Origin of the sequence: Arthrobacter hankyongi, assembly GCF_022012395.1 — a bacterium.
Classification (GTDB): domain Bacteria; phylum Actinomycetota; class Actinomycetes; order Actinomycetales; family Micrococcaceae; genus Crystallibacter; species Crystallibacter hankyongi.
Genome location: NZ_JAKLTQ010000007.1, coordinates 111,505 through 167,297, shown reverse-complemented (window position 1 = coordinate 167,297; position 55,793 = coordinate 111,505). Strand labels below are relative to the sequence as shown.

57 protein-coding genes (2 of these 57 only partly in view) are annotated in these 55,793 nt (G+C 66.6%); 29 read left to right on the top strand and 28 right to left on the bottom strand.

The window, feature by feature from the left end; genetic code table 11:
- On the top strand, positions 1-642 hold the 3' portion of the coding sequence (locus tag LVY72_RS11875) for an SDR family NAD(P)-dependent oxidoreductase (RefSeq protein ID WP_237821076.1). 150 nt of this gene lie to the left of the window's left edge; only the last 642 of its 792 coding nucleotides appear in the window; its start codon lies off the left edge, out of view; the stop codon is at positions 640-642.
- A 222-nt stretch (positions 643-864) separates the two neighbouring features.
- Entirely contained in the window at positions 865-2,085 is a 1,221-nt protein-coding gene (locus LVY72_RS11870; RefSeq protein WP_237821074.1) for a helix-turn-helix domain-containing protein, read from the top strand.
- A gap of 293 nt (positions 2,086-2,378) precedes the next feature.
- Here LVY72_RS11870 and LVY72_RS24355 read toward each other — a convergent pair whose 3' ends face one another.
- Entirely contained in the window at positions 2,379-2,501 is a 123-nt protein-coding gene (locus tag LVY72_RS24355) for a hypothetical protein (protein ID WP_269092427.1), read from the bottom strand.
- A gap of 62 nt (positions 2,502-2,563) precedes the next feature.
- On the opposite strand from LVY72_RS24355, the gene LVY72_RS11865 reads away from it, so the two are divergent.
- From LVY72_RS11865 to LVY72_RS11850, 4 genes are all read left to right on the top strand, one after another.
- Entirely contained in the window at positions 2,564-2,992 is a 429-nt protein-coding gene (locus LVY72_RS11865) for a 5-methylcytosine restriction system specificity protein McrC (RefSeq protein WP_237821072.1), read from the top strand.
- A gap of 165 nt (positions 2,993-3,157) precedes the next feature.
- The gene (locus LVY72_RS11860) at positions 3,158-4,009 is read left to right on the top strand and encodes a hypothetical protein (RefSeq protein WP_237821070.1); all 852 of its coding nucleotides are present in this window, start codon (positions 3,158-3,160) and stop codon (positions 4,007-4,009) included.
- A gap of 120 nt (positions 4,010-4,129) precedes the next feature.
- Positions 4,130-4,918 (top strand): DUF6308 family protein, encoded by a 789-nt coding sequence (locus LVY72_RS11855; protein WP_237821068.1) that lies wholly within the window; start codon positions 4,130-4,132, stop codon positions 4,916-4,918.
- Between the two features lie 302 nt (positions 4,919-5,220).
- Complete coding sequence (locus LVY72_RS11850) at positions 5,221-5,805, top strand: TetR/AcrR family transcriptional regulator (RefSeq protein ID WP_237821066.1); 585 nt, start codon at positions 5,221-5,223, stop codon at positions 5,803-5,805.
- A 125-nt stretch (positions 5,806-5,930) separates the two neighbouring features.
- On the opposite strand, the gene LVY72_RS11845 is transcribed toward LVY72_RS11850, so the two are convergent.
- The 5 genes from LVY72_RS11845 to LVY72_RS11825 form a co-directional block, all read right to left on the bottom strand.
- The gene (locus tag LVY72_RS11845; protein ID WP_237821064.1) at positions 5,931-7,421 is read right to left on the bottom strand and encodes an APC family permease; all 1,491 of its coding nucleotides are present in this window, start codon (positions 7,419-7,421) and stop codon (positions 5,931-5,933) included.
- Positions 7,422-7,514: 93 nt separating this feature from the next.
- Positions 7,515-8,345, bottom strand: coding sequence for an SDR family NAD(P)-dependent oxidoreductase (locus LVY72_RS11840; protein WP_237821062.1), 831 nt, complete (start codon positions 8,343-8,345; stop codon positions 7,515-7,517).
- Positions 8,346-8,363: 18 nt separating this feature from the next.
- Positions 8,364-8,732 carry a cupin domain-containing protein gene (locus tag LVY72_RS11835; protein WP_237821060.1) on the bottom strand — a complete coding sequence of 123 codons (369 nt, stop codon included), beginning with the start codon at positions 8,730-8,732 and terminating at the stop codon, positions 8,364-8,366.
- A 62-nt stretch (positions 8,733-8,794) separates the two neighbouring features.
- Positions 8,795-9,880, bottom strand: a complete 1,086-nt coding sequence (locus tag LVY72_RS11830) for an LLM class flavin-dependent oxidoreductase (protein WP_237821058.1) — start codon at positions 9,878-9,880, stop codon at positions 8,795-8,797.
- Between the two features lie 23 nt (positions 9,881-9,903).
- On the bottom strand, positions 9,904-10,401 hold the full coding sequence (locus tag LVY72_RS11825; protein ID WP_237821056.1) for a flavin reductase family protein: 498 nt from the start codon (positions 10,399-10,401) through the stop codon (positions 9,904-9,906).
- Between the two features lie 157 nt (positions 10,402-10,558).
- On the opposite strand from LVY72_RS11825, the gene LVY72_RS11820 reads away from it, so the two are divergent.
- Entirely contained in the window at positions 10,559-11,086 is a 528-nt protein-coding gene (locus tag LVY72_RS11820; protein ID WP_237821054.1) for a TetR/AcrR family transcriptional regulator, read from the top strand.
- Positions 11,087-11,117: 31 nt separating this feature from the next.
- On the opposite strand, the gene LVY72_RS11815 is transcribed toward LVY72_RS11820, so the two are convergent.
- A complete protein-coding gene (locus tag LVY72_RS11815) occupies positions 11,118-11,888 on the bottom strand; it encodes an SDR family NAD(P)-dependent oxidoreductase (protein ID WP_237821052.1) in 771 nt (256 codons plus the stop codon).
- A 253-nt stretch (positions 11,889-12,141) separates the two neighbouring features.
- On the opposite strand from LVY72_RS11815, the gene LVY72_RS11810 reads away from it, so the two are divergent.
- Positions 12,142-12,813, top strand: coding sequence for a DNA alkylation repair protein (locus LVY72_RS11810; RefSeq protein ID WP_237821050.1), 672 nt, complete (start codon positions 12,142-12,144; stop codon positions 12,811-12,813).
- Positions 12,814-13,149: 336 nt separating this feature from the next.
- Here LVY72_RS11810 and LVY72_RS11805 read toward each other — a convergent pair whose 3' ends face one another.
- From LVY72_RS11805 to LVY72_RS11760, 10 genes are all read right to left on the bottom strand, one after another.
- Positions 13,150-13,887: a gamma-glutamyl-gamma-aminobutyrate hydrolase family protein gene (locus LVY72_RS11805; RefSeq protein WP_237821048.1), complete on the bottom strand. Its 738-nt coding sequence runs from the start codon at positions 13,885-13,887 to the stop codon at positions 13,150-13,152.
- A gap of 116 nt (positions 13,888-14,003) precedes the next feature.
- Positions 14,004-14,864, bottom strand: a complete 861-nt coding sequence (catA, locus tag LVY72_RS11800) for a catechol 1,2-dioxygenase (RefSeq protein WP_237821047.1) — start codon at positions 14,862-14,864, stop codon at positions 14,004-14,006.
- 30 nt (positions 14,865-14,894) lie between these two features.
- A complete protein-coding gene (locus LVY72_RS11795; RefSeq protein ID WP_237821045.1) occupies positions 14,895-16,145 on the bottom strand; it encodes an NAD(P)/FAD-dependent oxidoreductase in 1,251 nt (416 codons plus the stop codon).
- Positions 16,146-16,159: 14 nt separating this feature from the next.
- A complete protein-coding gene (locus LVY72_RS11790; RefSeq protein WP_237821043.1) occupies positions 16,160-16,480 on the bottom strand; it encodes a 2Fe-2S iron-sulfur cluster-binding protein in 321 nt (106 codons plus the stop codon).
- Between the two features lie 94 nt (positions 16,481-16,574).
- Positions 16,575-18,068: a glutamine synthetase family protein gene (locus LVY72_RS11785; RefSeq protein ID WP_237821041.1), complete on the bottom strand. Its 1,494-nt coding sequence runs from the start codon at positions 18,066-18,068 to the stop codon at positions 16,575-16,577.
- Between the two features lie 60 nt (positions 18,069-18,128).
- Positions 18,129-18,848, bottom strand: coding sequence for a type 1 glutamine amidotransferase (locus tag LVY72_RS11780; RefSeq protein ID WP_237821039.1), 720 nt, complete (start codon positions 18,846-18,848; stop codon positions 18,129-18,131).
- Positions 18,845-19,135 carry a hypothetical protein gene (locus LVY72_RS11775; protein WP_237821037.1) on the bottom strand — a complete coding sequence of 97 codons (291 nt, stop codon included), beginning with the start codon at positions 19,133-19,135 and terminating at the stop codon, positions 18,845-18,847. The genes LVY72_RS11780 and LVY72_RS11775 overlap by 4 nt, the downstream gene beginning before the upstream one ends.
- Positions 19,136-19,149: 14 nt before the next feature.
- Entirely contained in the window at positions 19,150-19,746 is a 597-nt protein-coding gene (locus LVY72_RS11770) for an aromatic-ring-hydroxylating dioxygenase subunit beta (RefSeq protein ID WP_237821035.1), read from the bottom strand.
- The gene (locus LVY72_RS11765; protein ID WP_237821033.1) at positions 19,743-21,068 is read right to left on the bottom strand and encodes an aromatic ring-hydroxylating oxygenase subunit alpha; all 1,326 of its coding nucleotides are present in this window, start codon (positions 21,066-21,068) and stop codon (positions 19,743-19,745) included. The genes LVY72_RS11770 and LVY72_RS11765 overlap by 4 nt, the downstream gene beginning before the upstream one ends.
- A gap of 198 nt (positions 21,069-21,266) precedes the next feature.
- Positions 21,267-22,058, bottom strand: a complete 792-nt coding sequence (locus LVY72_RS11760; protein WP_237821031.1) for an IclR family transcriptional regulator — start codon at positions 22,056-22,058, stop codon at positions 21,267-21,269.
- Between the two features lie 219 nt (positions 22,059-22,277).
- On the opposite strand from LVY72_RS11760, the gene LVY72_RS11755 reads away from it, so the two are divergent.
- From LVY72_RS11755 to LVY72_RS11715, 8 genes are all read left to right on the top strand, one after another.
- Positions 22,278-23,459 carry a M24 family metallopeptidase gene (locus LVY72_RS11755; protein ID WP_237821029.1) on the top strand — a complete coding sequence of 394 codons (1,182 nt, stop codon included), beginning with the start codon at positions 22,278-22,280 and terminating at the stop codon, positions 23,457-23,459.
- Positions 23,443-25,200 (top strand): hydantoinase B/oxoprolinase family protein, encoded by a 1,758-nt coding sequence (locus LVY72_RS11750; protein ID WP_237821027.1) that lies wholly within the window; start codon positions 23,443-23,445, stop codon positions 25,198-25,200. Before LVY72_RS11755 ends, LVY72_RS11750 begins: the two co-directional genes overlap by 17 nt.
- A 24-nt stretch (positions 25,201-25,224) precedes the next feature.
- A complete protein-coding gene (locus LVY72_RS11745) occupies positions 25,225-27,324 on the top strand; it encodes a hydantoinase/oxoprolinase family protein (RefSeq protein ID WP_237821025.1) in 2,100 nt (699 codons plus the stop codon).
- A gap of 217 nt (positions 27,325-27,541) precedes the next feature.
- The gene (locus tag LVY72_RS11740) at positions 27,542-29,041 is read left to right on the top strand and encodes a purine-cytosine permease family protein (protein WP_237821023.1); all 1,500 of its coding nucleotides are present in this window, start codon (positions 27,542-27,544) and stop codon (positions 29,039-29,041) included.
- A 321-nt stretch (positions 29,042-29,362) separates the two neighbouring features.
- Positions 29,363-30,763, top strand: a complete 1,401-nt coding sequence (locus LVY72_RS11735; RefSeq protein ID WP_237821021.1) for a styrene monooxygenase/indole monooxygenase family protein — start codon at positions 29,363-29,365, stop codon at positions 30,761-30,763.
- Between the two features lie 65 nt (positions 30,764-30,828).
- Positions 30,829-31,941, top strand: coding sequence for a LuxR C-terminal-related transcriptional regulator (locus tag LVY72_RS24690; RefSeq protein ID WP_308190774.1), 1,113 nt, complete (start codon positions 30,829-30,831; stop codon positions 31,939-31,941).
- A gap of 32 nt (positions 31,942-31,973) precedes the next feature.
- A complete protein-coding gene (locus tag LVY72_RS11720) occupies positions 31,974-32,759 on the top strand; it encodes an SDR family oxidoreductase (protein WP_237821019.1) in 786 nt (261 codons plus the stop codon).
- Positions 32,760-32,789: 30 nt separating this feature from the next.
- The gene (locus tag LVY72_RS11715) at positions 32,790-33,314 is read left to right on the top strand and encodes a flavin reductase family protein (RefSeq protein WP_237821017.1); all 525 of its coding nucleotides are present in this window, start codon (positions 32,790-32,792) and stop codon (positions 33,312-33,314) included.
- A 112-nt stretch (positions 33,315-33,426) separates the two neighbouring features.
- Here LVY72_RS11715 and LVY72_RS11710 read toward each other — a convergent pair whose 3' ends face one another.
- From LVY72_RS11710 to LVY72_RS11685, 6 genes are all read right to left on the bottom strand, one after another.
- Positions 33,427-34,221, bottom strand: coding sequence for an alpha/beta hydrolase family protein (locus LVY72_RS11710; RefSeq protein WP_237821015.1), 795 nt, complete (start codon positions 34,219-34,221; stop codon positions 33,427-33,429).
- A gap of 51 nt (positions 34,222-34,272) precedes the next feature.
- Entirely contained in the window at positions 34,273-35,259 is a 987-nt protein-coding gene (locus LVY72_RS11705) for a glycerate kinase (RefSeq protein ID WP_237821013.1), read from the bottom strand.
- Between the two features lie 7 nt (positions 35,260-35,266).
- Positions 35,267-36,199: a 3,5-dioxohexanoate:acetyl-CoA acetone transferase gene (kce, locus tag LVY72_RS11700; protein WP_237821011.1), complete on the bottom strand. Its 933-nt coding sequence runs from the start codon at positions 36,197-36,199 to the stop codon at positions 35,267-35,269.
- A gap of 12 nt (positions 36,200-36,211) precedes the next feature.
- Positions 36,212-36,976, bottom strand: a complete 765-nt coding sequence (locus LVY72_RS11695) for an SDR family oxidoreductase (protein WP_237821009.1) — start codon at positions 36,974-36,976, stop codon at positions 36,212-36,214.
- A gap of 97 nt (positions 36,977-37,073) precedes the next feature.
- Positions 37,074-38,396 (bottom strand): MFS transporter, encoded by a 1,323-nt coding sequence (locus LVY72_RS11690; protein ID WP_237821007.1) that lies wholly within the window; start codon positions 38,394-38,396, stop codon positions 37,074-37,076.
- Positions 38,397-38,472: 76 nt separating this feature from the next.
- On the bottom strand, positions 38,473-39,540 hold the full coding sequence (locus LVY72_RS11685; RefSeq protein WP_237821005.1) for a LacI family DNA-binding transcriptional regulator: 1,068 nt from the start codon (positions 39,538-39,540) through the stop codon (positions 38,473-38,475).
- A gap of 369 nt (positions 39,541-39,909) precedes the next feature.
- Here LVY72_RS11685 and LVY72_RS11680 point away from each other — a divergent pair, with 369 nt between their 5' ends.
- Complete coding sequence (locus LVY72_RS11680) at positions 39,910-40,506, top strand: NYN domain-containing protein (protein ID WP_237821003.1); 597 nt, start codon at positions 39,910-39,912, stop codon at positions 40,504-40,506.
- Positions 40,507-40,925: 419 nt separating this feature from the next.
- Complete coding sequence (locus tag LVY72_RS11675; protein ID WP_237821001.1) at positions 40,926-41,471, top strand: hypothetical protein; 546 nt, start codon at positions 40,926-40,928, stop codon at positions 41,469-41,471.
- 112 nt (positions 41,472-41,583) lie between these two features.
- On the opposite strand, the gene LVY72_RS11670 is transcribed toward LVY72_RS11675, so the two are convergent.
- On the bottom strand, positions 41,584-42,015 hold the full coding sequence (locus LVY72_RS11670; RefSeq protein ID WP_237820999.1) for a universal stress protein: 432 nt from the start codon (positions 42,013-42,015) through the stop codon (positions 41,584-41,586).
- Positions 42,016-42,285: 270 nt separating this feature from the next.
- Positions 42,286-43,116, bottom strand: coding sequence for an MOSC domain-containing protein (locus LVY72_RS11665; protein ID WP_237820997.1), 831 nt, complete (start codon positions 43,114-43,116; stop codon positions 42,286-42,288).
- 204 nt (positions 43,117-43,320) lie between these two features.
- On the opposite strand from LVY72_RS11665, the gene LVY72_RS11660 reads away from it, so the two are divergent.
- Positions 43,321-43,566 (top strand): type II toxin-antitoxin system Phd/YefM family antitoxin, encoded by a 246-nt coding sequence (locus LVY72_RS11660; protein ID WP_237820995.1) that lies wholly within the window; start codon positions 43,321-43,323, stop codon positions 43,564-43,566.
- Entirely contained in the window at positions 43,563-43,817 is a 255-nt protein-coding gene (locus tag LVY72_RS11655; protein WP_237820993.1) for a Txe/YoeB family addiction module toxin, read from the top strand. The genes LVY72_RS11660 and LVY72_RS11655 overlap by 4 nt, the downstream gene beginning before the upstream one ends.
- 115 nt (positions 43,818-43,932) lie before the next feature.
- On the opposite strand, the gene LVY72_RS11650 is transcribed toward LVY72_RS11655, so the two are convergent.
- From LVY72_RS11650 to LVY72_RS11640, 3 genes are read right to left on the bottom strand one after another with little or no spacing between them, the layout of a single operon-like run.
- A complete protein-coding gene (locus LVY72_RS11650; RefSeq protein ID WP_237820992.1) occupies positions 43,933-45,357 on the bottom strand; it encodes an amidohydrolase family protein in 1,425 nt (474 codons plus the stop codon).
- A 7-nt stretch (positions 45,358-45,364) separates the two neighbouring features.
- Positions 45,365-46,309: an acetamidase/formamidase family protein gene (locus LVY72_RS24685; RefSeq protein WP_237820990.1), complete on the bottom strand. Its 945-nt coding sequence runs from the start codon at positions 46,307-46,309 to the stop codon at positions 45,365-45,367.
- Positions 46,306-47,280, bottom strand: coding sequence for a branched-chain amino acid transaminase (locus LVY72_RS11640; protein ID WP_237820988.1), 975 nt, complete (start codon positions 47,278-47,280; stop codon positions 46,306-46,308). The genes LVY72_RS24685 and LVY72_RS11640 overlap by 4 nt, the downstream gene beginning before the upstream one ends.
- Positions 47,281-47,632: 352 nt before the next feature.
- On the opposite strand from LVY72_RS11640, the gene LVY72_RS11635 reads away from it, so the two are divergent.
- From LVY72_RS11635 to LVY72_RS11590, 9 genes are all read left to right on the top strand, one after another.
- Entirely contained in the window at positions 47,633-48,520 is an 888-nt protein-coding gene (locus LVY72_RS11635; RefSeq protein ID WP_237820986.1) for an ABC transporter permease, read from the top strand.
- On the top strand, positions 48,517-49,350 hold the full coding sequence (locus tag LVY72_RS11630; protein ID WP_237820984.1) for an ABC transporter ATP-binding protein: 834 nt from the start codon (positions 48,517-48,519) through the stop codon (positions 49,348-49,350). The genes LVY72_RS11635 and LVY72_RS11630 overlap by 4 nt, the downstream gene beginning before the upstream one ends.
- Positions 49,351-49,352: 2 nt before the next feature.
- Entirely contained in the window at positions 49,353-50,195 is an 843-nt protein-coding gene (locus LVY72_RS11620; protein WP_269092425.1) for an ABC transporter ATP-binding protein, read from the top strand.
- Positions 50,192-51,253 carry an ABC transporter permease gene (locus LVY72_RS11615; protein WP_237820982.1) on the top strand — a complete coding sequence of 354 codons (1,062 nt, stop codon included), beginning with the start codon at positions 50,192-50,194 and terminating at the stop codon, positions 51,251-51,253. The genes LVY72_RS11620 and LVY72_RS11615 overlap by 4 nt, the downstream gene beginning before the upstream one ends.
- A gap of 40 nt (positions 51,254-51,293) precedes the next feature.
- The gene (locus LVY72_RS11610; RefSeq protein ID WP_237820980.1) at positions 51,294-52,142 is read left to right on the top strand and encodes an MBL fold metallo-hydrolase; all 849 of its coding nucleotides are present in this window, start codon (positions 51,294-51,296) and stop codon (positions 52,140-52,142) included.
- 9 nt (positions 52,143-52,151) lie between these two features.
- On the top strand, positions 52,152-52,964 hold the full coding sequence (locus LVY72_RS11605; protein WP_237820978.1) for an MBL fold metallo-hydrolase: 813 nt from the start codon (positions 52,152-52,154) through the stop codon (positions 52,962-52,964).
- Between the two features lie 67 nt (positions 52,965-53,031).
- On the top strand, positions 53,032-54,615 hold the full coding sequence (locus tag LVY72_RS11600) for an ABC transporter substrate-binding protein (RefSeq protein ID WP_237820976.1): 1,584 nt from the start codon (positions 53,032-53,034) through the stop codon (positions 54,613-54,615).
- Between the two features lie 80 nt (positions 54,616-54,695).
- Positions 54,696-55,403, top strand: a complete 708-nt coding sequence (locus LVY72_RS11595; protein ID WP_237820974.1) for a cysteine hydrolase family protein — start codon at positions 54,696-54,698, stop codon at positions 55,401-55,403.
- Positions 55,346-55,793: the 5' portion of an MBL fold metallo-hydrolase gene (locus tag LVY72_RS11590; protein ID WP_237820972.1), read on the top strand. It continues 374 nt past the right edge of the window; only the first 448 of its 822 coding nucleotides appear in the window; its start codon is at positions 55,346-55,348; its stop codon lies beyond the right edge, outside the window. The genes LVY72_RS11595 and LVY72_RS11590 overlap by 58 nt, the downstream gene beginning before the upstream one ends.

Below are 55,793 nucleotides of genomic sequence, written 5' to 3'. Positions count from 1 at the left end.
GAGACCGTCGCAGGCGTGGAGTCGCGCGGACAGAAGGCAATGAGCCTTCGACTTGACGTTACAGACGAGGAGAACTGGCGGCAGGGTGTTGCCTCGGTCGTGGAGACGTTCGGCCGGATTGACGCCCTGTTCAACTCGGCTGGCATCTACGTGATTGCCGACCTGGACAAGACCAGCCTGACGGACTGGAACCGGGTGATGGACATTAACGTCACCGGCACGTTCCTCGGCATGAAGCACGTAGTTCCGGTGATGGCCGAGCACGGCGGCGGCACCGTGTTGAACATGTCCTCGGCCGCCGGGATGTTGGGGTTCGCCGGACACACCGCCTACGGTGCGTCGAAGGGGGCCGTGCGCATCATGTCCAAGGACGTTGCAATGGAATGGGGACGCAAGCAGGTCCGGGTCAACACCATCCACCCCGGCTACGTGGCCACCGGCATGGCGGACTATGGTGCTGCGGAGGCCAATACCACGCTGGACGAACTCGGTGCCGCCTACCCGCTGGGGCGCATCGCTCAACCCGAGGACATCGCCAACCTTGTGCTCTTCCTGACCTCGGATGAGGCGAGCTTTATCACCGGCGCCGAGATTCCTATCGATGGAGGTGCTACCGCGGGTTCCGTCGTCGGCGGTGAGTGACGCAGGTTCAGCTTCAAGCCGCCGTGCGGAGCCATGGCTCCGCACGGCATGGCCGTCTCAGGCAAATTCCGACCACAGTTCATTGGGCAGGAGAATATGGGCGACCGGCGGGCGCCCGGTCATAAAGCGGGAGAAAGTTTTCCGAGCAGTATGGCCGGGATAAACTGCCTCACAGGATTTTTTCTGTGATTCCCATCACGCTAGTGGGTTGAGGAGGCGGGGATGCCAACGATTGATTTGGCGTCGAAAACCGGCGGCCGGGCAGAATCCCGCGCGGGCGCCGATTTGCTGGGCGTGGCGAAAGACAAGAATTCGGCAGACGTCCGCGAGGTGATCTACAACTCGTGGAAACGTTCCGCTCCATTGGTCCCGAAAGAAATCAAAAGCGCTCCGGCCGACGGTGAAGATGCCGTCATCCGGTGGCATGAACAGCCCACAGCGCAGGCTGTCAGCAGGTTGGAACGTGCCGCGGCGGCCCTTCTGGAGGACGGCAACTATGCCGTCAACGTCACCGACGAGGTCGGCCGGGTAGTCTGGAGCGCGCACTATAATTCGAAACTCCGTCGACTTGCGGAGACCGTGAACCTTGTCCCGGGCACGCGCTGGGACGAAGCATCGATTGGCACCAATGCAGGAGGACTCGCCCTGCGGATGCGCCGACCGGCGGCCGTATTGGGTTCCGAACACTACATTGAGGCGCTGGCGCAGTGGTCATGCTACGCCGCCCCCATTGTCCATCCGGTGACGGGCGATGCCCTGGGCGCTATCGCCTTGGCCACGCGTTCCAGCCACGGGCATCCCTTGGCCCTCGGCGTCGCCAAATCCCTCGCAGAGATCGTTGCTGCCGAGCTCAGCCGGATCGACGTGGGTTCCCAGGAGAGCATTGCATGCCGCTTCATGGGCCGGTCCATGGTGAAGCACAACGGACAACAGATTCTGCTGCCGGGACGGCAGGCGGAGATCCTGGCACTGATTCTCCTGCACCCCGAGGGACTGTCGCTGGAACAACTGCACGCATATGTGTACGACGACGGCGGCGGTTCGCTTTCGACCATCAAGAGCGAGGTCTCACGGCTGCGGAAGGCCCTTGGCGGCGCAATCTCGCCGAGTCCGTACCGGATGCTGGCGAATATCCGGTTCGACGCCAATGACCTGATGAGCGCGCTGCGGAACGGAGACTTCGCACAGGCAGTTATTCTGGCGCAGGGCGGGGAATTCATGCCCAAGAGCAGTGCCCCTGCGATCATAGAACACCGGAATTTCATCGAAGCGAGCCTGCGGGAAGCAGCCTTGAAATCGCGGGACATCACTTCACTACTCACGTATGCGACCAGGTCCCCCTACGAACTCGACGTCCTTGAACATCTTGCCGAAGTTACCCCGCCGGGTGATGCACGCGCCTCGACGATCCGCGCCATGATCCAGCGCGCCCTTGCGGATTGATTTCCTCGTCCTTCTTTCCTAACAGATGCCGGACCGGGCCGCGGACAGCAAGTCCACTGTGAATTACCGGCGCCACATTCAGGTACTTTGCCCCGACCACGGAGTCTCGGGACTCCTCTTCGGCCAGATCCCGAGACACCGTAGTTCGTTCACAGAGTAAAGGCAGTTCGGCAGCTCGTCGTCAGGACAAGATAGGTTCCCGTGCAAAGGACGCGATCAGCTTATGCGGCGGATAGTCGTAGCGGAGGCGGCGTTGGCCGTCTCCATACAGGTTCTCACGCAGCGTCGATCCTTTAGGCCAACTGCACCCTGCCGCGTTCTTGCATTTCGGGGACGACCATCTGGGCAAAGTCTTTCAGGTCTCCGGGATGCTGAAACGGCAGGAAGCCGAACCCGGCGGCGTCGGACTCATCCATCCATGCTTCGAATACGTCGGCGACCTGTCGTGTGCAGTGATGATCTGTCCGCTGGCCTGAATATGGATTATGCGGTAGCGGCTGCTCTACGGGAGGCTCACGACGTAACGCCGGGACGCACCGAGGCACAGTACGAATGCTTCCTGGACGAGCCGGACGGCACGCGCCTCCCGCGCGTGCGGATGTTCGCCGACGTCGTGCACCTGATCGACAGGAAGCCGGTGGCCGTCTTCGACGCCAAGTACAAGGCGTCCTCCTGGTCCGGCTACCCGAACGCGGACCAGTACCAGATGCTGGCCTACTGCACAGCGTTGGACGTGCCGCGGGCTTGGCTGGTGTACGCGGATGCCGGGCCGGTGCGGGTGCGGAAGGTGCGGAATTCCGACGTCGAAATCGTGGAGTTCCCACTGGACCTGTCGCGGAGGCCGGATGAACTGCTGGTGAGGATTGCCAGGTTGGCGAATGAGGCAGTGCGCGATGGTCATGTGTGAAGCTGGCTAGACCGGCTGGCATACCGCACTCGGGCACGGCCCGCTCCTGCCGGAAATCCCAACTGCCCGGACCTGCGGACCGTCGGCTGCTCGATGATCCGCGGCCGTGTCCATACCCCGGCCGCTCTCCGGATACGGCTAGAGTCCGAGGTGAAACATGCAATCGTGGGGGAGAACATGGAAGACCGGAGCGGACAGAAGAAAGTGACAGGACCCTGCCCGCCCCAGCCTCAGGGAGACTGGAAGGGGGACCCGCCCGAGCCGTTCACACACCCCGTCTCGGGTCTGCGCGTTGCCGCCGGCATCCTGGCCATGCTTACAGGTCTGTGGGCCTTGCCGTCCGGAGTGCTGCCGCTGACGTTTCCCGACGCGCTCCCTGGACTTACCGTCCCGGCCGCGCTGCTGTCGATTTCCGCCGGCATTGGCTCGCTTGTGTCCGGTGTTGTCATGCTTGTCACGGCCAGGTTCCGCACGCCCGGGGCGCCTGTTGTCCTGCTGATATTTAGCGCGGCCGCCCTTGCCAGCTTGTCTATGGTTGCCCTTTATGGGCCTCCACCCGGGCCCTTGCCGGCCATGGCCGCGGTTATCCTGGCCTGTCTCGCCCTGCGCCGGGAACAGGCACCGGGCACCGTCATGTTCGATGGCAGAGGAGGCCTGGGCATCGCAGCCGGTATCACCCTGCTATTCCTTGCAGTGATGGGGTTCGGCGACCTGGTCCTCCTAGGCTACGCCTCCGGCGGTGTGGGACTCCCGATGGTCTTCCACCTGTTGGCTGGCTCGGCCAGTCTGCTCGCCGGCATCTGGCTGACAGCCGGGTTCAGGCGCTTTATCCGTAAGGCGCCATTCCTTGCGACGACCGCGGCGTTCATGAGCCTGGCCGCCGTCGTGCTGCAGACCGTGGCGACCGATCTGGGCGCCAGCGGGGCCGAAATTTTCACGGTCATTACGGTCACGGCATTAACCCTGCTGGTGATCAGGAAAAACAGAACCGTGGACGTGTCCGTGCCCAATCCCTGAGCCCGTAAACGTCCCCTGGCTAGGTCCCCACAGCCTGAGTGCCGGGCATCCTCGACCCTCGCAGTGGACGGGTCGGCCGAGCACGACTCACGCGGTCCACGTACCGCTCGAAGGAAGACGATGAACCCGCATACGCAACTGGATCTCTCGCCTGACATGCCAGGAGGCATAGGGGCCATCCCGCTATCTGACGCGGTGGCGCGTGTAGTGGCGTTCTGCACCCATCCTAAGAGCGGGTGGCAGACCTACGACATGCTCGGTGCAGCCGCCCGGCGCCGGGGGCACTTTGACGAGATCGCTCCGTGGTCACTCTTGTGGGCTGACACGCTGGCCGGGCGACTTTCGGTCTCGGATGTTGCCGGCTTTACACATGAACTCCGGTCTGAGCTGGTCCGGCGGCTTCAGGTTCTGCCGGACAAGGACCTCGCCGCCATGGACGACGATGACATTGCAAGCCTTACCTTGCTGTGCCGGTTCGGCTTCTCCGGTGTATGGGCTCCCAAAATCACGAAGATGCTCGCTCTTTACAGACCCGACTCGGTTCCGGTTCTCGACGGCTACGTAGCGATCGCCATGGGGTTCACCCGCAATGGTTTCAGCTCCGGCAAGGAGCCCCGCTGGGAGCGCATTCATCAAACCCTGCTGGCACTTCGGCGCATCCTCCGCCATCAGCATTCGGAACTGGCTCAGATCCGCCGGGAAGTCTCCTTGACTGTGCCCGACATTAGCGAAGCAACCGACCTGCGGCTGCTGGACATCATCATCTGGACCTCACAGGACGACCGCATGTCCCGCCCAGGAAGTTCGGCCAACTTCTGGCTGAACCGCCCGCAGCAAGAGTACCGGCCGGTGTGCCTAGACCCGGTCATGCTGCAGTGTCGTCAACATCCCGAAATGTGTGGCCGCTGATTTGGAACAGGGTAGGCATACGCTGTTCTCGGCGCTTGGCGCAGATTGAAGCGAAATACTGGCGGCCAAAAGAGCGCCCCAAGAGTCCTGCAGTTGTCTTTGTCCCGTAAAGAACAACGCACAGGGTTTGCAGAAATTTAGTGCGAAGCGCCACGCACGCAAATTGAGGTCCGGACCTATGAGGTGTAATTTGGACGCATGTCCAATATTGAGGCTGTGGCGGGATCGCTTTCCGGCGTCCCCTGCTGGGTCCATCGGTAGTGACGGATTCCGGCTGCGGGTCCGGTGAGGGAGGTGCGCGTATGGCCCGTTCGGCCAAGCGGTCCGAGGGGACCCGGGCGGCGCTGCTGGAGGCTGCGCTGAAGGTCGCGGCGGCCTACGGCGTCAAGGGGGTGACCCACCGCCGGATCGCCGCGGCGGCCGGGATATCGCTGGGCAGCACCAGCTACCACTTTGCCAGCCTCGACGACCTGCTGCTCGAGGCCTTCCGCTATTTTGCCGAGCGCGAGACGGCCAAATACAACCGGCTGTTCGACGCCGCGCAGGATCTGGAGGACCTGATCGAGGCCGCTCTGGCAGTGGCGCAGGTCCAGCACTCGGACGCGACCGGTGCGACGCTGCTGTACGAGCTGTATGCCCAGGGGATGCGCGATCCCCGCTACCGGTCCATTATCCAGCAGTGGTCGCGGACAGCCACCGCTCGGGTGGAGAAACTGTGTCCGCATGAGGTGGCGGTGCGCTTCGAGGTCATCTGGGAGGGGCTGACCTATCAGCGGCTGCTGGGCGACTCCAGCCTCTCCGACCGGCAGGCCCGCGACTTCCTGCGCAGCGCACTGAACCCGGATCCGGTTCCCGCGAAAGCACTGCACTCACTTGACGGGGCTTAGCCCCCGGCTGCCCGCACACAATGGCGGAGGCCGGGCGGGACGGTTTTTCCGTCCCGCCCGGCCTCCGGTTTCGGGTAGTCGGCAGGCGCCGCGGCAAAGCTCGCGACTGGGCCGGCGCCTGGAACTTACTGCAGGGATTCCACCGATTCGGCCTGGCTTCCGATCAGCCGGTAGGTCGACGGCCGTTTGGACCGGTACCAGAATCCGAGCCCGATCCCGGCCAGGCAGATGATGGTGAGGATGGCCAGCGAGATGTTCGCAGCGGTCTGGTTGCCGCCGAGGATGTCGCTGAAGTGGGTGGTGGACAGCACCAGGATCGTGCCCAGCCCGGCGGCGGCGATTACCGGCGCCACGGTCGCCTTCCAGACGCCGATGCGTTCGGCGCGCCTGCGGTGGAAGAAGACCACGACGGCGATGCTGGTGGTTACCCAGAGCACGACCAGGCAGTAGCCGCCGACGCCGACCAGGTTGGTGAAGGTCGCGGTGGCGTCCCCGCCGAAGAGCGCGGGAAGGGCAAACAGGACCAGGATGATGGCCCCGCCGAGCGCGGCGGCGGCCATCGGCGAGCCGTGTTTGGAGTTTGCGACGCCGAGGCGTGTGGGCAGGATGCGGTCGCGCCCGAAGGTGAAGAAGTAGCGGGCGGTGATGTTCTGGATGGCCAGGCAGGCGGCGAAGGAGCTGGTCATGAGCAGGACGTTGGCGATGTCGGCGGCGGGCGCGGCGACGTAGTGGGCAATGCTCTGCAGCATCGACCCGGTCGGATCGGACGCGCCGGCGGTGGTGGCATTGCTGGGGCCGAAGCCGACGATGTACGCATAGGAGGAGACGGCGTACAGTCCGGCCAGGAGCGCCACCGAGAAGTACGTGGCTCGGGGTACGGTGCGGCCGGGATCGCGCGATTCGGACCGGAAGACCTGCAGGGATTCAAAACCGGTCAGACTCACCAGGCCGAAGACCATGGCCATCGTCAGTGAGCCGGAGAAGAACGATCCCATGACGTCCACGGTCCGGCCTTCGGGTCCTCCGTTGAGGTAGATGCGGAAGTTCCAGATGACCGCGAGGGCGATTTCGGCCAGGGCGGCGATGCCGAGGACTTTGGCGGAGACGTCGACATTGAACAGGCTCAGCAGGGTTCCCACTGCCCAGCCGGCCAGCGCCCAGACCCACCAGGGCGGCCCGCCGGCCAGATGGAAGGTGCTGGTCAGCAGGTGTTCGCACATGAGGGCGAACAGCGCGTACGTCCCGGAGCCGAGGGTGACATAGGCCGCGATGGCGAGGAATCCTGCGGCCAGCCCGGGAGGCTTGCCGATGCCCGCGCTGATGTAGGTGTAGAACGCCCCGGGCTGGCTCATCCGGCTGGCCATGGCATTCAGCCCCACGGCGAAGACCAGCACGAGTGCCCCCAGGGTAACGAAGGTCAGCGGTGTGCCGAGGCCGTTGCCGGCCGAGACCAGGACCGGGATGAAGCCGGCCAGGATGGCCATGGGTCCGTTGAAGGCGATAACGGTGAAGACGAGCGAGACGACGCCGAGGTTGCCGCGCAGCTCGGCCCGGGCAGATCCGGTTGCTGAGGCTCCCGGATCCGTCTCGGTGTTCGAGGTGTTGGTTGCTGACATGTTCCGGCCCCCTTTCTCTTGTGTCGGTGTCCCCGGGCCGGACAATTGTCCAATTGTCCGGCCCGGGTTTTCCAGCATTTTGCGGATATTTCTCTAGTAGGCGGGGTTCTGGTTGATGCGGCTGACGAGCAGGTGTCCGGCGTCGACGGGGATGGTGACGCCGGTGACGTAGCGGGCGAGGGGGGAGTTGAGGTAGACAACCGTGTTGGCGACCTCAACCGGCTGCATCATGCTGACGCCCTTCATGGCCGTGAACTGGTGGCCGTAGTCGATCAGGTGCTGCCGGGTTCCCTTGCCGGGCTCGCCGGCGAGCAGGTCGTAGAACTCCTGGCTGTTGACCATGGCGGTGTCGATGAAACCCGGGGCGACGGCGTTAACCCGCACGTTGTGCGGTGCGAGCTCGTTCGCGGTGTATTTCAGCAGGCCCAGCAGGGCCGTCTTGGAGACACCGTAGGCGGTGGAATCGACTTCCGGGTCGAAGGCGTCGACGGAGGAGACGAGCACGATCGAGCCGGACTGGCGTCCGATCATGTGGGGGGCCACCGCCTTGGCGGTCTTCCAGGCGCCGGTCAGGTTCACGGCCATGACGGCGTCCCAGTCCTTTTCCTCCATTTCCCAGAACAGGCCGGCGCGGTGGATGCCGGCGTTGATGATGGCCGCGTCGATCTTGCCGAAGGTTTCGATTCCCCGAGCGACGGCGTCGTCGAGGGCGGTCTGGGAGGTGACGTCGGCCCGGACCGCTAGGGCCTTGCGCCCGAGCTCCTCGACGCCGCGGACGGTTTCGATGAACTGCGGGGCGTCCTCGTCGTAAACGTCGAGGACGACGACGTCGGCGCCTTCCCGGGCGGAGGCGAGGGCATGCGCGCGGCCCTGGCCGGCGGCGCCCCCGGTGATCAGGATCGTCTGGTTTTCAAGGAGTGACATGGTGGGGTTCTCTTTCTTCTATCGGGCGGCCAGTGAGGGGTTGATGACGAAGAACTTGCGGACCCGCTCGTGGACGACCCAGGTACATGATTCGTCCGCGGCCAGCACCAGGAGGTCTCCGGCCGAGACGTCGACCCGCTCGCCGGTACGTTCGGAGGCCACGGTGGCGGACCCTTCGAGGACGACGACGGTTTCGGGGCCCTCGACGCCGGTCAGGGTTCCGGGCTGCATCTCCCAGATGCCGTGGGCCTGCCCGGTCCCGGTGTCCTCCCAGACGCGTACGGACGAGGTCCGGGGTGCGTCCGGGCCCGGGCGGGAGGCAGGGATGAGGTTGATCGTATGGGCCGGGTATTTGGCCAACCCGGCGGATTCTGCGGTGTGCTGCATGGGCATGTCCTTATCGGTGGCAGGCGGCGGGGCCGCCGCCTGCCACCGGGTTGGGGACCGGATCAGTCGTTTGGGAAGAGTTCCTTGAGCTGGGGGGCGACGGCGGTGCCCAGCAGTTCGAAGCTTCGGCGGTAGGGCTCGGGGTCGTTGAGGTATTCGTGAGCGAAGCTCACGACCGTGCCGAAACCGCCGGTGGCCTCGTAGAGGTCGGTGACCTTTTGGGCCACCGTGTCCGGGGAGCCGACGATGAGGAAATTGTCGATCATCCAGTCCAGGTCCAGTTCATCGACCGGAACCTGGCCCCCGGAGAGCAGTTCGCCGATGCCGAGGCTGGCAAAGGTGGGGATGTTGTATTTCTCCCAGAGGGTGCCCATGGCGCCGTCGAGCACGTTGCGCCGGGCTTCGGCGTCGGTGTCGGCCACGAAGATGTCGCGGCAGATCCGCCAGTCCGAGCGCCGGGGGGTGTGGCCGGCGGCCGTGGCCGCCGCGGCGTAGGTTTCCCAGTGCTGGACCAGCACGGATTCGTGCACCTGCTGGCTCAGCGGCAGGGCGCCTCGCCGGCCGGCCTCGGTCAGGGTCGGGGACTTGGCCTGCATGCCGGTGAGCATGATGGGGATCCGCGGCTGCAGGGACTTCAGGTGCGGGCCGTGGATGTCGTCGTCGTAGGCGGGCATGTCGACGCTGAAGAATTCGCCCTCGATGGTGAACGGGCCGGGTTTGGTCCAGATTGCCTCGATGATGTCCAGGGCCTCGACCATCATCTTCGGGTTGTTCTTGCCGGTGCCGAACAGTTGCGCGTCGCTGGGGTAGGCGCCGGGGGCCACACCGGCGATGTAGCGGCCGCCGGTCATGTGGTCGAGCCACATCATCCGGTGCGCGAGGGCAACAGGGTTGTGGTACGGCAGCAGGTGGGCCGCGGCGCCCAGGGTAATGCGCTCGGTGATCTGGGAGGCGGCGGCGATCATCGCATCCGGTGCCGGGCTCGGCTCACCGCCCAGGGTGTAGTGCTCGGCGAAGTAGGCCTCGTCCAGTCCGTACTGGTCGGCCCAGCGGGTCAGCTGCAGGTCCCAGTCGATGACCTCGCGCAGCGTCCGCTTGCCGTTCGCGTATTCGGAGGCGTAGGGGATGTTGAAGATGCCGAATTTCATGTCGTGTATCTGCTTTCTCTTGGTTACTTTTCGAGACGGGGAAAGGCGGAACGGCAGAACAACAGCGGGGCGGAAGACTCCTCCGCCACGCCCAGGTCCAGGACGCGGGCCACGACGACGTCGTGGTCGCCCCCGGGGTGGACGGAGTGCAGTTCGCATTCGATCCAGGCAATGACGCCCTTCAGCAGCGGCGCGCCGGTCAGATCGGCAGTGCGGTGCCCGACCCCGCCGAACTTGTCGCTCCCGGAGCGGGCGAACTGCCGGGCCAGCCCCGCCTGGTCCTCGGCGAGGATGTTAACGGCGAACCGTCCTGCGGTGGCAATTTCCGGCCAGCTCTTCGAGGTCCTGGCCACCGCGAGCAGGATCAGCGGCGGGTCTAGGGACAGCGACATGAATGACTGCAGCGTCATGCCGGCCGGGCCGGACCGGCCCTGGGCGGTCACGACGACGACGCCGGTGGGGAAACGGCCGAGGGTCTGCCGCATCTGCGCCGGGTCGATGGCGAGAGTCGGGTAGTGCACGGGATGCTCCTAAACTGAATGGAGTTTGCTTCCGTCAGGTATTGGACATATGTCCAAAATTTGCGACGCAAGAATGGCTGTGTCTTGATGTTCCCGCCGGGCGGCTTGGTGCTTGTTTGGCGGGGTTTTAGGGGGAGGTTCGGGTATGGCGGGGTCGATGAGTCGTTCGGAGGGTACCCGGACGGCGCTGCTGGAGGCTGTGCTGAAGGTGGCGGCGGCCCATGGCGTCAGGGGGGTGACGCACCGCAGGGTGGCGTCGGCCGCCGGGATTTCACTGGGTAGTACCAGTTACCACTTCGCCAGCCTCGACGACATGCTGCTCGAGGCCTTCCGGTACTTTGCCGAGCGGGAATCGGGCAAATACAGCCGGCTGTTCGAGTCTGCGGAATCCATGGAGGATTTGATCGAGGCCGCGCTGGCGGTGGTGCGGGTCCAGCACTCGGATGTGACCGGGGCGACGCTGCTGTACGAGTTGTATGCCCAGGGGGTGCGCGATCCCCGGTACCGCTCTATCGTCCAGCAGTGGTCCCGCTCCGCCACTGCCCAAGTGGAGCGGCTGTGCGCGCACGAGGTGGCTGTGCGGTTCGAGGTCATCTGGGAAGGCCTGACCTTCCAGCGACTCCTGGGTGATTCCAGTCTTTCGGACCGCCAGGCCCGTGACTTTCTGCGCACGGCCCTGAACTAGGGGCCGCCACCCCGGGGCCTCGCCGGCAGAGTCACCGGCCCGCTACGACGCCGCCGTCGATCACGACCTCGGTGCCGGTGATGTACGAAGCGTCATCGGAGGCAAGGAACGCGACGACGGATGCAATCTCCTCCGGGGAAGCAAAACGTCCCAGCGGGATGGCGGCCAGGCTCGCTTCCTCGGTTCCCTCCGGCAGTGCCTGGAATTCCGTCTCCAGCATCGGGGTCGAGACATAGCCGGGATGGATGCTGTTGACCCGGATGCCGTCGGCCCCGTAGGTCATGGCCGCGGACTTGGTCATGGCCGAGACCGCCCCCTTTGACGCCGTGTAGGCGAAGTAGTCCGCCGCCCCGATGAGGCCGAAGATGGAGGAGGTGTTGATGATGGAGGCGCAGGCACTTTCGCGCAGCAGCGGGATGCTGTGCTTGATGCCCAGGAAAACGCCCTTCTGGTTGACGTCAACCGTCTTCTGCCAACTCTGTTCCGTCGCCTCCTCCGGGCCACGCATGTCGAGGATGCCCGCGTTGTTGACCAGGATGTCCAGCCGTCCGAATTCCGTCCCGATGGTGCCGAGCATCTGCGACCAGTCATCGGCCGACGTCACGTCCATCCGGCGGAACCTCACATCAAGTCCCTTGGACGTTTGTTCACTTTCTAGTGCGGCCCCGGCCTCGGTGCCCACATCGCCGAAGAATACCGTTGCCCCTTCCCGGGCGAGCCGGCGTACGTGCGCCGCCCCTTGGCCGCGGGATCCCCCGGTTACCAAGGCAATCCTGCCCGCCAGTCGCTGACTGTCAGTCATATCCAAACCCTTTCCGTCGTGGTCGGCCCGAAAGTGAGCCGACCTGCCAACTTTGGACATCGGTCCAATATTGGACAATCGTACGAGTGGCGTGCGGCATGGTCAAGAAGATTTTTTACTCGACAAAGAAGTGCGGAACTAGTTCCTCGGATGCCTGCAGAGGGCGCCGCTGCGTCGTTGTGCCTGACTGGGAATCGGAACCGGGGGAACGGGGCCGTAGGCTGGACCTCAGGCACGAGTGATGGGGGATGGGATGTCCGAGACGACGGTGGCCGAGGTGATGGCCGAGCTGGCCACGCTCGAGGATCCGAAGATGCGCGAGGCGAACGAGAAGCGCGGCGACGACCACGGGGTGAACCTGGGCAAGCTGCGCGCGGTGGCCAAGCGGCTGAAGACTGATCAGGACCTGGCGCGCGGGCTCTGGGCGACGGGAGATACCGCGGCGCGGCTGCTGGCCCTGCTGATCTGCCGCCCGAAGGCCTTCGAGGCCGCCGAGCTGGACGCCATGCTGCGTGAATCGCGCGCCCCGAAGGTGCACGACTGGCTGGTGAACTACGTGGTCAAGAAGAGCCCGCATGCCGAAGGGCTGCGCGTGGCCTGGACCGCGGATGCGGATCCGGTGGTGGCCAGCGCCGGCTGGGCACTGACCACCGAACGGGTGGCTAAGAAGCCTGAAGGACTCGACCTGCCGGGCCTGCTGGACACGGTTGAGGCGGAGATGAAGGACGCGCCGGACCGGCTGCAGTGGGCGATGAACCACACCCTGGCCCAAATCGGGATCGAGCATGCAGGGCACCGGGAACGGGCGATCAAGATCGGTGAACGGCTGGGAGTGCTCAAGGACTACCCGACGCCGCCGAACTGCACCTCTCCGTACGCACCTATCTGGATTAATGAAATGGTCAGCCGCCGCGGCGGGGCCTGAGGGAGTCCGCCCGTTGGGTGGATAGCAGCAGGCACGACCCGGCGTCGATCGGGGCATTGCCCAGGTCATCGACGAGCCCGCGGCTGAAGGCACGACGATGCTTATTATCACCCGATGCTGCCAGGGACAGCGGACTTCCGCTCAACGTCCTGATTCGAGAGCGCTGAAGGAACGGTCCGGGAGCGCTCCGTACCTGACCCGACCGGTGTCAATCGCCGTGACCCGGGGCCGTTACGGCCCGGGGCCTGCAGACCCCGGCTGCCTGCAGGACAGCATCCGTGGTCCTCCAGCGCGCGGCCCGGCACCGCCGGCGTGGCGGGCTGCCAGGTGATCCGGCTAGCAGAGGTTTCCCGAGGGCTGCATCCGTTTCTTCTGCCCGGCAGCGTCCACCAGGGCCTCAAACAGAGCCCGCTGCCTGGGATCTTCGCCGGCCAGCATCTCGGGATGCCACTGGACGCCCAGGACCTGCCGCGCCGGATCCTCGATGGCCTCAATGCAGCCGTCGGCCGCGCGCGCCGTGACCATCAGGCCGCCGCCGAGGCGGTCGACGGCCTGATGGTGGGCGGAGGCGGTGGGGGCCGTGGTGCCCAGGAGGCCGGCAAGCCGGGAACCGGGGGCAATGTCGACCGGGTGCCGGGTGAAGGCGCCGGCAGGGTCCGCCGTGCGCCGGTGCCGGTGGTCGACTTCCGACGGCGGCAGGTCCTGGATGAGGGTGCCGCCGTAGAGCACATTGATCAGCTGCATGCCGCGGCAGATGCCGAAGAGGGGCAGCCCGGCCGCGAGGGCATGCCGGGCGGCGGCAAAATCGAGGTCGTCCTGCGCCGGATTGGTGTCATAAACGCGGGGATCCGGTTCCTGGCCGTAGCAGCCGGGGTGCAGGTCTCCGCCGCCGGGCAGCAGCAGCCCGTCGATGGCCGGTCCGGCGGCCCAGGATTCCGGAGTGAGTGGTACCGGAGTGCCGCCTGCGGCGCTGACGTGGTCGGTAATGAATCCGATCAGACGGTTGGCTACCGCCACGCGGTTGTCCAGCGCCGGATCACTGAGGCGGACGGGGATGCCGATTCTGGCTGACATTCTGATCTCCTTTGACCGTGCACTACGCAGGGGTGCCGCCGCCGGCGGTTCGTGGACATGCCGCACCACCCCCTCCGGCAGGCTGAGAGGGCGGTGCGTCAGGCGGATTGCGGTGGTCAGGCGCGGGCGGGGTCCAGGGCGAAGTTGTAGGTGACTTCGTTTCCTGTTCCGTCGGCTTTCGGGCGCGGGGCGAGGACCAGTTCGGGTTTGACCGCGGTCGCGATGTCGTCGTCCAGATGGGCGTCGCCCTGGAAGTAGAGCTGGGCGGTGAGCAGCTCGTAGCCGGGCGCGGAGACCTTCAGGTGCAGGTGTGCGGGGCGCCAGGCATGCCAGCCGGCGGCCTCGATCAGCTTGCCGCAGGACCCGTCGGTCGGGATCTGGTACGGAGCGGGCTGGATCGTATTGATCGCGAAGAAGCCTTCCTCGTCGGTGATGATGGTTCCGCGCAGGTTCCACTCCGGCAGGCCCGGGGCGTACTGCGAGTAGAAGCCGTAGTCATCGGCGTGCCAAAGTTCGATTGTGGCGCCGGCCAGCGCCTGCCCGGCGACGTCGGTGACCTGCCCGGCGAAAAGCAGCGGGGTGCCGGGCTCGTCCGCGCGCATCGGCAGGGTGCATTGTGCCGGCAGTTGCGGGGCGCCGGGCACATAGTACGGACCCTCGATCGATCCCTTGGACCCTTCGCGGTGGTCGGTGGCCACTTCCTCCACCACGTGTTCGACCCAGACGTCCATGAACAGCGGCCATTCGCCGTCCGCGCCGACCTGGATCAGCCAGCCCTTGACCGCCTGGTATTCGTCATAGGTGACCCGGTGCCGGCGGATCACGTCGTGAACCGCGGTCAGGACCTCGGTGGCCAGCTGGCTGACCCGCTCCTTGGGCGTGTCCAGGCTCGTGGCGTGGTTCTCGAAATAGCGTTCGGTAGCCCGGCCGCCGGAATCGGCGGCGGTGGCCTCGAATTCGGTAACTTCCTGCGACATGTCAGTTTTCCTTTGTTCTGTGTTGCTGGGTCAGGTTTCGCGGATCAGGGTCTTGAGCTGGACGCCCACGTTGGCGGCGTCGGCGGGGTCGATTGTCGCTCCCTTGCCGAGGGCACGTTTGACTGCCATAAAGTCATGCGGGCTGTTGACGGCGTCGGCGGCAATCAGGCGGCCGCCGCGGTAGTACAGCACGGTGAACTGCTCGGAACCGGGCTCGCCGCGGATCACGTAGTCGTCGAAGCCCGCCGACAGGCCGGCAATCTGCAGCCTGATGTCCGCCTGGTTGGACCAGAACCAGGGCACGGCGCGCTCCGGCCGGGGGCCGTCCAGCAGCGAGGCGGCCGCCACCTTGGCCTGGTCCGCGGCGTTCTGCACCGATTCGAGGCAGATTAACTCGCCGGGGTAGAGCGGATGCGGCTGCATCGTGCAGTCACCGGCGGCCACGATGGCCGGGTTGCTGGTCCGCGCCGCGTCATCGACGATGATTCCGCGGCCGCAGTCAAGTCCCAGCTTCTGGGCCAGTTCGATCCGGGGCTCGACCCCGATGCCGATGATCACCAGATCGGCAGGAAGCACGGTGCCGTCGGAGAGCTCCACGCCGGTCACGCTGCCGGCGGATCCCTGCAGGGCCGTTACCGAGGCGCCGAGCAGCACCCTGGCCCCGCGCTTTTCATGGGCGGCGCGGAAGAATTCCGATATCGGAGGTGCGGCCACACGCTGCAGCAGCCGCTCGAAGGTCTCCACCACGGTGACCTCCAGGCCGCGCGTCCGCGCGACCGCTGCGGCCTCGAGCCCGATGTAGCCGCCGCCGACGACGACGACCCGCCTGGCTTCGGGCAGCAGGCCGCGCAGCCGGCGGGCATCCGGGATGTCCCGCAGGTAGCAGACCCCGTCCAGGTCCGCGCCCGGTACCGGCAGGCGCCGCGGGCTGGCGCCGGTGGCCAGCGCCAGCCTGTCGAAGCGGATTTCGGTGCCGGACGAGGTGGTGGCGGTTCCGCCTGCGGCATTGTCGTCCAGGACGATGTCCTCGATGTGCGCGTTGGTCAGCAGCCGGATTTCCTTGTCCTGGTAGAAATTGTTGGCCCGCAGGAGCAGGTTCTCCTCGTCCATCTCGCCGGCGAGGAACTCCTTGGACAGCGGCGGGCGCTGGTAGGGCGCGTCGGCTTCCGATCCGCTGATCGTGACTGGTGCCGTGTACCCCGCGTTCCGCAGGGCGACGGCGATGCCGAGCCCGGCTTCACCGGCACCGATGATCAGCGTTCCGGTCTCGGCGGTATCCATGTCCATCGGTTCCTTCACTGTTCGGGGGCAATCTCGACCTCGAGCCCGTCGAGCTCGTCGGACATCCGGATCTGGCAGGAGAGCCGGCTGTTGGGACGGCGCTCGGCGGCGGCGTCGTCGAGCATCTCGTCTTCGAAATCCTCCGCCGTGCCGGTCCGTTCCAGGCAGGAGCCGGACACATACACATGGCAGGTGGCGCAGGACAGCGCCCCGCCGCATTCGGCCACGATGCCGGGGACACCGTGTTTGACGGCGGTTTCCATCACGGAGGCCCCGACGCGGGCGTCCACGGTGTGCAGGTTCCCGTCGGGGGAACGGAGAATGATTTTGGGCATGGGGATCGACCTGCTTATCTGTCGGTTCTGTGCTGCGGTGTCCCGGTGCCGCCGGCGGAAGCGGCACCGGGACGATGGTTTTTGTCCGGCAGGGCTAGAACACCTCGAAGTACTCGCGGTGCTCCCAGTCCGTGACGCCGTTGACGTACTTCTCGGAGTCCGGATGCTCGGCCACCCAGGCTTCGTACCTGGCCACCTCGCTGCGCTTCATGGTGACGAGGTAGTCGATGAAGGTGCCGCCGAAGGCCTGCCGGTAGAAGGTATCGGCTTCGAGGGCGTCGATGGCGTCGGCCAGGGTGGTGGGAAGCTGCGGGACGTTCTGGGTGTAGGGGTCTTCGCTGAGCGGGCCCGGCTTGGTCTTGCTCAGGATTCCGTCCAGCCCGGCGGCGGCCTGGGCTGCGATGTACAGGTAGGGGTTGGCCGCCGAGTCACCGACCCGGTTCTCCACGTGCGAGGCCTTGTCGCCCGGAGCCGAGATCACGCGCATCATGGCCGCGCGGTTGTCCTGGCCCCAGGTCAGCCGGTCGGGTGCCAGCGAGTAGGGCCGGCGGCGCCGGTAGCCGTTGATGGTCGGCGTGGTGAAGACGGAGGCGGCAATGCCGTGCTCCAGGGTCCCGCCCACGTAGTGCTGGCCGAGGTCGGACAGCGGCTCGTCGAAGGAGGGCACCATGAGGTTTTCGCCCGTGGACAGGTCGACGACGGAGGTGTGCAGGTGCCAGCCGTTGGCGTAGAACCCCTGGATGGCCGGCGTGCACATGAAGGACGCGATATGGCCGTGGCGCTTGGCGATCTGCTTGACCGCCATCCGGAAGAGCACGGCGGCATCGGCGGCAGCCAGGCCCTCGAGGACGTCGAAGGTGGTCTCCACCTGGCTCGGCGCCCATTCGTCGTCCAGGGAGCGCAGGGGCAGGCCCATGGACACGAGCGCCTTGCGGATCGGCCGCAGCATATGGTCGATCTCGTCCAGGTGGTCGCTGAGCAGGTAGTTGTAGCCCCGCGCCACGGGGGCCACCTTCGGCGGGTCGGCCGGGGAACCCGGGGCCCCGAGCGACCCGTGCTCGAGCATGTCGTCGACGAGCCGGGTCAGATACCACTCCATCTCGATGCCCGCGACCAGCCCGTAGCCGTTGTCAGCCATCTTGCCCAGGGAATTCTTGAGGATCGAGCGCGGGGCAAACGGGAACAGCCGGCCGTCGGACATGTACAGGTCGCAGATGACGACGGCTGTTTCCTCCACCCACGGCAGGACGGTGAAGGTGCCGGGGTCCGGGACCATCTTGACGTTGGGGCTGCCGCCCAGGCCCTCGATGGCGAACCCGCCGTCGGCGGAGAACGGGTTGAGCACGATGCCGTTGGCCGTATCGAAGAAGAACGGCGCCATCGTGATGTCCATCCCGGACTCCAGGGACGCCAGGTAGGCCTCCCTGGTGACGGACTTGCCGCGGAGCAGGCCGTGCTGGTCGGGCCAGACGAGGCGGACGATCTCGATGTTTTCGGTGTCGAGGGCAGTGCGGCTGCGTTCTGCGGCCTCGAGTTGCTCTGCGGTGTAGATGCCGTGTTTGTGGATGAACTTGCCGGTATTGGACATGGCTGCTCCTTGAAGTGGTCGTGCGGCAGCGGAAGCTGCCGGATGGTGGATGGTGTGTTCCTAGACGCTGACGCGGCCGGCGAGCCAGCCTCCGATGATCCGCTGTGCCCCGGCCCAGCCGGTGTCCCGGGCTGCCGCAGCCTCGGCGATGACGTCGTCGACGTCGATGCCGTAGCTGCGCAGCTTGTCTTCCTCGAGGGCGAGCAGCTGCCGGATTCCTGCGGGGGAGATTTCCGGGTGGAACTGGATGGCCAGGGCGGAGCCGAGCCGCCAGGCCTGTGGATACCGGTCCGAGACGGCCAGCAGTTCGGCGTCTGCCGGAGGGATGAACGTATCGGTGTGGAAGGAGAAGAAACGCCCGTCCAGACCGGCGGGGACGGCCGTCTCCACGGCGCCGGGGACCGGTGCCTGCACGGGCCGGACGTCGATGAATCCGCATTCCAGTCCGCGGGTGCCGGGAAGCGCCCGGCCGCCCAGGGCCTGGGCCAGGAGCTGCGAGCCCAGGCAGATGCCCAGTACCGGAGCGTCCGCCTGGACGGCGCGCCGCAGGAACTGTTGTTCCGCGGCCAGGAAGGGGTGCCCGGCATCGTCGTAGGCACTGTGCGGGCCGCCCAGGCAGATGACTGCCGCCGCGCGGTCCGGCTCCGGCAAGGCTTCCCCCGCGAACGGCTGGACCCGCCGGCACGCCAGGCCTTGCTGCCGGACCAGCCGGTCCACCCAGCTCAGGTCTGCGCCGTCGAAATGGGTGATGACCAGGACCTCGCCGCCGGTGCCGGTCACGGCTGCAGCCTTGGTTCGATCCGGGACTGCCAGGGCTGCCAGTGGTCCGTTCCGGCCAGGGCGCGCATCAGGTCCATGGCGCTGACCCGGTCCAGGGCCAGCCAGGAATCGTCCGGCGTGGTCGCGTAGGGCGTGAAGTCCCAGATTTTCAGGCGTTTGACCTCGGCGACCACCGGGCGCATGCTGGCGGCTTCGCGTTTGAGCCGGTGCACCTGCTGCCGCAGCAGGTTGTTTTCCCGCCGCAGCCGCTCCAGCTCGGCGGCGTGGTCGTCCTCATGTGCAGTCATTGTCCGGCCGCCCGCTAGAAGACCAGGGTGAGGTTTTCATGGATCTGCTCCGAATCGAGCAGATTGGCCTGCTTGAGCCGGATCTGCCAGCCGTCCTCCTGCGGTGCCAGCACGTGCCCGTACCAGCCGGTGTACGTCTTGGCGACTCCGGCTCGGAACTCGTTGACGATGAAGTTGGAGCGGATGAAACGCAGTCCGCTGCCCGGCTCGTCCAGGACCTCCACGTTGCCGATGACCCGGCGGGTGCGGGACTGCGGGATCTGGCTGAAGGCCAGCCCGGTGCGCAGCCAGTAGACCCGGTCGGTGAGCCGGCGGCAGTCGTCAAAGGCATGCGAGACCTCCCGGCGCGGATCGCCTCCCCCCGGGGTGATGGGGACCCAGTACAGGCAGTCCGGGCCGAAGAGCTCCAGCCAGTCGTTGAAGCGGCCCTCGTCGATCAGGCGCGCCTCCCGGGCCAGGAAGGCCTCGGCCTCCCGGGCGGTCTGGACACCGGCCGCCGGCCAGTCGGCCCGGAGCACCTCGCCGAAGCGGTCCAGGTCCGCATAGAAGGATTCGTCCACGTGGTAGGACCAGCTGGATGTGTCGGAGTAGTCCTGGACCTTCTGGCTCACTGGGTTTCCCCGTTCATCAGGCGCAGCCATTCCTCGTAGTAGCCGCGCATGTGGATTTCGTCGGTCACGGCGGTGACGATGACGCCGTTTTCATCGATGGTCTGCCAGCCGTCCACGTTCAGGCCGCGGTTCATCAGGACCCATTCCTCCTCGGTGACGGCCAGTCCGCGCTGGACCTCTTCGAAGTTCGCCTGGTCGTCCGGCTCGCCGAAGGCCGGGAAGTCCTCCTGGGTGCGCATGCGCATGGTGTTGACTTCCTCGGGGACCCCGCCGATCGTCGTGGCGTTCCAGGTCAGCTGGGTACGGTCCACGCTCAGCGGTTCGATCACCTGGATCTGGTTGCCGATGATCAGCAGGTTCGGGAAGATGCTCAGGTTGATCTGCGCGCCGGCGCTGACATCCAGCAGCCGGTCGGCGTCCTCGGGGTACCTGGCGCGGATCAGTTCCTCGAACTTCTCCCGGCCCGGCTGGGGGCGCTGGTTGGCCCAGATGCTGCCGGGGCCCTCAAAGTTGGGCCGCTGGTCGATCACGCTGTGGCCGTTGCCCAGCGAATACACCTTCATCGGGCCGTCGTCCGGTGTCTTGCCGAAGTAGGACATGTCCTTGCTGTCGCCCATCCGGGAGGCCATTTCCAGCAGCGAACGGTGCGAGAACGAGGGATGGTAGCCGTCTCCGGCATTGTCGAAGGCGAGCTTCCAGTTGCCGCGGTAGCCCATCCGATGCGCCGCGCTGCGCACGATGACTTCCCCTTCCGGGGCCCGGTCGATCCAGTAGTCCAGCCACGGCCTGGCTTCGCCGAGATAGTCGGCCAGGGCCGGGGCGGACTCGCCGAGGGTGCCGAAGATGAAGCCGCGGTACGACTCGACCCGGGTGACCTTGCCGAGGCCGAATTCGGACTTGTCGAAATCCGGCCCGTAGCCCTGGGGCCAGGGGGCGCCGACCAGTTCGCCGGTGTTCTTGAAGGTCCACCCGTGGTACGGGCACTGGAAGCTCTTGGCGACGCCGGATTCCTCGCGGCAGACCGTGGCCGCACGGTGTGCGCAGCGGTTGAAGACCGCGTGCAGGCCGCCCTGGCGGTCACGGGTGACAATGATCGGCCGCAGGCCCAGCTTGGTGGACACGAACGAATTGGGTTCCGGAAGCTGCGACTCATGGGCCAGGTACACCCAGGTATGGCCAAACACCTTGACCATTTCCTCGTTGAAAACGCGCTCATCGGTGTAGAGGGTCCGGTGGACCCGGTCCCCGCGGACATAATCGCGCCATGGGATGTCCGACGCTGCCGTAGCCGTGGGGCTGGAGATTTCAGGGGAAACCACCACAGGAATGCCTCCTCAATGTGGGCCAGGACTCTGGCTCGGGATGGTTGCACCGAGCGTAGGAGGCTCCGATCGAGCCGGTCTACAGTCCCGTCCAGCATTTCGCAGAGGAGAATATCTAGTGGATTGGTTTTCCCTATGAAAACAGGTGCGGTGGATATGAATCCCGCGGGGCGGCGCGAGGCGCCGGTCGGCGGGGTCCTACCGGGCCGCGGCGGAGGTTTCCCGGGGAGGCTTGCCCAGCTCGGCCTCTGCCGTGGCGACGGCGGCGCGCAGGGCCTCGACGTAGTCAGGGATCTTCTTCCGGTTGAACCGGACGCTGGGGATAGCGACGGAAATGCCTGCAACCGCGCCACCGCTGGGGTCCTTCACGCAGGCGGCAATTCCGGAAATCCCCTGGGCGGCCTCTTCGAGGTTGAGCGCGTAGCCGTTCTGCCGCACTGTCACCAGGTGCCGTTTCAGGGCTTGCAGGGAGGTGATCCGGGACGAGCGCCACGGCGGCAGGCCGCCGGCGTGGAGGGACTCCAGCTCGGCGTTGCTGAGCGTGGCCAGCAGCGCCTTGCCGCCCGCGGAGCAGTAGGCGGGGACGAGGTCCCACATGGCCGTGCGCACGCTCAGGGACTGGGTGCTCTCGATCCCGTCGATGTACCTCACCCTCGGCCCCTGCAGGACCCACACCTGGATGGTCTCGTCGAGAGTCTTGTTGAGCGTCTCGATGGCGGGCCAGATGGCCCCGCGCAGCTGGTTGGGGGGATAGTGCATTTCCTCACGGTGGGCCAGCTCCGGCCCGGCCCGGTACCGGCGTTCCCTGTCCTGGACGGCGAAGCCGTCGTAGCAGAGGGCGGCCAGCAGGCGGTGTGCCGTGGAGGGGACGACGTCGAGCATGGCGGCGGCATCCTTGACGCTGAGCACCTGCCCGTCGCGCAGGGCCACCAGCAGCCGCAGGGCGCGGTGCACCGAATCGAGCGGGGGTGCTTGCTCAGTATTTCGCATGGAAGAATCTTTGCACCTGCTGTTGCCCTAGGGGAAATCAGTTTGTAATGTCCTTTTCCAGTCACACTCTGTGACCCGCATCATATTCCGACGGCTGCCGGGCCCCTTCCGGCGCCGGGAAACACGGTTCATTCACTACCTACACTCAACGGGGCCGGCTGTGCCGGTCCGCTGCCGCAGCGGCATGGGCCCTCGGCAGCGATTGCGAAAGGTGCACAGATGCCCAATTCATTTTCGGAGCGGGACCGCCGCTGGGACCTGCTCAACAAATCGATGCAGGAGAACGGCGTCGACGCCCTGATCTTTGCCGCCAACGATTACCGCGGCCACAAGGGAGCGCTGCGCTACGTGGCCGACTACAATCTGCCCCACCGTTCCGGCAACGCCGTGATGTTCAAGGACGAGGAGCCGGTGCTCGTGCTGTCGGGGAACCTGATCGGCGGGCGCCGGCCGGCCAGCGGCTGGGTCAGCGACTACCGCTTCCCAGGGACCATCGCCCAGGGCCTGGTCGACGCCCTCAAGGGCCGCACGTTTTCCAAGGTCGGCATTGTCGGCCTCGGGCAGGTCTTGAAGGTGGACGAGTATCTTGCCCTGACCAATGCCTATCCGCAGGCACAGTTCATCGACTATTCGGCCCAGTTCGAACTGGTCCGCTCGGTCAAAAGCGCGGCGGAAATCCGCGGCGTCGAGGAATCGGCCTACATCTTGGACCAGTGCTTCAGCCGGCTGCTGGAGATCGCCCGGCCGGGCATCACGGAGCGGGAGATCGGCGCCGAGATGTACAAGGTGGGGCACCAGCTCGGCGGCGAGGACCCGCTGTTCCTGACCATGTATACCGAAGTCGACGGCGACAGGACCGGGGCGACCTTCGGCCCGCCGCGGGACCGCGTCCTCACCGCCCACGACATCCACACCTTCTCCTTCGAAATCGTGGGGCCCAAGGGCTACTGGACCGAACTGTCCCGCATGGTCACCTTCGCCCGACCCAAGGACGACGACGCGCGCATGGCCCGGGCCGTGGCCAAAGGCCTGGCGGCCGCAACGGCACAGATGGCGCCGGGAACCTCGCCGTCGGACGTCCAGCGCTCAATCCTCGAGGCCATCGGCACCGAGGGGGCCACCTCCTCCTACTGGTCCGGTCACTCCCTGGGCCTGGACGTGCTCGAACAGCCCTGGATCGGCCTCGACGTGGTCGAGGACGGCAGCCAGTCCCAGGACACCGCCCTCCAAGCCGGCTATGTGCTGGCCGTGCACCCGATGGTGCTGGACGTCCAGGCACAAACCAGCGGTTACATGGCCGATACCTACGTCGTCGAGGAAACCGGAAGCCGTAAGCTTTCGGAACACCCGACCGGCCTGCACCGTCTCTCGAAAGGTGAAGTACATGTCAACGAATGCTGAGAACCGGATCGATCCGATCACGGCGTCGGTGCTGCAGCGCCGGGTCGACGCGATCGCCAAGGAAATGGCGACCATGCTGATGCGGTCCTCCCGATCACCGATCTTCAACGAAATCGGGGACCTGGTGACCGTGGTCTTCGACAAGGACGGCAACACTCTGGCCCAGGCCGAATTCGCCGCCATCATCGCCTTCGGCGCCCATCCGGCCCTGGAGTACATCATCAACTACTACGGGGACGACATCCACGAAGGCGACGTCATCGTCCACAACGACGTCTACCACGGCGGCAACCAGAACGCGGACACCGGCATCTTCATGCCCGTCTTCTCCAACGGCCAGTTGGTCGGCTGGACGGCAGCGAAGGGCCATATGGCCGATATCGGCGGGATGACCGCCGGCGGCTACGATCCGAACGCCCGGGACATCTGGCAGGAGGCCCTGCGCATCCCCCCGGTCAAGGTCGCGGAGAAGGGCGTCTTCCGCAAGGACGTGTGGGACTTCATTGCGGCGAACATCCGCTTCGATTTCGTCATGGAGGACATCAAGTCCATGATCGGCTGCTGCACCATCGGCGCCCGCCGGCTGGGCGAGCTGATCGAACGCTACACGCTGCCGGTCTACGAGAACCACATGAACTACATCCTCGCAAGCTCGGCGCGCCAGGTCCGGGCCGAGGTCAGCCGGTGGGCCGACGGGCACTACTACGGCGAAAGCTGGATGGTTTCCGACGGCTTCGACACCACCAAGCGCTACAAGATCGCCTGCGACATCGAAATCAAGGGCGATGAGATCACCTTCGACTTCTCCGCCAGCGATGACCAGGCGCCGGGCATCACCAACATGCCGCCGGCCTCGGCCAAGGGCGCGGTGCGGATCGCGTTCCTGATGCTCATGGCCAGCGGGGACATCAACATCCCCACCAACCAGGGGCTGTTCGAACCCATTAAGACGGTCTTCCGGGAAGGGTCCGTGCTCAACCCGCGCTTCCCGGCCGCCACCGTCTTCGGGAACCAGATGTCGGACGAAGTCGTCGAATGCATCATGACGGCACTGGCCGGCATCCTCCCGGACCGGGTGTCCGCGGGCTGGAACAAGTACCTGTGCACCTCCACCAACGGCGTCGACCCGCGCAGCAACGAGGAATTCGGCACCCTGACCGTCTTCCAGCGGACCGGCCCCGGCGGCGTGCAGGGCACCGACGGCTGGGACGCCCTGGGCTTCACCGGCACCGCGGGGCAGATGCGCGCCCCGGACCCGGAAATGTTCGAACTGACCTCCCCGCACTTCCTGGAGTACCACGAATACCTGCCCGACTCCGCCGGTGCCGGCGAATACCGCGGCGGGATGGGAACGCGTTCCGCCTGGGTCAGCTACGGCGAGAACCAGCACGGCGTCACCCTCGGCGACAACGTCCGCGCCGAAGGCGCGGTACCGGCGCAGGGGCTCTTCGGCGGCATGGATTCCGGTCTCAACGACATGACGGTCACCTTCCCGGACGGCACGGTCCGCCAATGGGGGTCCAAGGAGATCATCGCCATGCCCCCGGGGACCAGGGTCGAATCCCTGCTCGGCGGCGGCGCCGGGTACGGCGACCCCTACAAGCGGCCGGCCGAGAAGGTCCTGGCCGAGGTCCGCGACGGCATCCTCTCGGTTGACAAGGCGCGCTCGGACTACGGCGTCGTCCTCACCGCAGACGGAACCGCCGTCGACACCGCACAGACCGCAGCGCTCCGCGCCTAAGACCCACCCGGAAGGTCCATTCCCATGAGCATCAGAATCGGCATCGACGTCGGCGGCACCTTCACCGACTTCCTGGTCATTTATCCCGACGGCCAGCGGCGCATCCACAAGACCAGTTCGGTTCCCTCCAACCCGCCGCTTGCGGTCTACAACGGGCTGCAGGAGATCGCCGCACTGGACAATACGTCCCTCGAGGACTTCCTGGCCGGGGTGGAACTGATTGTGCACGGCACCACGGTCACCACCAACGCCCTGCTCACCCGCCGCGGACCCAAGACCGCGCTGCTGGGCACCGAGGGGTTCCGCGACGTGCTGCCGATGCGCCACGGCACCCGCGAGGAGCCCTACGACAACCGGTTGGAACAGCCCGACCCGCTGGTGCCCCGGCACCTGCGGCTGCCGGTGGCCGGCCGGATCGACTACAAGGGGGACGAGGTCGCGCCGCTGTCCGAGCAGGATGTGCGGGACGCCGTCGCCGTCATGCAGGAGCAGGACGTGGAGTCCGTGGCCATCTCCTTCATGCACTCGCATGCCTCCACGGCCCATGAGGATCGGGCCGCGCAGATCGTGGCCGAACTCATGCCGGACGCCTACATCACCAAGTCGGCCGAGCTGCTGGGCCAGGCCCGCTACTATGAGCGCACCAGCACCGCGGTGCTGAACTCCTATGCCGGCCCCATCATCAGCAGCTACCTGTCCACCCTGCTGGAACTGCTCGCCGAGGTCCGGTTCGAGGGCGTCCTGCTGATGATGCAGTCCAACGGCGGCGTTGCCACCCCGGAGCGGCTGGCCAGGCGCGCAGCGCTGTCGCTGCTGTCCGGCCCGGCGTCCGGCCCCACCGCCGGGCTGCTGGTTACCGCGACCCACGGCTGGGACTCCTGCATCACCGTGGACATGGGTGGCACCAGCTTCGACGCCGCCGTGGTCAAGGATAACAAGCCCCTGGTGATGACCGACGGCGAGATCGACCGGTGGTCGATCGCCCTGCCGGCGGTGGATATCCACACCATCGGCGCCGGCGGCGGTTCCATCGCCTCCGTGGATGAGGGCGGCCTGCTGCGGGTCGGCCCGCAGAGCGCCGGGGCCGTGCCCGGCCCGGCCTGCTACCGCCGCGGCGGCGTGCATGCCACCACCACCGACGCCGATGTGGTCCTGGGCTACATTGATCCGGACACGTTCCTGCACGGCCAGATCGGGCTGGACCGGGAGGCCGCCGTCCAGGCCATCAAGACCGACGTGGCCGACCCGCTGGGGATCAGCGTGGAAGAAGCCGCCGCCGGCATTTACGAAATCGTCAACGTCAACATGGCCGCCGGGGTGCGGGACATTACCGTCCGCCGCGGCCTGGATCCGCGCGACTTCCCGATCGTCGTCGCCGGCGGCGCCGGCCCGGTCCACGCGGCGGCCATTGCCCGGGAACTGGAAATCCCCGTGCTGATCACCCCGCGCGACTCCTCCATCTTCTGTGCCGCGGGCATGCTGGTCTGCGATTTCAAGCACGACTACGTCCAGAGCGCCAACCAGCGCCTGGAAAGCCTGGACCCGGGCACGCTGGTGGCCGCGTGGAAGGAGATGGCGGCCGAAGGTCTGAACACACTGCTGGCCGAAGGCGTGGACGAAGCGGACATCGCCTTTGTCCCCTCCGTGGACCTGCGCTACAAGGGCCAGTGGTACGAGCTGAATATCGAGGTCGACCCGGCCAACCTGGAGGCCCCGGATGTTGAGAAGTTCGCCGAGGCGTTCCACCGGGAGCACGAGGCGCTCTTCGGCTACAACAACTTCGAGATGCCGATCGACCTGCTCAATATCCGCCTCTCCGCGGTCGGCCGCACCCCCAATGACCGGGTCACGCTGAACGGCACCATCTCCGGCGGCGCCGTTCCGGAACGGAAGCGCCGCAACATGTGGTCCCCGCTGCAGCGCCGCATGGTGGAGGCCGACGTCCACCAGGGCGCGGCCATGGGACCGGGGGAGGAAGTGGAAGGCCCGGCCATCATCGAACTGGGCACCACCACGATCGTGGTCCTGGACGAATACAACACCGTCGTGGACTCCAACGGTTCCTTCGTGATGTACCTGCGGGACCAGAAGGAACAGATCATGGCGCGCCTGAATCTGTCCTGACCATCAAGCAGGGCCTGGAGGCCGTCTCCCGCACGGCCTCCAGGCCCAAACCAAACCGGCTATCCCTCGTCAGGCGGTGGCCCGGTGCAACAGCCCCACCCTCAGCCTCCGTTCGCCGCGGGCAGCTTTGCCGTGCCGCCGCAGGAGGCCCACCCGCTCCGGATTCTGCCGGCATCCCGTGCCCCGCAGCACCGGAACCAACTCCAAGGAGACGGCCATGGCTTCTGCACAGAACGCCACCCCTTCCACCCCGGAATCCACCGGCCTCAAAGCGGCCATGGATGACAACGTCCTCAATCCCGTTGCCGCAAGCCAGCGCATGAGCGGCTGGTCGCTCCTGGCGAACACCGCCGGCGTCGGGACCACACTGGCCATGCTGCTCATCGGCGGCACCGCCAGCTACCTGGTCGGCACCCAGTGGGCCATCGCCATGGCCGCCGTTTCGGCCCTCTTCGGGTCGGCCGTCGGCATGCTGACCGGCCGCGCCAGCCAAAGCACGGGCATGTCCTCGACCGTGAGCATGCGGTTCCACGGCCTTGGAGCGTCGGGGTCCTCGCTGGCTTCGCTGATCTTCGCCTTCATGATCCTCGGCTTCCTGGCCTTGGAGAACGTGCTGCTCTACTACGGCACGCTCTTCATGCTCGGCTGGGCACCCAACCTGGGCAACGCGGTGCTGATCTACGGTCTCCTGTCCCTGCTGTGGATCCTGCTGACCATCTTCGGCATGAAGGTAGTCCAGAAGACGTCGCTCGTCCTGACCATCATTGCCGGCGTCCTCATGCTGTGGGTGGGGTTCGTTGCCTTCCAGCAGTCCGGGCTTACCGTCGGGGAGGTGCTGGCCGCGCGGCCCGGCGAGGTGACCCCCGTGCAGATCATGACCGTCCTGAGCATGATGATCGGCATGGCCGGTGCCTTGTCCCTGGTCGGCGCCGACTTCGCACGCTACGCCCGCACGCCCAAGGACGTGGGAATCATGGCCGTGGGAGGCAACATCATTGTGAACTTCCTGGTCGTCTCCCTCGGGGCGCTGCTTTACCAGGCCGGTGACGCCGTCGTCGCCCGGTTCCTCTCGGATTCTGCCAACGCCGGCATCGCGGCCGCCCAGCAGGGAGGCTCGATCGTGGAGAAGGTCCAGTACCTGGCCCATTCAAACCCCGGGGCCTACTTCGTGATCCTGAGCGGCTTCCTCGGCTTCCTCGTCATGTATGCGGCCCAGATCAAGGCCCAAGTCATCAACACGTACTCCGGATCCCTGACCCTGGCCAACCTGTACGACGCCGTCCTGGGCCGCAAGCCCAACCGGATTGCCATGGTGGTCGCCGCCAACGTGATCGCACTGATTTCCGTCTGGGCCAACATCCTGGGGGTCATCACGCAGTACCTGGGGCTGCTGGGCATCCTGACGTTCTCGCTGTGCGCGCTGGTCATCGCCGATTTCTTCATCGTCCGGAAGCGGCGCCCGGCCGATACCGCAAAGGTCGAACGGTTCAACTGGGCGGGCCTGATCGCCGTCGTCGCCGGCTCCGGGGTCTCCTACTTCCTCACCGCCACCGGAATATTCCCGCTCGGATTCCTGCTGACCCTTGTCCTCACGCCGCTGATCTATGTCCTGCTGCGGCGCTCTGTCCTGCCCGAAGGCGCCGGGACCTCCCACGTGCCCGGGACCGCGGCACTGCGGGACGACGACGATATGACGGAGCCGGCGCCGGCCATCTAGAAAACCTCCGCTGTGGCGGCGGTTCCGCATCCACGCGAGGATGACGGGGCCGCCGCCACCGGGACCGATAAGCGCAAGTTATCAATGCCGGTCCAAGGAGTACTTTTAAACACTTGAGTGTCCCCGCTAAGCCGCCCGCTTGGCGGGGACAGCGTCGTTCTGACCAGGTCCGAGGCCAAAGCACGTCAACGCCCAGGGCATCCCTCGGGTGAGTGATGGCGGCAGGCAACCCGCCAACCTACGCTGTCCATGTGGCGCACGCCACTTCCGGTGATCCGGTTCCTTTCCGGTCCTGATGTCTTCCCTCAGTAGGAGCAGCATATGCGCGAGATCTCCATCATTGGTGCCGGACATTCCGGTACCCTGCTGGCCGTCGGGCTGGCCAAAGCCGGGCACAAGGTCAGCCTCTACAGCGACAAGGACGCCGAAGGTATCCGCGACACCACGTCCCCTACCGGAACTGCGGCAATCTTCGCTGATTCCCTAGCGGTGGAGCGCCGGCTCGGGGCCAGGGACTACCAGTCCGAGACCAATCCGATTGACGGCATCCACGTGTTTTTCAGCCCCAGGATCGGCCAGGAGTTCATCAACTTCGGCACCACGCTGGGCAGCGACACGGCAGGGGCTGCGGTGGATGTGCGGCTGCGCTCCTATGACCGCATGGTGCAGCTGGAGGAACTCGGTGCGGAGGTCACCATCGGCACCGTGGACATGGACGGCCTGGAGCGGATCGCGGCCGGCTCGGAGCTGACCGTGGTGGCCACTGGCAAGGGCGGCTTGTCCGGACTCTTCCCGCGCGATCCGCAGCGCAGCGTCTTCACCGCGCCGCAGCGCAAGCTGGCCATGATCCTGGTCCGGGGGATACCCACGGACGGCTCCGCCTTTTCCAACCGGATTCCCGGACATACGCCCGTCTGCTTCAACCTCTTCGGCAATGCGGGGGAGATCTTCTGGGTGCCGTTCCTGCACAAGGACGGGGAGAAAGTCTGGTGCCTGGTGTTCGAAGCACGGCCGGGCGGCCCCTTTGACCGTTGGGACGGGGTCAATGACCTGGCCGGTGCGTTCGCCACGGCGACGTCGCTGGTCAAGGAATTCACCCCGTGGGACTGGCCGGCGATGCAGTACATGGAACCTCTGGCCAATGACCCGTTCAGCTGGCTCAAGGGCGCCTTCGCCCCTTCCGTCCGGGCAGGATCGGGCCTGACCCCCGGCGGGCACGCTGTGATGAGCCTCGGCGACACGACGGTCAGCTATGATCCGATCTGCGGCCAGGGTGCCGGCAGCGGCGTGCGGCAGGCCGGGCACATCTACGATGCGATCATGGCCAGCGGAGACGGCCCACTGGACCGCGCCTGGATGGAGGAAACGCAGGAAGCGTTCTATCGCAGCCACATCGATCCGACCTACCGGTTTACCAATACCTTCCTCGAGCCGCCCGCCGCCGCGGTGCGGATCCTCACTGCGGCGTATGCCGACCAGCGGGTGGCCGGGCAGCTGCTGAAGACCTTCAATCGGCCGCCGGAGGCCTTCCCCATGCTGGCCGATGCCGCCGCCGGCAGCGACTGGATCCGCCGCTGCACCGGACAGTCCGGAGGATCTGTCGTGGCCAAGGGCAAACTTAAGGTCCTGGCAGCCATGGCCCGAAACGCTGTGAAAGGGCAGAATTTCAACCGCGCCCAAGCGGTTGAACCTGCCCGCGACCTGGCAGATTCCACTAGCTAATCCCGGTTCCGGAGCCGGCAGCCCCGTACCGGCGGCCGTCACATCCGTACTGGCAGGAGGACCACATGCAGAACCGCACGACCCGGGACGCCGCCGAGGCCGCGGGCCGGACGATCGCCTCCGGGCTGTCATCCCTGTGCGACGCCATCGCAGCGGCGAAGTCCCAGCAGGAAATCCAGGACGTCTGCATGGCGCTGCTGCCCGACATGATCGAAGCCAGCGCCTACGGGATCTACATTTTTGACAATCCCGGCTCGCCGGCCCTGTTATCCAGTGCCGCCGGTGTCAGCGACAGGTTCCTGAAAGTCTACGAAGCGGTGGGGCGCAGCGTCGATCCGGTGCTGGACGCCGTGCTCTCGGACCGCCGTCCGGTCCGCAGCGGGGATCTGATGTCCGAGGAGCAATGGAGCAGTTCACCGTTTTTTACGGACGTGCTGGCCTTGCACGACATGCGGGTAGTGCTGGAGGCCCCCCTGCTGTACCGGGGTGAGGTGGTCGGGACGCTGAACTTCTCCGACCGGGACCAGGACGTGCTCGGTTCCCCGCTGGACTATGCGTTGTTGGGCACCATCGGCAATCTGGTGGGCCTCGCCGTCGGCAGCATTGCCGAACGGGAGGGGCTGCTCAGCGAGCGGGACCAGCTGCTGGAGGCTTTCGAGCTGTCTGCGCAGGCCATGGTGCTCAGTGACACCGGCACCGGCAGGCGCCGCATGAACGGGATGGCCGTGCAGATCCTGGGCGAGCTGGAGCCGGACAAACCGGAGGTCTTCTTTGAGGAACTGATGGCCGCCGCACGGACCCGGGACGGTCTCTGCCAGCTCTACCGCTGCGAGGTGGCCGTCGCCGGGGAACTGCGCCAGCTGACGCTCCGCAATTTCCCCGCGACGCCCAAGGGCAAGGAGGTGCTGGTCAGCATCCTGCAGCTGACCCGGCCGCACGGTTCACCGGGGCAGCTGCCGGTTCAGCTGTCCCGCCTGCTGTCCAGGCGCGAAGCCGAGGTGGCGCAGAAGGCCGTGCTGGGCCTTGGCGACGAGGAAATCGCCCGGCGGTTGTTTCTGAGCCCATACACCGTCAAACAACACTTGAAGGCGGTCTACCGGAAACTCGGTGTCCGTTCCCGGGTCGAGCTGACCCGGGCCGTACTGACCGTCGGCGACCCCGGCCTGCCGCAGGCATGACGCGCAAGGCCCTGACGAACAAGGAGCTGGCTATGACCCACCAGGGAAAGAAGATTGTTGTCACCGGAGGTGCCACCATCATTGGCGCAGCGGTGGCCCGGAGCTTTATCGACGGCGGCGCCCAGGTGGCCATCTGGGATATCGATGCGCGCGGCGGTGCGGCAGCTGCCGCACGGCTGGGGCCCGCCGCCAGCTTTGCGCCGGTGGACATCACCCGGGACGACGACGTCATGGCCGCGGCCGGGGACTTCGCCGGTGCAGATGGCTGCATTGACGTGCTGGTGAACCTGGCCTGCAGCTATCTGGATGACGGTCTGGCCACCTCCCGGGCCGACTGGCTCAGCGCGCTGAACGTCAACCTGGTCAGCGCGGCCCGGGCGGCGGACCTGCTGCTGCCCTTTCTGGCCGCGCGGCCGGGCGGATCGATTATCAACTTCACGTCCATCTCAGCCAAAGTTGCCCAGCCCGGCCGCTGGGTCTACCCGGCCAGCAAGGCGGCCATGGTGCAGCTGACCCGCAGCATGGCCATGGATCTGGCCCCGCAGGGCATCCGGGTCAACTCCGTTTCCCCCGGCTGGACCTGGTCCTCCGTCATGGACACGATGACCGGAGGGGACCGGGCCAAAACGGACGGAATTGCCGCCCCGCTGCACCTGACCGGGCGCACGGCGGACCCGGCAGAGGTCGCCGCCGTCGTCTCCTTCCTGGCTTCTCCGGCAGCCTCCTGCGTCACCGGCGCGGACGTCGCAGCGGACGGCGGATACTCGGCGATGGGCCCCGAACGTACCGATCAGCTCATGGCACAGCTGGCCCGGTAACGGACCGCCACGGAATTGGAGCCTGCAGAAATGACCACCATCTCCCTCACTGACCGGACGGACTTCGACCCCGTCGACCTGCGCCGATCCCTGGGCCGTTTTGCCACCGGCGTCACGGTTATCACCACCCGCGGCGCCGATGGCAGCCGGGTCGGCATGACCGCCAATTCGTTCACGTCCGTCTCCCTGGACCCGCCCCTGCTGCTGTTCTGCATCGCGAATACCGCTCCGAGCCTGGAGCATTTCAGGTCATCGGGACGCTTTGCCATCCACGTGCTTAGCGCCGAGCAGCACCTGCTGTCCAGCCAGTTTGCCCGCCCGGCTGCGGACAAGTTCGCAGGACTGGAGGTCACCGAGGATGGCGACGGGGTGCCGGAAATCCGCGACGTGCTCGTCCGCTTCGCCTGCCGGACGGTATCCAGCTACGTCGAGGGCGACCACACCATCGTTGTGGGCAGGGTGCACTCCTACAGCCGCCGGGACGGCGAACCCCTGGTGTTTTTCTCCGGCGAGTACAAGATTGCCCAGGACCACCCGGAAGTCCCTGCCCGTTAGGTGGCTTTGCTGTACGGCTAAAGGAGCAGGGGACGGATTCTGGGCATGGAGAGCTATGGGTTCTCCTGTCTCGGATCCGGCACCTTCCTTTGTGCCCCGCGCCGGGGAATGCCTAGGGCTTGTTCCGGTCGAGGACCCCGGCGATCACGCCGCCGAACCGTCCGGAAAGGTCGTGCCCGACCCCGGCGGGATATTTGGCGGTGGTGCGGAAACCCCGCTTGGCGTACCAGGCCTTGCCGGCCTTGGCGTTGCCGATCGCGTTGAATCCGTCCTCGGAGTTCGCCGCGGTGTCGGCCGCGCCGGTGTACCAGTGCATGGCGAATTTGGCCGCCTTGGCCTTGGCGAAGGCCTTCGCCCGCAGGTACGGCGCGTTGCCGCCGCCGAGCAGGACGGCGCCGCCGCCGCGGGTGATCGCGGCGGGGTACCGGGGCAGGTAGGACTCGGTGAGGAACTCGGCGCCGCCCGAGTAGCCGGCGAGCCAGACCTTTTCGGCCTTCGGGTACTTGGCCTGGATCTTGCGCCGGATGGCGTCGAAGTACGCGGCGTTCTTGGCCCCGTCCTCCCACCAGGTGGCCGTGCCCTTCCGATCCGGGGTCTTCACCGCGACGGTGATGTAGCCGCGGGCGCGGGCCTTGGCGACGATGCCGGTGCTACCGCCGAGCGCGTAGGAGCTCTTGGGGTTGTTGAAGGCCCACTGCCCGTCGCCGTCGAGGTAGAAAAGGATGCCCTTGGGATCCCCGATGCCGGCGGCGTATACGTGGTACTTGGACGTCGTCCCGGCAGCGGCAAAGGTCTGGAGCGTCTTGTTGCCGGCCGCGGAGGCGTCCGGTGCGTTCCCGAGCTGGATGCCGGAGAGTGCGATGGCCAGCGCCATGACGCCGGCTGCCGCGGCGCGGAATTTTCTCACGGAGCCACCCTACGTTAGCGGCCTGCCGCGGGGTTGTGCCTTACGTAACATTCACGGCCGGTTCACGGCGGGTTCATGGGCGGCGCAGGCAACCTGCCGGCCGGCCTCCCGCATGGCGTCGCCGTCCGAAGCGACCAGGACGCCGGCAAAGTTCGCCGCATACCCGCCGAGGTCCGGGCTGACGGAGCCGACGACGGCGTAGACCGGTTTGCCGGGGTTGCGTTCCAGGATCGCGGAGATGATCTTCCCCTGGCCGGTCTGGGAATCCAGCCGTCCTTCACCCACCACAATCGCGTCAGCTCCGGCGGCGTGCTTCGCGAATCCGACGGTGTCGAGGATGTACTCAGCTCCGGAAAGCAGCTCGGCGCCGTACCGGGCCCACATCCCGCCGCTGAAGCCGCCGGCGGCGCCGGTGCGGGCGACGCCGCGGGGGTCGCGCGGGTAGGCCTCGGCCTGGGCATGCAGGCGCTCGGTCAACTGACGCACCTGCTCCGGGCCGGCGCCCTTCTGCGGGCCGAAGACCCGGGCCGCGTCCTCGAAGACCGTGGTGACGTCGGAGAGCACCGCCAGCTGCGCCCCGCGCAGCCCGCCGTTTTCCTCGATGGCGGCGACGGCCCCGATGCCGCCGTCCGTCGTTGCACTTCCCCCGGCCGCGACCACGATCCGGGTTGCGCCGCGCCGCGCGGCGTCGGCCAGGAGCAGCCCGGTTCCGTAGGTGTCCGCGGCCAGGGCGCTGCGCTCGCCGGAGCAGGGGAGCGTGATCCCGCTGGCGGCGGCCAGACCGATCACGGCCGTCCCGTCCGCGGCGAGGACGTACGATGCGCGGAGCGGATCGCGCCAGGGCCCGACGGTGTCCACCTCAATCAGTTCCGCGCCGAGGGTATCGCGCAGGATCTCGTAGGTGCCCTCGCCGCCGTCGGCCACCGGGAGCTCGACGGCGGAGGCACCGGCCGCGCGCACCCCGGCGGCGAGGTGCGCGGCGACCTCGGCGGCGGTGTAGGTGCCCTTGAAGCTGTCCGGGGCGATCAGGATCTTCATGGGACGCTCAGAACCCGACGTTCCCGCGGCCCTTGAGGTCCAGCATCTCGCGGGCCTCGTCCGGGGTGGCGACCTCGAAGTTCAGGGCTTCGAGGATGGTGCGGATGCGGGTGACCTGCTCCGCGTTGGAGGCGGCGAGCTGGCCGGGGCCGATCCACAGCGAGTCCTCCAGGCCCACGCGCACGTGCGAGCCCATGGCGGCGCCGATGGTGGCCAGCGGCATCTGGTTCTTCCCGGCGCCGAGGATGGACCACTGGTAGTCCGTGCCGAGCAGCCGGTCCGCGGTGCGGCGCATGTGCATCAGGTCCTCGGGGTGCGCGCCGATGCCGCCGAGCAGGCCGAAGACGGACTGCACGAAGAGCGGGCCCTTCGCCAGGCCGCGCCCGTGGAAGTGGGCCAGGTTGTTCAGGTGCGAGATGTCGTAGCACTCGAATTCGAAGCGGGTGCCGTTGCCGTTACCGATGGTCAGGATGGTCTCGATGTCGGCGAAGGTGTTCTTGAAGACCAGGTCCCGGCTCTTCTCCAGTCCCTCGCGCTCCCACTCGTGCTCGAACTCGGCGAAGCGGTCCAGCATCGGGTAGAGGCCGAAGTTCATCGAGCCCATGTTCAGCGAGGCCAGCTCCGGCTTGAAGGTGGCGACCGGGAGCATCCGCTCCTCGACGGTCATGTGCGGGGAGCCGCCGGTGGTGATGTTGATGACCGCGTCCGTGTTGGCCTTCAGCTTCTCGAGGATCGGCTCGAAATGCTTCGGGTCCTGCGAGGGGCGGCCGTCCTTCGGGTCGCGGGCGTGCATGTGCACGACGGCGGCACCCGCGGCCGCGGCGCCGATGGCGGCGTCCGCGATTTCCTCCGCGGTGACCGGCAGGTGCGGGGACATGCTGGGGGTGTGGATGGCGCCGGTGACGGCGGAGGTGATGATGACTTTGCGCTTGCTGGCCATGGTGGGGTCCTTTTAGTAGAGCTTTTCGGTGTTGCCGTCCACGGCCATCGCCTGGCCGTTGACGTTGCGGGCCAGGTCGCTGGCCAGGAAAGCCGCCATGTTGGCGATGTCCGCGGCCTCCACCAGCCGCTCCAGCGAGGACTGCTTGTGGTACAGGTCCGAGACCTCCTCGACCGGCCGGCCCAGCATCGCGGCCTTGGCCTCGATCACCGCGTCGATCCGCGGACCGTTGACCGCGCCCGGGCAGATCGCGTTGGCGCGGATGCCTTCGGGGCCGAGCTCGATGGCCAGCGTCTTGGTCAGCCCGACCACGGCCCACTTGGACGCGGAGTAGGGGCTGCGGCCGGCCATGCCGAGCCGGCCGGCGGCGGAGGAGAGGTTCACGATCGCGGCGTCCGTGGCCTCGCGCAGCAGCGGCAGGGCGTGCTTGATGCAGAAGAACTGGCCGTGGACGTTCACGTCGAAGGTGGCCTTCCAGGCGTCCGAGTCCAGCGTGTCGATCGGTCCGGTGGGCCCGGCGATGCCGGCGTTGTTGACCAGCACGTCCAGCCCGCCCAGCGTGCCGCGCACCTCTTCCATCAGGCTGCGGACCTGCGCCTCGTCCGAGACATCGCTGAGGGCGACGGCGAAACCGTCCTGCTTCGCCGCGTCCACGGCTTCCGGGTTGATGTCGGTGACCATGACTTCCGCGCCGAGGTCGCGGAAGCGGGTGGCGATGGCCCGGCCGATGCCTGCGGCGCCGGCGGTGACCAGGACCTTGCGTCCGGTGAAATCCATGGGTGTTGTGCTCCTGTGCTGCGCTAACGGTGGGTGGTGGGTGCGGAAGGGGGCGTACGACGGCGGCGCGCACCGCCGTCGTACGCCTTGCCTTCGGTCAGTGGGCGCCGACGGCGGCCTTGCTTGGATCCTCGCTGCCCCGCTTCAGCCGCAGGGTCAGCAGCGCGCCGAGGACGCACATGCCGACGATGAACCAGAGGCCGGAGAGCTTGCTGCCGGTGACTTCCTCCATGAAGCCCATGACGTACGGGCCGAGGAAGCCGCCGAACAGGCCCACGGTGTTCACGAAGGCGATGCCGCCGGCCAGGGCCGCCCCGGAGAGGCGCGTGGCGGGGTAGGTGAAGAGGATCGGCTGCAGGGCGAAGAAGTTGAACGCGGCCAGGCAGAAGCCGAGCAGGCCCAGCACCGGGCCGCCGACGGCGCCGAGGGTGAAGCCGGCGACGATGCCCACCATGGTGCAGGTGGCGATCGTCCGGGAGCGGGTCGCGTTGGTGGCCAGGCGCGGCAGCAGCATGGCGCCCACCGCGGAGAAGATCCACGGGACGGAGGTCAGCAGGCCGATCTGGAAAGGGTTCAGTTCGCCGTAGGTGCCGATGATCGAGGGCAGGAAGAAGCTCAGCGCGTAGACGGCGATCTGGTGGGTGAAGTAGATGCCGACCACCAGCAGGATCTGCTTGTCCTTGAGCACGTGGCGCAGCTTGGAGTTGCCGGCCGCATCGGCGCCGGCCTTCTCCTCGGCGGCGATGCGGGCCTCGAGGTCCTCGGCCTCGGCCCGGGTGAGGAACTTGGCGTCGGTGGGCTTGTTGGGCAGGAACTTCCAGACCACGAAGGCCAGGGCGCAGGCGGGCAGGCCCTCGATCATGAACATCCACTGCCAGCCGTGCAGCCCGCCGACCCCGTCCATGGTCAGCAGCAGGCCGCCCAGCGGCGCGCCGACAATGTTGGCGATGGAGACGCCGAGCAGGAACATGCCGTTGGCCTTCGCCCGGTCCTGGACCATGAACCACTGGGTCAGGAAGTACATCACGCCCGGGAACAGGCCCGCTTCGGCCACGCCGAGCAGCATGCGCAGCAGGTAGAAGGACCACTCGCCCTGCACGAAGGCCATCGCGGCGGAGATCAGGCCCCAGGTGATCATGATGCGCATGATCCAGAAGCGGGCGCCGACCTTGTGCATGATCAGGTTGGAGGGGATCTCGGAGAGCGCATAGGTCAGGAAGAACAGGCCCGCACCGATGCCATAGGCGGTGGCCGAGATGCCCAGGTCGATTTCCATCCGGTCCTTGGCCATCCCGATGTTGGTGCGGTCAAGGAACGCCATGACATACGCGGCGATCAGCAGCGGCATGATGCGCCGGAAGATCAGTTTGTTGATGACGGCCGGCGGCCTCATCGCCGTGGCCTGCAGGGTGGTGGACATGGTGGTGACCTTCCTGTTGGAGGGCGTAGTGGGGTACAGCCGGCGGGGCGGCCGGTTCGGGTGTTCTGTGGGTTGTTCAGGGCCGGCGGGCAGCCGCCGGCTGGCAGCCGCAGGTGCGGCCGATGTGCAGGCGGTGCCCGCACAGGGTTTGGGTGAAGTTGTTGCTGGGACTGGTGATCTGGCCGAGCAGCAGGTCGAAGGCTTTTTCCGCCATCTCCTGCACCGGCTGGACGATGGTGGTCAGCCCGACCAGGGCCGACCGGCTGTGCGGCAGGCCGTCGCCGCCGACCACCGCCAGGTCCTCCGGGATGCGCAGGCCGAGCGAGAGCGCGTGCTCCATCACCCCGATGGCGATCTCATCCGAGCCGCACACGACGGCCCGGGGCGGGTCGGCGGCGGCCAGCAGCTTGTGCGCCGCCAGGCGTCCGCCGTCCCGGTTCAGCCGGGTGCTGATCTTCCGCTCGCCCGAGATGGTGATCCCGGCCGCCGCGGCAGTCCGGACGAACGCCTGTTCCCGCGCCAGCGACGCCGTGGAGAAGCGCGGCCCGATCACCGTGGCGATCTCCCGGTAGCCGTGGTCCAGCACGTGCTGCATCAGCTGGGATGCAGCCGTATCGTCGTCGATGCCCACGAAATCGCCGGGCAGGTGGTCCGCGCGGCGGGACAGGCAGACGTACGGGATGCGGCGCTGGCGCAGCGTCCGCAGGGCCCGCGAGTCCTCGCGCAGCGCGGCGGCGATGATGACGCCGTCCACCTGGCGTGCGGCCAGGGTGGCGGCGACCTGGGCGAGGGTGTCCGGGTCGTCCTGCGTGGTCGCCACGAACACCTCGAAGCCGTCGCGCGCCGTGGCGGAGATGATGTTCTCCGCCCAGCCGGTGTACATCTGGTTCACGATGTTCGGCAGGATCAGCCCGATCACCCGGTTCAGCTGCGGATCCAGGCTGTGCTGCCCGGAATGGCCGTGGGGCCGGAACCCGAGCTCGTTGGCGATCTTGATGATGTGCCGCCGGGTTTCGGGGGAGACGCCGGCCTTGCCGTTCATGACGTAGCTGACGGTTGCCGGCGAGACGCCGCAGGCCCGCGCTACCGCGGCTGCGGACACCTTGGGGGGCCGGATGGTGGCTTCCGCGGTGGCGTTGTCCATGGCGTCCTCCCTTCTTTCCGGTGCCTTGGCCTGCGTGGTGCAGGACGCTTCCTGCTGTGATGACCATTACACGGGCAGGGTTGGGTGTTAAGCAACGTTAAGTGAATCGGCTCAATATTGGTGAATGCGGGCTGCTGGACGGGGCGCCCGGTAGGCGGGTCCCTGTCCGAAATTTGACATATGCGCCTGCCCCTGAGACCATGGCTGGAAAGAGGTTCGTTTTCGCGAGCCTTCTTTTGTTTTTCAGGCAAGATTTAGTTTCTGGCAGATCGGAAGAATTACTAGCAGGTTCGATTAGCGGGTCAAAAGGATCCGAAAAATAATTACCGTCACCTTTGGGTGGCGGTTTTTCGCGTCTTAGGGGGAATCGTGAATTCTGGAATTGCTGTTTTTATGGACTTCGAGAACATCCGCAGGACCGGCCACCAGATGTTCGCCAGGGATTTTGACGAGTCCGAAGTCACCGTGTCCCCGGTGCTTCTGGCCGAGTTGATCGCCTCGCGCCGGCATCAGGCTGCCCCGATCTCGCGAATCTCCATCGTGCGGGGACAGCCGAACCGGTTCCGGGATCCGGTCGCAGCCAGCCGGTTCGAGCGCGACGCCGCCGCCTGGTCGCAGGATCCGCGGGTCAAGGGCGACTACCTGCCGCTTCACTACGGCCCCCAGCGGACGCGGCCGAAGGAATCCGGCGTGGATCTGAGGCTCGGGCTGAATTTCGTAGAGGCAGCGAAGGCACATCGCTATGAAGCGATAGTTCTCTTGACTGGCGATACCGACCTGAAGCCGGCCATCGACGACGCAGCCGCCGCGGGCACTCGCGTGGAAGTGGCGTTCTGGAGCAGCCGGAGCCATGGATTCGACAGCCCGGTGGCCGAGTACGCCGTCCGGCAGAAGCATCTCTGGCACCACCGGTTGAGCGAAGAAGACTTCTGGCACTGCGTCCCCGAACGCAGGACCGCAGCCTAGCAAGAGGGGGAGAGAAGCAATGTGCACAGGAAATGTTGAATCACTCGGCGGCCAGACCATGGCATTGACCGGAAAGGTGAGACTCCGCGGTCAGCACGTGAAGCGCAGGGTCTTGGCCGAGGTCGTTCAAGCTCACGGAGCCATTTACAAGCCTAGCGCGTCCAACAAGGTTTCGGTTGTCGTCCACGGTGATTTGTCCGGGCAGCATGTGGTGAACGAGTGGCTTGAGTTCAGTAGGAAACTCGAATTCGTCCGCTCGGTCCGGGCGCGTGGGAGGCATATCTGCGTCATCACCTCGCGAGGACTCTCGGACCTTTTGGACGGCGGAACTGCAGTTTGTCAGACGTCCTGATTCGGGAAGCTCTCGCCCATCTAAGTCCATTCACCCAGTCAGGCCGTCTAGATCCCAAGGAGCATTCATGGCCATCGAAAATGACTATTCCGCATCCCCCTTCTACCGCTGGGCCGCTGAGGCCGGGCAGCGTTTCTCGCCGGATGAAGAAGTTGCCGTCCATTTCATGGTCAACCGGAACATCGCCGAATTAGGTGAACGAGTCTGGGGCTTCCTCGCAACCGGCTATATCCACGGTGGTGCCATGGATCCACAGCTGGCACTGTCGATCATGGACTTCGCCGAACTGACGGGGCGCTTCCTGGAACCGGGGGACCCGAGGCGCACCCTGGTGTACGCCTGGGAAGGACTGGCGGAGGTGTGCGCCGTCGCCCAGCACAACAACGGCATGGAACTGCTGAACAGAGCCGACGTCATCCTTCGGGTGAATGCCCTGATGACGGAAGCCGACCTGCCGCCGGAACTTGAAATGTACGCGGCGATCTTGATCGTGGAGTGGGCTGATTTCGACTGGGACAACCTGGATCAGCTCGACCCCGGCCTTGCTGCCATGATGCAGTCGCTCCATGAGGAGTGGCAGGACGAAGTGCTGGCATCCTTCGGCGTCGAATAGCCCCACCGCCGGATTATTGGCCGGGTGCCGCGGCTGCGGCACCCGGCCAAGGCGGCAGGCATCATCGAAGCCGCGAACAACCTCCAAAGTGCCGGAGTCCCTACCGCCGTCGTCATCCGGCCGTCTTCACGACCAACACGTCGCAGGGCGCGTTGTGCACCACGCTGCTCGCGACGCTGCCCAGCAGGCGGCCGAGGCCCTGCATGCCGACGTTGCCCACGACCAGCAGCCCGGCTCCCATGCGCTCCGCTTCCTCGACGAGGGCATCCTGGGGTTTGCCGCGCACGGCAAGGGGACGGAGGTTGAGGCCGGGACGCTCGTCGCGCAGCGTGGCCACGACCTGCTCTGCCATCTTCTGGGCCTGTTCGGCGTCGTCCAGTATCCAGGTGTCGTTCCCGATCCTGACGACCTCCGTATTCTCCTTGGCGTAGGCGCACAGTACGGCGAGTTCGGACTGGAGGCCATCCGCAATGGCGGCCGCCCGCGAGGCCGCCTTGAGCGCGGTGCTGCTTCCGTCGACTCCCACGATCACGGTTCCTGCCATGCCGGTTCCTCCCACCTGGCCCGCACGGGCTCTTCCAACGCGTGGACGATGCAGCCAACTTACCGCAGCGGCAAGCGCCCCGGATACGTTGATGCCGGCACAGTCACCGGCGGGCAGTTGTCACATTGGCCGTCCGTACCCGGCGGTCCGGCGTCTACCTAAGGGCGGTTCCCGCGGTCTCCACGTCCGCATCAATAGTGAGTCCGGGCCCATCCCCGTTACGGGCACATTTTCGGTGAGCCGGCATATCAGGGAGAGCAAGGTCGGCGTTCACACCCCGCCCGCGCGGACGGCGTCGCCCGCCGTAAGCCGGCCGCCGCCGGTGATGTACGCATAGATCCCCATGTTCGAGTGGCCGAGGTGTTCGTACAAAAGCTTCAGCATGGGCAGATCGCGCTCGGCCGTGCCAAGGTTGACCTCGGTGGCGGCGCAGCGGGCGATTTCCTGGAAGACTTCGAGCCGCACGTCACCGCACTCCAACACCGAGCCCGGCAGCGTACGTTCGGCGAAGGGCTCCAGCCCCTCAAGATGGATGTTCGCCCGGAAGCGCAGTGGATCAACAGTGACCCCGGCGCGTTCGCCGAGCTCACGTACGGAGGCAAGGTTGAGGATCGAGACCGCCTGCATTTCCCGCTCGCCGGTGCGCAGCAGGTCCGGGAAGCGCAGCCCGTCCTCTTCCGCGAGTACCGGCCGCCGGTCCGCGGGCAGCTCCAGCAGCCCGGCGATGTAGCCCACCAAGGCATCACGTCCGGCGTCGGTGGACAGATCCGCCGTCAGCACCGGAGGCAGCTCGGCCCCCGTCCCCGGCGCGGGCGCCGCTGGGAACAACTCAAGGACGTCGGTGCCCGGATCGTACACGCTGCGCACCGCGGCGAGCCGTTCATCCTTCATCAGCACGTGGAACTCACGTTTTCCCAACAGCTGCCTGGCCCCGGGCACGTACCGGCCATCCCGGCGGGCCAGAGCGTACCGGCGGTCGTGCGGAAAGCCCCGCCCCGTCTCCAGCAGCACCTCGTCCAGGCGCTGCGGACTCAGCCCCTTGACCGGGTAGTAATACAGCGAGTCGATGGTTCCGGACGGGGCGGAGGAAATCTGCGGCACAGAGCCAGTGTAAAAGGGAACGGCCCGCCCCTCGGACAGCAGGGGCTCCTTGAGCGGATGACCTGGTCAGCCTTCCCAAGCGCTTGTCGAGTCAGTGACTTTGGGACTCTGTTAGGTCCTATGGGTCGACCTGGGAGGTCACGGCGCCGTTGGCGCGTAGGACAGCGTAAACTGGTACCATATTTTGTACCAGAGGAGGTTGCCGTGGCCATTACTGCTTCCCAGGCGCGTGCCCAGCTGTTCCCGCTCATCGAGAAGGTCAACGCCGACCACGTCCCGGTCGAGATCGTCTCCAGGAAGGGCAACGCCGTGCTGATGTCCCTGGAGGACTTTGAGGCCTTGCAGGAGACCGCCTACCTCTTGCGCACGCCGGCCAACGCCGCGCATCTGCTGGAGAGCATCGCCCAGCACCGGGCGGGCCAGGCTGAAGAGCGGCCGCTGGCCGAGTGAACATCCTGTTCACCGACAAGGCCTGGGCGGACTATCGATACTGGGTCACCAACGACAAGGCGATCTTGAAGCGGATCAACCGGCTGATCGACGAATGCCGCCGGACGCCGTTCGAAGGCACGGGTAAGCCCGAGGCCCTCAAGCACCAGCTGGCCGGTTACTGGTCGCGCCGCATTACCGAAGAGCACCGGCTGGTCTATGCGGTGGAAGACGGGCAACTGGTGATCATCGCCGCCCGCTTCCACTACTGAGCCGTTGCCCAGCCGGGCATTGTAGAAGCGGGCGGGAAAGGCCGCGCCGCGGCGCCGGCATCCATGAGGGTGCCGACGCCACCGTGCCCGGCAGGGTCCGGATCAACAGTCCCGATCAGCACGCAGGACGGTTCCGGACGTCACTGGACACATGCTGTTCCAGCAGGGTGCCCTCGGGGCCCGCCTGCAGTTGCCGGTCCTCCACGATGACCTGGCCGCGCAGGACCGTCATGCTCGGCCAGGCCGCAACGCGGTAGCCTTCCCAGGGCGTGTAGTCCGCTTCATGCAGGTCCGCGGACGTAATCCTGCGGTCGACCGTCGTGTCGAGCACCGCCAGGTCCGCATCGCTGCCAATGGCGATGGCGCCCTTGTGCGGGTACAGCCCGAGGATCTTGGCGGCGTTCGCCGAAGTGATGTCCACAAAGCGCGTGAGGTCCAGGTTCCGCTTGGCAACGCCCTCGGTGTATGCGACGGCCATCCGCATTTCGACGCCGGCGTGGCCTCCGGTGGCGTCGAGGATGGTCCTTCCGCGTGTCTTCACCTCCAGATCGGTGCACACGCCGTCGGTTGCGAGCGTGCTCAGCGACCCATCGAGCAGCGATTCCCACATCGAGTCGCGGTCGTCCGCCGACTTGAGCGAGGGGTAGGTGTGGTAGATGGCGCCGTTTTCCTGGCGGTAGTCCTCGGCCGTGAAGTACGCGTAGTGGGGGAGGATCTCCCCGTAGACCGGTTGGCCCTTGCCGCGTGCCTCGCGGATGGCGTCCACGCCTTCGCGGGCGCTGACGTGCATGAGGTAGATCGGGGCGCCGACATGCTCGGCGAGCGTGATGGCGCGCTGGAAGGAGAGCTTTTCGGAGAGGTTGTTGTGGGCGTGGTGCATGTACTCGAGCCCGGTCTTGCCCTGGTGCTGCAGCTTCTTGTAGGCGTACATGACGATGTCGTCATCCTCCGCGTGCACGGCGAGCATGGCGCCTGCGGCCGCGGTCTGCTCCATCAGGCCCCACATGTTGCCCAGATCCGTCTTCTGCTTCGGCCGCGTGGGGGTGGTGTTGGTCATCCAGACCTTGTAGCTGCCGTGGCCGGCGGCGACGGCGTCGGGGATCTGCTCAAGCACTTCGAAGGGGATCTCGGGTTCCTTGAAGGTGCCGTGGAGGGCATAGTCGGTGTAGGTGTTGCCCTCCCATTCGGCGGATTTGCGTTTGAAGGAGTCGGCGAGTTCGTCGCCGGGCTGCCAGTGGGCGAAGTCGACAAGGGTGGTGGTGCCGCCGTAGATGGCGCCTTCGCTCACGCGGTCGGGGCCGAAGCATTTGATGCCGCTCTCGGCCGCCGTCGGCAGGACGGAGTTGGTGTGAACGTGCGGGTCCACTCCGCCGGGCACCACCAATTGGCCGCGGAGGTCTACCACGCGCAGGGCTTCGTCCGGACTGCCGAGACCGGTGGCACGGAGGGAGACAATCTTGCCGCGGGAGATGCCGATGTCCAGCGGGTGGGCGCCGGAGGGGGTGACCACCAGGCCGTTGGTGAGGAGCAGATCAAACATGGGGAACCTACGCATTCCTAGTCGGTGGGTCGATGGAGAACGGGGGAGTGCTGAAATACCGGGAGGCCAGGGTGACCTTGACGGAGGCGCGCGCGTTGACCAGTTGGGACACGGACACGTCCGCGGCGGCGCTGAGCAGCATCGCGGCCTTTTCCCGCGGCCATTGCCGGTCGGCCGCCAGGAGTTCGAGCATGTCGTCGAGGGCGTTGCGGGCAGCTTCGTCCAGGTCCCCGCCGTCGCCGATGGTGATGACGGAGCCGCCGGACAGGACCACCGGCCGCCGCAGCGGGGCCGCGGGCAGCACCCGGCAGGAGAGCACGACGGTGCCCTCGACCTCGACGCCGGTCAACGAACACTCGCCGTCGCCCTGGGCGGCGTGCAGGTCTCCGGCATAGAGCATGGCTCCGGGCACCTGCACCGGCAGGATGACGGCGGCGCCCGCGGTGACGTCCTTGCAGTCCATATTGCCGCCGTGGCTTCCCACGGTGCTGGAGTCCGGGCCGGCACCGGCAGGCGCGATGCCGATCTTGCCGATCATCGGCCGGACCGGGATGGTGACTCCGTCGTCGAAGCGCACCTCGCCGTCGGCGATCTCCACGATGTGCCCGCGCCGGGCCAGCCCGCCGCTGAAGCCGCCCCGGCCCGGCAGGGTGACCATGGCTCCGCGGTTGGCGATCCGGATTTCGTGGACGTCGACGCGCAGGACGTCGCCGGGCTGCACGCCGCGGACCAGGACCGGGCCGGTCACCGGGATCGACAGCTTCTCATACTCCCCGGTGCTCTCGAACAGGCCGCCGGTCAGCAGGCTGCGGGCATCAAGCGAGAAGGGTTCCCCCGGGTCGACCTCGAGCACCGGCGGAGTGGCGGCGGTGAAAGAAGCGGAGGCGTGCTCGAATCCGGCATGCGGTCCGGCGTTGAGGGTGTGGGACGCGCGCATCATCCGCCCGCTCACCCGGCGTAGACCGGTGTGGCCCAGTGCTGGTCGGCAGCGACGCGGCCGACGACGGCCTGCCGGTAGAGGTCCTGCAGCCGGCCGGTAATCTCGCCCGCCGTCCCCCCGCCGATCGTCGTGCGGTCGACGGAAGCGACGTGGTTGACCTCGGCGGCACTGCCGCACACGAAGACCTCGTCCGCCGAGTAGAGTTCGGTCCGGTCGATGGGACGGATGTCGACATCGAGTCCCAGTTCGGTGCGGGCCAGGTGCAGCACGCTGTCCCGCGTCACGCCCTCGAGGATGTTCTCGGTGACCGGCGGTGTGCAGAGCCGGCCCTTGCGGACCATAAACACGTTGTAGCCCGCGCCCTCGGCGACGTGGCCGTTCTCGGTCAGCAGGAGAGCCGCATCGTAGCCGTTGCGGCGGGCCTCCAGCAGGGCGAGCCGGCCGTTCTGGTAATTGGCGATGGACTTGATACGCGGTGGCATGGACCTGTCGGACAGGCGCGCCCAGCTGCTGATCTGCACATGCAGGCCGGTGGCGCCGAAGTAGTTGCCCATCGGAATCGCGGCCATGAACACGGTGGCCGGTCCGCTGTCCTCGGGCTTGCCGTCGCTGGAGTCCACGAATACCTGCGCCCGCATGTGCAGGTTGCCGCGCAGATCGTTTGCCCGGATCAGGCCGAGGAGTTGCTCGGAGAGCGCCGCGGTGTCGCGGGGGCCTGCGATTTCGACCACCCGCATGGATTCGACCAGGCGCCTCATGTGGTCTTCGACCCGGAAGGCGTAGAGCTGCTGGTCTTCCTCGCTCCAGTAGGCCCGGAAGCCTTCGAAGACCCCGACGCCGTACTTCAGGGTGGTGCTGAGCACGTGGAGGCGGGCATCGGCGTAGTCCACCAACTCGCCGTCGTGCAGGAGATAACGGACGCCCGGGGCGGAAGCCGCGGGTTCGGTGCCGGCGATGGTGGCGGTTTCGGGCAGGCTTGGCATCACAGGTTCCCATTCTTCTCGACATTGACTTCATCTCGCAGCAAGATTTCTCACTATATTGAAGACAGGGCGTGCCGCTGTCAATGGCCGCGGGTCTTCCGGCTGTCGGTGCGGCATGCCCGAGAGTTGGGGTGCATGCGCCCTGAAGGCTGGTTATAAGCCATGCGGCCGGGCATGTCTAGGGGTGTTTTCCACGCGGGATGGCGCTAGAGTGCGATTTCAATAAAGTGATGAAACTTTGATATGTGCCAAACCGCAGTGTCGCGGTAGCTGAATCAACGATCGGGGAGCCTCAGATGCCACAGCCGCTGGTTGTTTCCAATGCCTTCAATCTATCCCATAGGGGAGCCTCATGAGTGTCCAAGAACTCCCGTCCACCTCTCCGGGGCTGCGGCCGCCGGCATGGGCCAGGCGGGCACGGATGCGCGCCCACGGCCGCTCAAGCCCCATCCTGACCGCCTTCGCGGCCGCGGTGATTATCGGCCTGCCGCTTGTTGCCCTGGTCCTGCCCCTGCCCCACGATCCGCTGCGGCCGGATCCGGATTCGATCGGCATCGCGCCGAACCTGAGTCATTGGTTCGGTACTGACGAAAACGGGATGGACGTTTTCGCCCGCACCCTGGAGGCTGCCAAGCTGGACCTGCCGATCGCACTGGCGGCCACGGGGCTCTCGCTCCTCGTCGGGGTTCCGCTGGGGTTGTTCGCCACGAGCGGCCGCGCCGGCGAAGCGCTGATGCGGATCGTCGATGCCTTCGCAGCCCTCCCGATAATCGTGATCGCCGTCGTTTCCATCCAGCTCATGGGCGGCGGGGCAACCGACGTGGTGCTCGCCATCGCCATCGTGGCAGCGCCGCGCTTCGTCCGGCTTTCCCGCGCTGCAGCGGTATCGCTGCGCTCATCGCGCTACGTGGAGGCCGCCGTTGCCATCGGCTGCTCTCCGGTGCGCGTCGCCTTCAACCACATCCTGCGCAACGCCTACGGCGTTGTGCTGGTGCAGGCGACGCTGACGGCCGCCAGCGCCCTGGGGGCGATCGCGGCGCTGAACTTCCTCGGTGTCGGCGTCAGGCCTCCGCAGCCGACCTGGGGAGCCATGATCAGCGACGGCTTCAGCATGCTGATCCGGGGCGAGTGGTGGGCGGCGGCCTTTCCGACGGCGGCCATGCTGCTGGTGATCGCCTCGCTGAACATCGTCGCCGGAGCCATTGAAAACAGGATCGAGCGAGTGGAGCGGGCCCGATGACAACACGACTCCAGGTACGGGACCTCGTGACCGAGTTCGACACCCGCGGCGGCACGGTGCGGGCACTGCACGGGATTTCCTTCGAGGTGGGCCAGAGCGAGGCCGTCGGGATCGTCGGGGAATCGGGATCCGGCAAATCGACGGTGGTCCGCTCGGTGATCAAGCTGCTGATGCCGCCCGGCCGGGTCGCCGGCGGGAGTGCCGTCTTTTCGGGCCAGGACCTGCTGCAGCTGCGGGAACGCGATATCCGCAGCATTCGGGGCAAGGAGATCGGATTCATCGCCCAGAATCCCTTCAGCGCATTGAATCCCGTGGTGCGCATCGAGAAGCAGTTCGCGAACATCGCCAAGGCGCACGGACTGCCGGTGGACGGTGCCTCGCGCGAGCACGCTCTGCAGCTGCTGGCTGCCACCGGGGTGAACGAGCCGCAGCGCGTCATGCATGGCTATGCCCACGAGCTCAGCGGCGGCATGGCACAGCGGGTGGTCATTGCCATGGCTCTCTTCCTGAACCCCCGCCTGGTGATCGCGGACGAGCCGACCACGGCGCTCGACCTGACGGTACAGCGCCAGGTGCTCGACACCCTCCGCCGGCTCACCGTGGACAGCGGCCGTTCCATGCTCATTGTCACGCACGACCTGGGGGTGGTGGCCGAATACTGCGACCGGGTCCTGGTGATGTACCAGGGCGAAATCGTCGAGCAGGGGGAGGTATCCCAGGTGTTCGTGGACCCGCAGCACCCCTATACCGTCTCGCTGCTCAACTCCGTGGTGCGGCCGGAAGGCGACGCCGCACCTGCCGCTGAACTCTCCGAATCATGGAGGCCCTGACCATGGCACTGATCGAAATCAAGGACCTCAGGAAGGCCTTCCGCACTCCGCAGGGGCAGCTCGTCACCGCGGTTGACAGTGTCTCGCTGTCGGTCGAAGCCGGCGAATGCGTCGGCATTATCGGCGAAAGCGGATCCGGAAAGTCCACGCTCGGCCGGTTGATTCTGCGGCTGCACGAGGCAGATTCAGGCTCGATCATCCTCGACGGCGAGGACGTCCGCGCGCTGACGCGGCAGCAACTGCGCCGGCGGCGCCGGCACTGGCAGATTGTCTTCCAGGAGCCGTTCGCGTCGCTGAATCCGCGGCTGACCATCCGCCAGATCGTGGAGGAGCCGCTGATCGTGGCGCGGACCAGCGGCACACGGGCCGACAGGCTCCGCCGGGTGACGGAAACGCTTGAGGAAGTCGGGCTCTCGGCGGACTTCCTCGAGCGCCGGCCGGCGAACCTCAGCGGCGGACAGCAGCAGCGGGTCGGCATCGCCCGGGCGCTCGTCACCGACCCCACCCTGGTGGTGCTGGATGAGCCCACCGCCTCCCTGGACCTGACCATCCGGGCGTCGATCCTGCGCATGCTGGCAGCGCTGCAGGTCTCCCGGGGACTGACCTATGTCTTTATTTCGCACGACATCGAAACGGTCAGGCACTTCTGTTCGCGCGTGGCCGTGATGCACCGCGGACGCTTCGTCGAGACCGGCACGACCCGCCAGGTGCTGTCTGATCCGCAGCAGCCCTATACCCAGGCGCTGATGTTAGCGGCCATGCCGCCGATCCCCTATTCACCCAATCCAGCCGGCGCCGTCTCCGACGGCGACAGCCAGGACCGGACAAAGGCGGGAACGCTATGATCCGCTACATCATTTCGCGGTTGGTGATCGCCTTCCTGCTCCTGCTGGGACTGATCACGCTGAGTTTCGGGCTGGTTTCCCTGCTTCCGGGGGATCCGGCAGTCGCGCTGCTGGGCGAATACGCCACCCCGGCCGACGTCGCCCGGATCAACGCCCAGCTGGGGCTGGACCTGCCGTTCTGGGAGCGCTACCTCGACTACATGGGCCGGACCCTCCGCGGTGACCTGGGCCAGTCATTCTTCACCGGCAGCCCGGTTGCGGCGGAAATCTGGACGCGCCTGCCGAATACCCTGGTCTACCTGGTTCCCGGACTGATCCTGGCGCTGGTGATCGGGATGGCCTCGGGCACATTCGCGGCCTACAAATACGGCCGTTTCGCGGACAAGTCCTTCACCGCCGGTGTATCGGTCCTGATGGCGATGCCGGAATTCGTGCTGGCCCTGCTCCTGCTCTTCATCTTCTACCAGCAGCTGCACCTTGCGCCGGCACCCCTGGGGATGCTCTCCAGTGCGGACATCCCGCCGCCCAAGGTGACCGGAGCCGTACCCATCGACGCCGTGCTGGCCGGGAAGTGGGACCTGGTGGCATCCATCCTCGGCCGGGCGGCCCTGCCGATCATCACGATGGGCCTGTTCTTCGCCGCGCCCTTCGGCAAGACCGTGCGCACCGGGTTGCTCCAGGTGCTGAACTCGCCCCAGATCGAGTTTGCCAGGGCCTGCGGCCTGCGGCCGGCCCAGGTGTACCGGTATGCGCTCAGCGACGTCAGGGGGTCCCTGATGACCTACATGGTCCTGCTCTTCGCAGCCTCACTCAGCGGCGCCGCGATCATCGAAAGCGTGTTCTCCTGGCCCGGCGTCGGCGGCTGGTCACTGGACGGGGTGCTCAAGGGCGATGTCCCGGTCATCCAGGGCTTTGTCCTGATCATGGGCGCCACAAGCCTGCTCGGCTACGTGATCCTGGACGCCCTCATTACCCTTCTCGACCCGCGCACCCGGAGCAATGCGGTGGCGGGCCGGAAGCGGCCGCAGCGCCCGGAAACGGCTGCAGTTTCCGCCTGAAAAACCTTGACAATCCGCCAAGATTCAATAGATTGAAGATATGTTCACAATACTGAAACCAGAAAAGATGGTCGTCCTCGGCGGGCTGATTCCCCTCGACAACCGCGTCAGTTGGGTGCCGGCCGGATCCACGGGGTTCCAGCCCTCGAACTGCTACCTGATCACCGAGGGGCAGTCGCGGTTGCTCGTCGACTCCGGACTGGCCGTCCACAGCCAGGAGATCCTCGACGACCTGGCCGGACTGATCGGCGAGGGCGGCGGTGTCTCGGTATTCTTCACCCGCAGCGAAATGGACTGCGTGTCCAACCTTGAGCCGATCGCGAGGCGGTTCGACATCGAGCGCCTGTTCACCGGCGGCGTCATTAATCCGTTCGACGCCTTCGACGACCTGAGCCGGATGGCCTTGCGCGGCCGGCGGCACCAGATCGACGAGAAGCGCACCGGGGAGGGGGATTCTTTGGCCCGCGCGGCCCAAATCGACGTGGCGCCGGGCAGGGTGCTGGAAATCGAGTCTCCGCTGCTGCGGCTCCTGCCCACCTTCTGGGGCTGGGACGAGCAGACCGGGACGCTGTTTACCTCGGATACGTTCACCCACGGGGTCATGGACAGCCCGGACAGCCCGCGCGTCATCGACTCCACCATGGAAGACACCACCACGGCCGAGCAGGTCGCCGGACACCTCTATGCCAAGTACGAGTGGATCCCGCGCTCGACCTGCGGGCCGCTGCGCGAATGGCTCGCCGAGAAGTTCACGGCACTGGACCCGGAGATTATCGCCCCGTCCCGGGGCTGTGTGCTCCGCGGCCGCGACGTCGTCCGGCGGCACCTGGACTTCATGCTCAGCGCCCTGACCCCGGAGCGCGCCCACCTGATTCCGCAGCCAGCCTAGGAGGATCCGATGGAAGCACTTGTCGAAACAATGAGCAGCGACCTTCCGCGCATGGTCGCTGACGGCGTGACCTGGATGAGCTCCTGCCTGCCATTCCACCTGGAGGACCGGGTCATCCACGGGCACAACTCCACTTACCTCGTCCAGGGCGAGCACTCATCCATCCTGGTGGACACGGGCAACCCGTCCAGCTGGAACATCATCTCCGCCACCTTGGACCAACTGCTGGACGGCCGGGAACTGACCTACGTGTTCCCCACCCACCCTGAGCTGCCGCACACCGGCAACCTCCCCCGGCTCGTGCAGAAGTACCCGCAGGTGCAGGTCGTCGGGGACATCCGTGACTACCACCTCTTCTACCCCGAGATCGTGCCCAGCCTGCACGCCCGGGTGCCGGGTGACCGGATCGATCTGGGCGGCCGGGAATTCGTGGTGGTCGAGGCGCTCATCCGCGACCTGCCCAACACCCAGTGGGGTTTCGTGCCGCAGGCCGGGGTGCTGTTCACCGCCGACGGCTTCTGCTACATGCACCGGCCCGACCTCGACGATGAAGACCCCGTTCACCTGCCGGGCGAGTGCGGGCTGACCACCGGCGAACTCTCGGCGCCCATCGCCGTCGAGAATGCGGCCTTCTTTACCGGCAGCGCCCTGTACTGGGCACGTTTCGCGAACGACGCGGACCAGGTCTATAACCGGGTGCTCAAGCTTGTCGACGAGCTAGGGGTCACCTCGGCCGCACCCACCCACGGGAACTTCATCACGAACGTCCATGCGGTGGAGCCCATCATCAGGACCGGCCACAAGCAGGCCTACCGCTACTAGGCGCCCTGCGCCGCGTACTGCCCTTCACATGTCCCAACCGCGTCCTACAAATCAAGGAGCCTGGACTATGAAACGCTCGCCCTTGTTCGCCGGCGGCATTGCCGCCGCGCTCGCAGTATCCCTGGCCGGCTGTGCGGGCGCATCCTCGCAGGCCGCCCCGGCCCGGACCGACAATGTCGTCGTCGCCGTCGGGGCGCTGCCGGACAGCCTCACCCCGTCGCCGTGGGGCGGAAGCGCCTCCCACGTGGTGCTGAGCGGGCTCGGCTCGCAGCTGCTGCAGTACAAGTCGGATGAGAACTCCTGCCAGAACCCGTCCACCGAGGTGGCCGGCCGGCTGGCAGAAAGCGCCGAACCCAATGCGGACGGCACCGGCATCATCGTCAAGCTGCGGAAACTCACCAGCCAGTTCGGCAACACGCTCTCCGCCGAGGACGTGCGCTGGAGCCTGGACATCGGCATGAAGCGCCAGCCGGTCATGCAGGGAACCCTGAAAAGCAGTGGCTTCGATGTGGACAACCTCGTCACTGTTATCGACGATCACACCGTGCAGCTGAACACGACCGAGATCACCTCGTACACGATCGAGGCGCTGCAGAACAACCTTTTCTACATCCATGACAGCACCGAAGCCAAGAAGCACGTGACGGCGGATGATCCCACGGCGAACAACTGGCTGTCGAAGAACCTCGCCGACTACAGCGGCTGGGACCTGGAGGAGTTCACCCCGGGAACCACGCTCGCCGTCACCGCGGACCCGGACTGGGAAGGCGAGCGCGGGGACGTCAAGCGCGTTGTAGTCAGGGCCGTGCCGAGCACCGCGACGCGGAGCCAGCTGGTCGAAAGCGGTGAAGTCCAGGTGGCCAACGCCTTCGAGTACGACCAGTACGAGTCCCTCAAGAAGGCTCAGGGGGTCAGCGTGGCCGACTGCGCCAGCCAGACCCGCGACACGCTGATGTTCAACACCAAGACCGGCCCGCTGGCCAATGAGCAGGTGCGCCATGCGATTTCGATGGCCATCGACCGCGCGGCCCTCGTCAAGGGGGCGTATGCGGGCTACGGCGAGCCGGCCGGTTCCATTTTCCCGATGGTGGACGGTTCAGCCATCTACAAGTTCGACCCGGCCGCGGCCAGGAAGCTGCTGGCCGAGGCCGGCTATGCTAACGGCTTCCCGCTGACACTCAGCTACAGCGAGACCCGCCCCGGCCCGGTGGCGGCGAAGTCGGCAGTCCTCATCCAGTCCATGCTCAAGGACGTGGGCATCGACGTAAAGCTGCAGAACGTCGCCAGCGCCACCGACTTCTCCACCGCCCTGATCGACGGCCGCTACCAGGCGGTGCTCTATTCCGAGCCGATCGTGATCGCCGACCCGGCGTACTACAGCTACGCCTTCTACGGCACGGGAGCCCCCAGCAACAGCACCGGCTGGTCCGATCCCAAGTTCGACAAGGCCCGTGCCGCCCTGGCGGCGACGCCGGACGAGGATGCGGACAAGCGCACGAAGCTGATCGAGGAGATGACCGCGCTGGTGGACAAGGGCGCGCCGATCCTCTCCCTGGTCGAAGTCCGCGGCATGCTCGCCCAAAAGGCGGGGCTGTCCGGGGCGCAGCCGCTGACCAACGGACAGATTTACTTCAACGCCCTCGGCCGCTAGTCCGCCGCAGGACCATTGCCTTCGGGGCCGGCCGGCGGCCACTGCGGCCGGCCCCGAACCCCACGAGAAAGAGCACAGCCATGATTGAACTTTGCGGAAAGCTGGTACGCGACACACTCGATGAGCTGCTCGACCCGGCGACCACGGCGCTTGTGGTCATCGACATGCAGCAGGGCGCGGTGTCGGCCGGGGGGGCCATCGGCGACTCCGGCCACGACCTGAGCATGATGCCGGCCGTCGTCGAGGCCTGCGGACAGGCAATCGCCGCAGCCCGGGCCAACGGCGTGCCCGTCTTCCACATCCGGGTCGAAAACCTTCCCGACGGCGCCAGCTCACCGGCCGCCTGGCTGCGGGCCCTGTACACGGCAGCCAACGGGCGTCCGATCGACCTGGGCAGGCTCAGCCTCAAGGGTGATCCGGCCACCGACTTCTGCGAACCGTGCATGCCCGAAGCGGGGGAAGTCGTCATCACCAAGCGCCGGCCCAGCGCGTTCGTGGGCACCGAACTCGCCCTGCTCCTGCGCAGCCAGGGAATCGAGTCGGTAGCCCTGGTCGGGGTCTCGACCGGAGGATGCGTCGAGGCCACGCTCCGCGATGCGGTGCACAACGACTTCTATGCCGTTCTGCTCGAGGACGCCGTGGGCGCGTATGACACGGTCGTCCACGATGCGGCGATGACGGTCATGAAGGCACGCCATGACGTGTGCTCCCTCAAGGAGGCTGTTGCCGTGTGGGAATCGGCGTCCCGCGGGGCATCCATGTCCTCGAGCCTGCACGGCGTGCGATGAAACGGTCCACCGCGGAGGCCCCGAACTTCGGTTCCGGGCCCGACCCCCTGGCCGGCGGGCGCATCCACCGGCTGGGCGGAGACATCCTGCTGGATGAGCGGGTCAGCTGGTGCCCGCCCGGGGTGCGCAGGCGCCAGCCGGTCAGCTGCTACCTGGTCCGGGGCAGGTCCGGTTCGGTGCTCGTCGATACCGGGATCCGTCTGCACGCGGACCAGATCCTGCGGCAGCTCGACCGTCTGCTCGCCCCGGGGGAGCCGCTGTCCATCGTGCTCACGAGGACCGAGATGGAATGCTGCCTGAACCTGCCGGCCATCGAGGCCCGGTTTTCCGTCGAGTCCGTGTGGTACACGGGCGGGATCACGGTGCCCCGTGCTGCGGCCGCGGCCCGGC

Bases quoted from the DNA above. Each gene is read 5' to 3' on its own strand.
- LVY72_RS11870 (WP_237821074.1), top strand. From the start codon at position 865: ATGCCAACGATTGATTTGGCGTCGAAAACCGGCGGCCGGGCAGAATCC.
- LVY72_RS24355 (WP_269092427.1), bottom strand. From the start codon at position 2,501: ATGGATGAGTCCGACGCCGCCGGGTTCGGCTTCCTGCCGTTTCAGCAT.
- LVY72_RS11865 (WP_237821072.1), top strand. From the start codon at position 2,564: ATGGATTATGCGGTAGCGGCTGCTCTACGGGAGGCTCACGACGTAACG.
- LVY72_RS11855 (WP_237821068.1), top strand. From the start codon at position 4,130: ATGAACCCGCATACGCAACTGGATCTCTCGCCTGACATGCCAGGAGGC.
- LVY72_RS11850 (WP_237821066.1), top strand. From the start codon at position 5,221: ATGGCCCGTTCGGCCAAGCGGTCCGAGGGGACCCGGGCGGCGCTGCTG.
- LVY72_RS11845 (WP_237821064.1), bottom strand. From the start codon at position 7,421: ATGTCAGCAACCAACACCTCGAACACCGAGACGGATCCGGGAGCCTCA.
- LVY72_RS11840 (WP_237821062.1), bottom strand. From the start codon at position 8,345: ATGTCACTCCTTGAAAACCAGACGATCCTGATCACCGGGGGCGCCGCC.
- LVY72_RS11835 (WP_237821060.1), bottom strand. From the start codon at position 8,732: ATGCAGCACACCGCAGAATCCGCCGGGTTGGCCAAATACCCGGCCCAT.
- LVY72_RS11830 (WP_237821058.1), bottom strand. From the start codon at position 9,880: ATGAAATTCGGCATCTTCAACATCCCCTACGCCTCCGAATACGCGAAC.
- LVY72_RS11820 (WP_237821054.1), top strand. From the start codon at position 10,559: ATGAGTCGTTCGGAGGGTACCCGGACGGCGCTGCTGGAGGCTGTGCTG.
- LVY72_RS11815 (WP_237821052.1), bottom strand. From the start codon at position 11,888: ATGACTGACAGTCAGCGACTGGCGGGCAGGATTGCCTTGGTAACCGGG.
- LVY72_RS11810 (WP_237821050.1), top strand. From the start codon at position 12,142: ATGTCCGAGACGACGGTGGCCGAGGTGATGGCCGAGCTGGCCACGCTC.
- LVY72_RS11805 (WP_237821048.1), bottom strand. From the start codon at position 13,887: ATGTCAGCCAGAATCGGCATCCCCGTCCGCCTCAGTGATCCGGCGCTG.
- catA (WP_237821047.1), bottom strand. From the start codon at position 14,864: ATGTCGCAGGAAGTTACCGAATTCGAGGCCACCGCCGCCGATTCCGGC.
- LVY72_RS11795 (WP_237821045.1), bottom strand. From the start codon at position 16,145: ATGGATACCGCCGAGACCGGAACGCTGATCATCGGTGCCGGTGAAGCC.
- LVY72_RS11790 (WP_237821043.1), bottom strand. From the start codon at position 16,480: ATGCCCAAAATCATTCTCCGTTCCCCCGACGGGAACCTGCACACCGTG.
- LVY72_RS11785 (WP_237821041.1), bottom strand. From the start codon at position 18,068: ATGTCCAATACCGGCAAGTTCATCCACAAACACGGCATCTACACCGCA.
- LVY72_RS11775 (WP_237821037.1), bottom strand. From the start codon at position 19,135: ATGACTGCACATGAGGACGACCACGCCGCCGAGCTGGAGCGGCTGCGG.
- LVY72_RS11760 (WP_237821031.1), bottom strand. From the start codon at position 22,058: ATGCGAAATACTGAGCAAGCACCCCCGCTCGATTCGGTGCACCGCGCC.
- LVY72_RS11755 (WP_237821029.1), top strand. From the start codon at position 22,278: ATGCCCAATTCATTTTCGGAGCGGGACCGCCGCTGGGACCTGCTCAAC.
- LVY72_RS11750 (WP_237821027.1), top strand. From the start codon at position 23,443: ATGTCAACGAATGCTGAGAACCGGATCGATCCGATCACGGCGTCGGTG.
- LVY72_RS11745 (WP_237821025.1), top strand. From the start codon at position 25,225: ATGAGCATCAGAATCGGCATCGACGTCGGCGGCACCTTCACCGACTTC.
- LVY72_RS11740 (WP_237821023.1), top strand. From the start codon at position 27,542: ATGGCTTCTGCACAGAACGCCACCCCTTCCACCCCGGAATCCACCGGC.
- LVY72_RS11735 (WP_237821021.1), top strand. From the start codon at position 29,363: ATGCGCGAGATCTCCATCATTGGTGCCGGACATTCCGGTACCCTGCTG.
- LVY72_RS24690 (WP_308190774.1), top strand. From the start codon at position 30,829: ATGCAGAACCGCACGACCCGGGACGCCGCCGAGGCCGCGGGCCGGACG.
- LVY72_RS11720 (WP_237821019.1), top strand. From the start codon at position 31,974: ATGACCCACCAGGGAAAGAAGATTGTTGTCACCGGAGGTGCCACCATC.
- LVY72_RS11715 (WP_237821017.1), top strand. From the start codon at position 32,790: ATGACCACCATCTCCCTCACTGACCGGACGGACTTCGACCCCGTCGAC.
- LVY72_RS11705 (WP_237821013.1), bottom strand. From the start codon at position 35,259: ATGAAGATCCTGATCGCCCCGGACAGCTTCAAGGGCACCTACACCGCC.
- kce (WP_237821011.1), bottom strand. From the start codon at position 36,199: ATGGCCAGCAAGCGCAAAGTCATCATCACCTCCGCCGTCACCGGCGCC.
- LVY72_RS11695 (WP_237821009.1), bottom strand. From the start codon at position 36,976: ATGGATTTCACCGGACGCAAGGTCCTGGTCACCGCCGGCGCCGCAGGC.
- LVY72_RS11690 (WP_237821007.1), bottom strand. From the start codon at position 38,396: ATGTCCACCACCCTGCAGGCCACGGCGATGAGGCCGCCGGCCGTCATC.
- LVY72_RS11685 (WP_237821005.1), bottom strand. From the start codon at position 39,540: ATGGACAACGCCACCGCGGAAGCCACCATCCGGCCCCCCAAGGTGTCC.
- LVY72_RS11675 (WP_237821001.1), top strand. From the start codon at position 40,926: ATGGCCATCGAAAATGACTATTCCGCATCCCCCTTCTACCGCTGGGCC.
- LVY72_RS11670 (WP_237820999.1), bottom strand. From the start codon at position 42,015: ATGGCAGGAACCGTGATCGTGGGAGTCGACGGAAGCAGCACCGCGCTC.
- LVY72_RS11650 (WP_237820992.1), bottom strand. From the start codon at position 45,357: ATGTTTGATCTGCTCCTCACCAACGGCCTGGTGGTCACCCCCTCCGGC.
- LVY72_RS11640 (WP_237820988.1), bottom strand. From the start codon at position 47,280: ATGCCAAGCCTGCCCGAAACCGCCACCATCGCCGGCACCGAACCCGCG.
- LVY72_RS11635 (WP_237820986.1), top strand. From the start codon at position 47,633: ATGAGTGTCCAAGAACTCCCGTCCACCTCTCCGGGGCTGCGGCCGCCG.
- LVY72_RS11630 (WP_237820984.1), top strand. From the start codon at position 48,517: ATGACAACACGACTCCAGGTACGGGACCTCGTGACCGAGTTCGACACC.
- LVY72_RS11620 (WP_269092425.1), top strand. From the start codon at position 49,353: ATGGCACTGATCGAAATCAAGGACCTCAGGAAGGCCTTCCGCACTCCG.
- LVY72_RS11615 (WP_237820982.1), top strand. From the start codon at position 50,192: ATGATCCGCTACATCATTTCGCGGTTGGTGATCGCCTTCCTGCTCCTG.
- LVY72_RS11610 (WP_237820980.1), top strand. From the start codon at position 51,294: ATGTTCACAATACTGAAACCAGAAAAGATGGTCGTCCTCGGCGGGCTG.
- LVY72_RS11605 (WP_237820978.1), top strand. From the start codon at position 52,152: ATGGAAGCACTTGTCGAAACAATGAGCAGCGACCTTCCGCGCATGGTC.
- LVY72_RS11600 (WP_237820976.1), top strand. From the start codon at position 53,032: ATGAAACGCTCGCCCTTGTTCGCCGGCGGCATTGCCGCCGCGCTCGCA.
- LVY72_RS11595 (WP_237820974.1), top strand. From the start codon at position 54,696: ATGATTGAACTTTGCGGAAAGCTGGTACGCGACACACTCGATGAGCTG.